The organism is Massilia varians, assembly GCF_027923905.1.
GTDB lineage: Bacteria > Pseudomonadota > Gammaproteobacteria > Burkholderiales > Burkholderiaceae_D > Telluria > Telluria varians_B.
Window position 1 is genome coordinate 171,229 of the sequence record NZ_AP026966.1, and the last position, 56,499, is coordinate 227,727.

At 67.1% G+C, this 56,499-nt stretch carries 49 protein-coding genes, 1 tRNA gene and 1 pseudogene (2 of these 51 cut by a window edge); 24 read left to right on the plus strand and 27 right to left on the minus strand.

The window, feature by feature from the left end; genetic code table 11:
* The 3 genes from MasN3_RS00770 to MasN3_RS00780 form a co-directional block, all read left to right on the plus strand.
* A protein-coding gene (locus MasN3_RS00770) for a GNAT family N-acetyltransferase (RefSeq protein ID WP_281911440.1) crosses the window boundary here: on the plus strand, positions 1-162 show its 3' end. Its footprint begins 396 nt before the window's first position; only the last 162 of its 558 coding nucleotides appear in the window; the start codon falls outside the window, past its left edge; it ends in the stop codon at positions 160-162.
* 78 nt (positions 163-240) lie between these two features.
* Positions 241-1,026 (plus strand): MORN repeat-containing protein, encoded by a 786-nt coding sequence (locus MasN3_RS00775; protein WP_281911441.1) that lies wholly within the window; start codon positions 241-243, stop codon positions 1,024-1,026.
* Positions 1,027-1,057: 31 nt separating this feature from the next.
* A complete protein-coding gene (locus MasN3_RS00780) occupies positions 1,058-1,309 on the plus strand; it encodes a hypothetical protein (RefSeq protein WP_281911444.1) in 252 nt (83 codons plus the stop codon).
* Here the strand turns inward: MasN3_RS00780 and MasN3_RS00785 are convergent, their stop codons facing one another.
* The 3 genes from MasN3_RS00785 to MasN3_RS00795 all read right to left on the minus strand — a co-directional run bounded on the left by MasN3_RS00785 (position 1,310) and on the right by MasN3_RS00795 (position 7,213).
* Complete coding sequence (locus MasN3_RS00785) at positions 1,310-2,353, minus strand: S66 peptidase family protein (RefSeq protein ID WP_281911446.1); 1,044 nt, start codon at positions 2,351-2,353, stop codon at positions 1,310-1,312.
* A 93-nt stretch (positions 2,354-2,446) separates the two neighbouring features.
* Positions 2,447-5,296, minus strand: a complete 2,850-nt coding sequence (locus MasN3_RS00790) for a TonB-dependent receptor domain-containing protein (RefSeq protein WP_281911447.1) — start codon at positions 5,294-5,296, stop codon at positions 2,447-2,449.
* A 183-nt stretch (positions 5,297-5,479) separates the two neighbouring features.
* Complete coding sequence (locus MasN3_RS00795; RefSeq protein ID WP_281911448.1) at positions 5,480-7,213, minus strand: ABC transporter substrate-binding protein; 1,734 nt, start codon at positions 7,211-7,213, stop codon at positions 5,480-5,482.
* Positions 7,214-7,381: 168 nt separating this feature from the next.
* On the opposite strand from MasN3_RS00795, the gene MasN3_RS00800 reads away from it, so the two are divergent.
* Together MasN3_RS00800 and dacB are read left to right on the plus strand one after the other, a co-directional pair.
* On the plus strand, positions 7,382-8,620 hold the full coding sequence (locus MasN3_RS00800) for a nucleoside recognition domain-containing protein (protein ID WP_281911450.1): 1,239 nt from the start codon (positions 7,382-7,384) through the stop codon (positions 8,618-8,620).
* Positions 8,621-8,633: 13 nt separating this feature from the next.
* Positions 8,634-10,124 carry a D-alanyl-D-alanine carboxypeptidase/D-alanyl-D-alanine endopeptidase gene (gene dacB / locus MasN3_RS00805; protein ID WP_281911452.1) on the plus strand — a complete coding sequence of 497 codons (1,491 nt, stop codon included), beginning with the start codon at positions 8,634-8,636 and terminating at the stop codon, positions 10,122-10,124.
* Here the strand turns inward: dacB and MasN3_RS00810 are convergent.
* The 11 genes from MasN3_RS00810 to MasN3_RS00860 form a co-directional block, all read right to left on the minus strand.
* Positions 10,121-10,957: a polysaccharide deacetylase family protein gene (locus tag MasN3_RS00810; protein ID WP_281911453.1), complete on the minus strand. Its 837-nt coding sequence runs from the start codon at positions 10,955-10,957 to the stop codon at positions 10,121-10,123. The two genes, dacB and MasN3_RS00810, sit on opposite strands and share 4 nt — an antisense overlap.
* A gap of 101 nt (positions 10,958-11,058) precedes the next feature.
* The gene (locus MasN3_RS00815) at positions 11,059-11,991 is read right to left on the minus strand and encodes a polysaccharide deacetylase family protein (protein ID WP_281911455.1); all 933 of its coding nucleotides are present in this window, start codon (positions 11,989-11,991) and stop codon (positions 11,059-11,061) included.
* A 1-nt stretch (position 11,992) separates the two neighbouring features.
* On the minus strand, positions 11,993-12,604 hold the full coding sequence (locus MasN3_RS00820) for a M15 family metallopeptidase (protein WP_281911456.1): 612 nt from the start codon (positions 12,602-12,604) through the stop codon (positions 11,993-11,995).
* Positions 12,601-13,506: a LysR family transcriptional regulator gene (locus tag MasN3_RS00825; protein WP_281911457.1), complete on the minus strand. Its 906-nt coding sequence runs from the start codon at positions 13,504-13,506 to the stop codon at positions 12,601-12,603. Before MasN3_RS00825 ends, MasN3_RS00820 begins: the two co-directional genes overlap by 4 nt.
* A gap of 81 nt (positions 13,507-13,587) precedes the next feature.
* Positions 13,588-14,646 carry an N-acetylmuramoyl-L-alanine amidase gene (locus tag MasN3_RS00830; protein WP_281911459.1) on the minus strand — a complete coding sequence of 353 codons (1,059 nt, stop codon included), beginning with the start codon at positions 14,644-14,646 and terminating at the stop codon, positions 13,588-13,590.
* A 26-nt stretch (positions 14,647-14,672) separates the two neighbouring features.
* Positions 14,673-15,599, minus strand: coding sequence for an N-acetylglucosamine kinase (locus MasN3_RS00835; protein WP_281911461.1), 927 nt, complete (start codon positions 15,597-15,599; stop codon positions 14,673-14,675).
* A 19-nt stretch (positions 15,600-15,618) separates the two neighbouring features.
* The gene (locus MasN3_RS00840; RefSeq protein WP_370662324.1) at positions 15,619-17,229 is read right to left on the minus strand and encodes a glycoside hydrolase family 10 protein; all 1,611 of its coding nucleotides are present in this window, start codon (positions 17,227-17,229) and stop codon (positions 15,619-15,621) included.
* A 21-nt stretch (positions 17,230-17,250) separates the two neighbouring features.
* Positions 17,251-18,393, minus strand: coding sequence for an acyltransferase family protein (locus MasN3_RS00845; protein WP_281911464.1), 1,143 nt, complete (start codon positions 18,391-18,393; stop codon positions 17,251-17,253).
* Positions 18,394-18,448: 55 nt separating this feature from the next.
* Positions 18,449-19,744, minus strand: a complete 1,296-nt coding sequence (locus MasN3_RS00850) for an MFS transporter (RefSeq protein ID WP_281911465.1) — start codon at positions 19,742-19,744, stop codon at positions 18,449-18,451.
* Between the two features lie 52 nt (positions 19,745-19,796).
* Positions 19,797-20,675, minus strand: a complete 879-nt coding sequence (murQ, locus tag MasN3_RS00855; protein WP_281911467.1) for an N-acetylmuramic acid 6-phosphate etherase — start codon at positions 20,673-20,675, stop codon at positions 19,797-19,799.
* A 130-nt stretch (positions 20,676-20,805) separates the two neighbouring features.
* Positions 20,806-21,549, minus strand: a complete 744-nt coding sequence (locus MasN3_RS00860; protein WP_281911469.1) for a GntR family transcriptional regulator — start codon at positions 21,547-21,549, stop codon at positions 20,806-20,808.
* 239 nt (positions 21,550-21,788) lie between these two features.
* Here MasN3_RS00860 and MasN3_RS00865 point away from each other — a divergent pair, with 239 nt between their 5' ends.
* From MasN3_RS00865 to MasN3_RS00920, 12 genes are all read left to right on the plus strand, one after another.
* Complete coding sequence (locus MasN3_RS00865) at positions 21,789-23,153, plus strand: serine hydrolase domain-containing protein (RefSeq protein ID WP_281911471.1); 1,365 nt, start codon at positions 21,789-21,791, stop codon at positions 23,151-23,153.
* Positions 23,154-23,263: 110 nt separating this feature from the next.
* A complete protein-coding gene (locus MasN3_RS00870) occupies positions 23,264-24,499 on the plus strand; it encodes a D-amino acid dehydrogenase (protein ID WP_281911472.1) in 1,236 nt (411 codons plus the stop codon).
* A 111-nt stretch (positions 24,500-24,610) separates the two neighbouring features.
* Positions 24,611-25,051 (plus strand): YchJ family protein, encoded by a 441-nt coding sequence (locus tag MasN3_RS00875; RefSeq protein ID WP_281911475.1) that lies wholly within the window; start codon positions 24,611-24,613, stop codon positions 25,049-25,051.
* A gap of 142 nt (positions 25,052-25,193) precedes the next feature.
* On the plus strand, positions 25,194-26,801 hold the full coding sequence (locus MasN3_RS00880) for a carboxyl transferase domain-containing protein (protein ID WP_281911478.1): 1,608 nt from the start codon (positions 25,194-25,196) through the stop codon (positions 26,799-26,801).
* Positions 26,802-26,813: 12 nt separating this feature from the next.
* Positions 26,814-27,599 (plus strand): enoyl-CoA hydratase/isomerase family protein, encoded by a 786-nt coding sequence (locus MasN3_RS00885; RefSeq protein WP_281911481.1) that lies wholly within the window; start codon positions 26,814-26,816, stop codon positions 27,597-27,599.
* Positions 27,600-27,627: 28 nt separating this feature from the next.
* Positions 27,628-28,968, plus strand: a complete 1,341-nt coding sequence (bioA, locus tag MasN3_RS00890; RefSeq protein WP_281911482.1) for an adenosylmethionine--8-amino-7-oxononanoate transaminase — start codon at positions 27,628-27,630, stop codon at positions 28,966-28,968.
* 2 nt (positions 28,969-28,970) lie between these two features.
* Positions 28,971-30,158, plus strand: coding sequence for an 8-amino-7-oxononanoate synthase (bioF, locus tag MasN3_RS00895; RefSeq protein ID WP_281911483.1), 1,188 nt, complete (start codon positions 28,971-28,973; stop codon positions 30,156-30,158).
* Positions 30,155-30,997: a dethiobiotin synthase gene (bioD, locus tag MasN3_RS00900; protein ID WP_281911485.1), complete on the plus strand. Its 843-nt coding sequence runs from the start codon at positions 30,155-30,157 to the stop codon at positions 30,995-30,997. Before bioF ends, bioD begins: the two co-directional genes overlap by 4 nt.
* Before the next feature lie 11 nt (positions 30,998-31,008).
* Positions 31,009-32,040, plus strand: coding sequence for a biotin synthase BioB (gene bioB, locus MasN3_RS00905; protein ID WP_281911487.1), 1,032 nt, complete (start codon positions 31,009-31,011; stop codon positions 32,038-32,040).
* 79 nt (positions 32,041-32,119) lie between these two features.
* The gene (locus tag MasN3_RS00910) at positions 32,120-34,141 is read left to right on the plus strand and encodes an acetyl/propionyl/methylcrotonyl-CoA carboxylase subunit alpha (protein WP_281911490.1); all 2,022 of its coding nucleotides are present in this window, start codon (positions 32,120-32,122) and stop codon (positions 34,139-34,141) included.
* Between the two features lie 35 nt (positions 34,142-34,176).
* Positions 34,177-35,106, plus strand: a complete 930-nt coding sequence (locus tag MasN3_RS00915) for a 2-hydroxyacid dehydrogenase (protein ID WP_281911492.1) — start codon at positions 34,177-34,179, stop codon at positions 35,104-35,106.
* 4 nt (positions 35,107-35,110) lie between these two features.
* Positions 35,111-36,031, plus strand: coding sequence for a hydroxymethylglutaryl-CoA lyase (locus MasN3_RS00920; protein ID WP_281911494.1), 921 nt, complete (start codon positions 35,111-35,113; stop codon positions 36,029-36,031).
* Between the two features lie 94 nt (positions 36,032-36,125).
* Here MasN3_RS00920 and MasN3_RS00925 read toward each other — a convergent pair.
* Positions 36,126-36,202, minus strand: a tRNA-Pro gene (locus MasN3_RS00925).
* Positions 36,203-36,302: 100 nt separating this feature from the next.
* Between MasN3_RS00925 and MasN3_RS00930 the strand changes: the two genes are divergently transcribed.
* The gene (locus MasN3_RS00930; protein ID WP_281911497.1) at positions 36,303-36,923 is read left to right on the plus strand and encodes a hypothetical protein; all 621 of its coding nucleotides are present in this window, start codon (positions 36,303-36,305) and stop codon (positions 36,921-36,923) included.
* 4 nt (positions 36,924-36,927) lie between these two features.
* Here MasN3_RS00930 and MasN3_RS00935 read toward each other — a convergent pair whose 3' ends face one another.
* Genes MasN3_RS00935 through MasN3_RS00945 form a run of 3 tightly spaced genes read right to left on the minus strand, consistent with a single transcriptional unit; the run spans position 36,928 to position 40,519 of the window.
* Complete coding sequence (locus tag MasN3_RS00935) at positions 36,928-37,464, minus strand: alpha/beta hydrolase (RefSeq protein ID WP_281911498.1); 537 nt, start codon at positions 37,462-37,464, stop codon at positions 36,928-36,930.
* Positions 37,465-37,476: 12 nt separating this feature from the next.
* Positions 37,477-37,869 carry a hypothetical protein gene (locus MasN3_RS00940; protein ID WP_281911500.1) on the minus strand — a complete coding sequence of 131 codons (393 nt, stop codon included), beginning with the start codon at positions 37,867-37,869 and terminating at the stop codon, positions 37,477-37,479.
* A gap of 22 nt (positions 37,870-37,891) precedes the next feature.
* Positions 37,892-40,519, minus strand: coding sequence for a glycoside hydrolase family 3 C-terminal domain-containing protein (locus MasN3_RS00945; protein WP_281911503.1), 2,628 nt, complete (start codon positions 40,517-40,519; stop codon positions 37,892-37,894).
* A gap of 180 nt (positions 40,520-40,699) precedes the next feature.
* Here MasN3_RS00945 and MasN3_RS00950 point away from each other — a divergent pair, with 180 nt between their 5' ends.
* Entirely contained in the window at positions 40,700-40,897 is a 198-nt protein-coding gene (locus MasN3_RS00950) for a hypothetical protein (protein ID WP_281911505.1), read from the plus strand.
* 16 nt (positions 40,898-40,913) lie between these two features.
* Here MasN3_RS00950 and MasN3_RS00955 read toward each other — a convergent pair whose 3' ends face one another.
* The 4 genes from MasN3_RS00955 to rsmI all read right to left on the minus strand — a co-directional run bounded on the left by MasN3_RS00955 (position 40,914) and on the right by rsmI (position 48,011).
* Complete coding sequence (locus MasN3_RS00955) at positions 40,914-42,539, minus strand: methyl-accepting chemotaxis protein (RefSeq protein ID WP_281911506.1); 1,626 nt, start codon at positions 42,537-42,539, stop codon at positions 40,914-40,916.
* 11 nt (positions 42,540-42,550) lie between these two features.
* Positions 42,551-44,071 (minus strand): putative bifunctional diguanylate cyclase/phosphodiesterase, encoded by a 1,521-nt coding sequence (locus tag MasN3_RS00960; protein WP_281911509.1) that lies wholly within the window; start codon positions 44,069-44,071, stop codon positions 42,551-42,553.
* A complete protein-coding gene (locus tag MasN3_RS00965) occupies positions 44,068-46,662 on the minus strand; it encodes an EAL domain-containing protein (protein ID WP_281911511.1) in 2,595 nt (864 codons plus the stop codon). Before MasN3_RS00965 ends, MasN3_RS00960 begins: the two co-directional genes overlap by 4 nt.
* A 443-nt stretch (positions 46,663-47,105) precedes the next feature.
* The gene (gene rsmI, locus MasN3_RS00970; RefSeq protein WP_281911513.1) at positions 47,106-48,011 is read right to left on the minus strand and encodes a 16S rRNA (cytidine(1402)-2'-O)-methyltransferase; all 906 of its coding nucleotides are present in this window, start codon (positions 48,009-48,011) and stop codon (positions 47,106-47,108) included.
* A gap of 11 nt (positions 48,012-48,022) precedes the next feature.
* On the opposite strand from rsmI, the gene MasN3_RS00975 reads away from it, so the two are divergent.
* The 5 genes from MasN3_RS00975 (at position 48,023) to MasN3_RS00995 (ending at position 51,521) form a co-directional block, all read left to right on the plus strand.
* Positions 48,023-49,300, plus strand: coding sequence for a penicillin-binding protein activator (locus tag MasN3_RS00975; RefSeq protein ID WP_281911515.1), 1,278 nt, complete (start codon positions 48,023-48,025; stop codon positions 49,298-49,300).
* A 2-nt stretch (positions 49,301-49,302) separates the two neighbouring features.
* Positions 49,303-49,659, plus strand: coding sequence for a YraN family protein (locus MasN3_RS00980; protein ID WP_281911518.1), 357 nt, complete (start codon positions 49,303-49,305; stop codon positions 49,657-49,659).
* A gap of 72 nt (positions 49,660-49,731) precedes the next feature.
* Positions 49,732-50,325 (plus strand): phosphoheptose isomerase, encoded by a 594-nt coding sequence (locus MasN3_RS00985; RefSeq protein ID WP_036209780.1) that lies wholly within the window; start codon positions 49,732-49,734, stop codon positions 50,323-50,325.
* A complete protein-coding gene (locus MasN3_RS00990) occupies positions 50,322-50,954 on the plus strand; it encodes a BON domain-containing protein (RefSeq protein WP_281911522.1) in 633 nt (210 codons plus the stop codon). Before MasN3_RS00985 ends, MasN3_RS00990 begins: the two co-directional genes overlap by 4 nt.
* A 48-nt stretch (positions 50,955-51,002) precedes the next feature.
* Entirely contained in the window at positions 51,003-51,521 is a 519-nt protein-coding gene (locus MasN3_RS00995) for a TlpA family protein disulfide reductase (protein ID WP_281911524.1), read from the plus strand.
* Here MasN3_RS00995 and MasN3_RS01000 read toward each other — a convergent pair.
* From MasN3_RS01000 to MasN3_RS01020, 5 genes and pseudogenes are all read right to left on the minus strand, one after another.
* Entirely contained in the window at positions 51,518-51,940 is a 423-nt protein-coding gene (locus MasN3_RS01000; protein WP_281911527.1) for a PaaI family thioesterase, read from the minus strand. The two genes, MasN3_RS00995 and MasN3_RS01000, sit on opposite strands and share 4 nt — an antisense overlap.
* A 58-nt stretch (positions 51,941-51,998) precedes the next feature.
* On the minus strand, positions 51,999-53,975 hold the full coding sequence (locus MasN3_RS01005; protein WP_281911529.1) for a helicase-related protein: 1,977 nt from the start codon (positions 53,973-53,975) through the stop codon (positions 51,999-52,001).
* A gap of 92 nt (positions 53,976-54,067) precedes the next feature.
* Positions 54,068-55,288 carry a hypothetical protein gene (locus MasN3_RS01010; RefSeq protein ID WP_370662379.1) on the minus strand — a complete coding sequence of 407 codons (1,221 nt, stop codon included), beginning with the start codon at positions 55,286-55,288 and terminating at the stop codon, positions 54,068-54,070.
* Positions 55,289-55,465: 177 nt separating this feature from the next.
* A pseudogene (locus MasN3_RS25245) lies at positions 55,466-56,403 on the minus strand (glycosyl hydrolase 115 family protein); the annotation flags it as partial.
* Positions 56,404-56,455: 52 nt separating this feature from the next.
* Positions 56,456-56,499 carry the 3' portion of an alpha-glucuronidase family glycosyl hydrolase gene (locus MasN3_RS01020; RefSeq protein WP_281911533.1) on the minus strand. Its footprint extends 418 nt past the window's final position, so the window shows 44 of its 462 coding nt (coding positions 419-462); its start codon lies beyond the right edge, outside the window; its stop codon occupies positions 56,456-56,458.

The following is a 56,499-nucleotide window of genomic DNA, read 5'->3' on the forward strand; positions in this document are numbered from 1 at the left end:
GAGGTGCTGTCGCAGAACCACAAGGCGCGCGCCTTGTACGTGCGCATGGGCTTCCACGTCACCGGCGAAGTGCCGGACCTGTACCGCATCGAAGGGCAATCGGTCGGCGGTGTCGATGAGCCTGCGGCTGGACTGACCGCCACCGTCCAGGCGTTCGTTTGAGCTGCGACAGACCAGCACCGCCTTCTCTTTTCATACTGGATTCCGTTTCAACCACGACCATCGCATCGAGGACCAGTCATGATGATCATGCGCCTGCCATACGTGCTGCTGCTCTGTTTGATCATCTCCACGACGGCACACGGCGCCGAATCCGCCACTTTCCTCGGCAAGCCGGACTGCCGCATCGCGCCGATCTTGCCGGCCCCGGCAGGTGAGGTCATCTGGGCCGGCGGCTGCAAGGACGGCTATGCGGACGGCAAGGGCAAACTCACCTGGGATGTCCACGGCGAGGGTACACGCCGGCTGGAGACCGTGCTCGTCCGTGGCGAAGTCACGGGCCTGGGCACCCTGGTCTACCGCGCCGGCAGCTATACCGGCAGCTTCCGGCAGGGCAGGCCGCATGGCACCGGCTTCTTCAAGTACCCCAACGGCGACATGTACGAGGGCGGCGTCGCGAACGGGCTGCATGAAGGCAGCGGCCTGTACATCGCAGTGGACGGTTCCACCTACGAGGGCGAGTGGCAGGCGGACAAACGCCATGGTCACGGCAAGGCCAGCTTCGCCCTCGGCGGCAGCTATGAAGGCGAATGGCGCAACGGGAAAATGCACGGCAAGGGAAAGATCGTCTACAACAGCGGCCGCACGTATGCCGGCGAGTTCCGGGACGGTCGTGCGCTCGGCGCTGCACCGGCGCCGCCGGAGGGCGAGCCCGAGCGTTTCGGGCTAAAGGCCGACCAGCCCGTCACCGGATCCAACATGCTGCACAATGTCGCCATCGGTTTCACCCCCCCTGGACGCGACATGGCAAGCCCTGACATCCGCACAAAAGGCGAAAGTGCGGAACTGGTACCCTGCGCTCGATGACGGCGATGAACCACCTTATCCGCTCAGGGGCATGCGCGCATTCTTCAAGGGAGTCGCCGGCCTGTACGGCCAATTTACCGACTACCGCGGCGATGCGCTGCTCCATGTCTCAGTCGGTGCCGACGGCGTCCCGACCAGCGCCAGCACCTACGGCGTCAGTCATCGCGAGTTCGCCCGCTACTTGTCCATGCTCGCCATGATGCAGCGCTTCAAGCCGGCGCTGTGTGCCGGCAAGCCCTGCCCGATGATTTTCCCGCTCAGGTTCAGTTTCGATCGTGAGTGATCATGAAACGGCAGGCTCGAGCAGGGTCACGGTACGGGCGGCAGTGTCGAGGGTGGCACGCACGCCGACGGGGATCGTGAACTGGTGCCGGATGTGGCCGATCGAATAGCCGGTCACCGCCGGGATCCGCAAGGGCTTGAGATGCTGGTCGAAGGTTTCGTCCAGGCTCAGCGAGCGCCTGCCCTCCTGCGGCGCGCAGTCTTCGCAGATGCCGACCATGATGCCGGCCGCGTTGGCGAAGCCGACCGACAGGTCGAGCTGGGTCATCCAGCGGTCCAGGCGGTAGGGCGCCTCGTCCACCTCTTCCAGGAACAGCAGGCCCTTGCGGAAGTCCGCCGCATAGGGCGTGCCGCACAGGGCCGCCACGATCGACAGGTTGCCGCCCAGGAGCGCTCCGGTGGCCGTGCCCGAGGTCAGGGTGCGGATACCGAAGTGCGGCATGGTCTCGGCCTTCAGGGCGTTTTCCGGCGCCATCGGGATCGTGTAGCTGGGCTGCGGATCGCATAGCACCGCCATCATGTGCTCGCGCGGATAGTCGGCCAGCGTCGACGAGGCCACCGGGCCGTGGAAAGTCACCAGGCCGGTCTTGTTGTGGATCGCCAGGTGCAGCGCCGTGATGTCCGAGTAGCCGAGCAAGATCTTCGGATGGCGGCGAATCATCCCATAGTCGAGTTTCGACAGCAGCGAGATGCAGCCCGAGCCGCCGCGGATCGGCCAGATCATCTTCACGTCGGGATCGCCGAACATGGCGTGCAGGTCGGCCAGGCGCTGCTGCACCGAGCCCGCATAATTGCCGTGCACGGCATTGATGTAAGTGCCCACTTTGGCGCGCAGGCCGAGGGCTTCGATGTTCCTGACGGCTTTCTCGATCAGGCGCTCGTCGGCATAGCCGCCCGGGGCGACCAGGCCGACCAGGTCGCCGGGACGCAGGCGCGGGGGTTTGATGAGGCGGCCGGCGGAGCGCCGCGGGGCGGCGGCGGCCAGGCCGGGTGCGGAGAGAGCGGCTGCGACGGAAGCACCGAAGCCGCGCCGGCTGATGTTCATACGCGACTTAACAAAGAAAAACGGCCCGCGCCGTGGAAGCTTGCGCTTCCATCGACAGCGGGCCGCTGTGGACAATCAACTTGGGCGATCAGCTTAGAAGAACTTGTAGGTCGCCATCAGGGTGAACGAGCGGCCACGCGGATCGGCCACGCGCGGCTCCCAGGTGCTGCCCGCGCCGGTGTTGCCGTCGTAGGTGATCGCGAACGGCGGATCTTCATCCAGCAGGTTCTTGATGCCGGCGGTCAGCGACAGGTTCTTGAAGCCGGTGTAGGTAGTCGTCAGGTGGAAGATCGAGTACGCATCCACTTTCGGATTCCAGTTGGCCGGCTTCACCAGGCCGTTGGCCACGCCCGGCAGCACCTGGTCGTCATAGCCCGAACGGTAGATGTTCTGCAGCATGGTGCTCCAGTTGCCGTGCTTGTAGGTCGCGTAGGCGCTGTGCTTCCACTTCAGGCCCAGGTCGCCGGTGAAGACGAAGCGGCCCACTTCGCTCTTGCCGAACTCGGCATTGGTGGTGGCGCGCGACTTCTTCTCCAGCAGGCGCGAACCGTCGATGCCCAGGGTCCACTGCGAACCGGTGCTGAACTTGCCGTTGAAGCGGGCGCCCAGCTCGAGGCCGCGGGTGATGCGCTCGCCGGCATTCACCCAGCGCTGGTCGATGATGGCGATGTTACCGGCCGCGTCGCGGATGAACTGATCCTTGAACAGGTTGTAGTTCGCCACCATGGTCGCGGTGCTGAACGAATCGATGGTGTTCTGCTTGCGGATCTCCCACAGGTCGGCGTTGGCCGAGAACCAGTTGAACGGCTCGATCACGACACCGACGGTGCCCTGCTTCGCGGTTTCCGGTCCCAGGTTCGACTTGCCGCCGGTGATGTAGTTCGGGGTGATCGCTTCGCAGCCCGGCTTGGTCGCGTCGACCAGGCCGCTCGGGCACTTGGCCGGGTCGACCAGGTCCTTGCCGGCGTACGGCGATTCGGTGACGCCGTTGAACAGCTGGTTGAACGACGGGGCGCGGAAGCCTTCGTTGTACGAACCGCGGAACAGCAGCTGCGGGATCGGCTGGTAGCGGAACGAGACCTTCGGATTGGTGGTGGCGCCGATGCCGCTGTAGTGGTCGCGGCGGATGGCCAGGGTCACGTCGAGGTTCTTGACGACCGGAACCAGCAGTTCGGCGTACACGGCCTTGATGTCGCGGTGCACGTTGTCCAGCGCGTTGGCGTCGTCGAAAGGCGCGTTCAGGATCGCCGGACGGGCGGCCGCGGCGCGCTTGTCGCCGTTGAACTTGTACTCTTCGCGGCGCAGGTCGAAGCCGACCGCACCCATCACCGCGCCGGCCGGCAGGTTGAACAGCTCGCCCGACAGCGCGCCGTCGAGCTGGGTCAGGATGGTCTTGCCGCCATACAGGGTGACGCCCGCGGCCGAGGTGGCCTTGATCGCGTCGATCGCCGCCTGCGACTGGGTCTGGCCCGGCAGCAGGAAGGGGTTGACGATGCCCGAGCCCAGCACATTGGCCAGGGCAACGGTGTAGTTGTAGCCGGTGCCCAGGCGCGATTCCGATTCGCTGAAGGCGCGCGACATGCCGACGCGGTAGTCATAGGTGCGGCCGAACAGGTTGAGCGGGCCGTCGGCGCCGACCAGCAGGCGAGCGGCCTTGGATTCGGTCACGATTTCGCGGTTGCCGCACTCCATGCAGCGCCAGCGGTAGGCGATCGGCAGGCCGTAGTTGGCCGAGATGCTCGGGAACACCTTGACCAGCGCGTTGTAGACGCTGTCGTAGGCGGCGCCGGTGCGCGGATAGAAGGAGGTGGCGCCGAAGGTCGATGCGGACGGCGAAATCTGGTTCGGCGAGAAGCGCTTGGCCACTTCCACGTTCGAGGCCACGCCTTCGATGAAGAACTGGTGGTCGCCCGACTGGAAGGTGGCGCGCGCCAGCGCATTGCTGTTCTTGACCGGCTGCTGCAGCACGGCCGCGCGGCCGGTGTCCCAGGCGCAGCCGTAGGCGGCGCCGGCGCTGTTCCACAGTTTCTCGTCGTACGGGCCCATGCCGTCGATGCTGTTGCAGCCAGCGCCGCCCGGCAGGTCGAGCAAGCTGATGCCGTTATAGGTGGTGGTGCCGCCGCCCGGCAGGGTCGGGCCGGTGCCGGTGCGCGACAGCAGGGTCGGCGCCAGGGTGGTGGCGAACACGTTGGCGCTTGGCGAGCCGCGGGTATCCACCGACACGCCGCGGTCCGGCTGGAAGGTGTTCACGAAGTCGCGCTGGTCGCCGCGCAGGGCCTTGTTCTGGCTGTGCGCGAAGGTCGCCAGCACGTTCCAGCCGTCGACCTGCAGGTCGCCCCAGCCGCCGGTGACCGACGCGCGGCCGATCTCGCTGCCGCCCGCCTCGGTGACGTCGACGAAGGCCTGGGTTTCCAGGCCCTGGTAGTTCTTTTTCAGGATGAAGTTGATCACGCCGCCGATCGCGTCGGTGCCGTAGATCGCGGAAGCGCCGTCCTTCAGCACCTCGACGCGCTCCACCGCCGCCATCGGGATCGAGTTCAGGTCGACCGCCGAGCCCTTCATGCCGTGGGTCGCCACGCGGCGGCCGTTCAGCAGCACCAGGGTCGAATCGGCGCCCTGGCCGCGCAGGTTGGCCGAGGAGGCGCCATTGTTACCGCGCTGCGCACCCGAGGTGACGTCGGCATTCGAGGCCAGGTTGTCGGAACCGTTGCCGTTGACGTTCAGCGTCGCGATCAGTTGCTCTGCGGTAACGATACCTTGCGACTCCAATTGCTTGGCCGTGATGACCTCGACCGGCAGCGCGCCTTCCTTGGCGATGCGCTTGATGCTACTGCCGGTGATCTCGACACGCTGGACTGGACCGGTAATCTGCACATTCTGTGCGATGGCCGGGCTGACCGCGCCCATCAGGGCGATCAATTGAGCGAGCTTTTTTACCTTCACGCGTTTCTCCTAACGTTTTCCCTTGGCGACCTGGATGTCCGGCCGGTTTCATTGTCGCAATGTCTTGGCATTACGTTATTTTTCGATTTCAGGGTAAGCCTTCTTATTTACAGCTATCCAATGAAATATCCGGCGGCCAGTATAACTAAGGGGAATGTTTTATTTAGGAAAAACTCACCAAATCTAGCGCCCTCCTCTGCCAGAGCGTGCCCTTTGCGCAACATCGACATCCAGATAACGCCAGGCCGTGAGTTCGACAGGATGGCGTTTGTAGTTTTTCAACCACGGATGGCGCAGATCGCCCGACAAGACCTGGGTCAGCGGCACCCACGGGTTATAGGCGTGGATCAGCTGGTTCATCTCGAAATACAGCTTCTGGCGCGCGGGGCTGTCGCCCAACAGGCGCGCCTGTTCGTAGCGCTCGTTGTAGGCCGGCAGGTTGAAGCGCGAATAATTGGCGCGGCCGGCATTCGGGCCGTACAGGAGCTGGTAGAAGTTGTCGCCGTCGGGGAAGTCGGCGATCCAGTTGCTCTCGAACATCTGGACCGTGCCCAGGCGCGAGGCCTTGATGATCTCGGTTTTCTTGTCGGACTTGAAGCTCACGCGCAGGCCGATCGCATTCAGGCACTTGCGCCACAGCTCGTCGCGCAGGCGGCCGCCGACCGTGGCCTCGCTGTGCATGATCAGGGTCAGCGGCTTGTTATCAGGCGTGCGCCGAAACCCGTCCGGGTCGCGCCGGGTGTAGCCGTAGCGGTCCAGCAGCGCGTTGGCCAGGGCCGGGTCATAGGGCACCGGGCTGCGGTAGTGCGGGTCGTAGCCCAGCACGTTGGGCGGCAGCGGCGACTCGGCCTTGATCGCGAAGCCCTTCTTCAGCAGGGCGATGTCCTCGGCATTGTTGTAGGACATCGCGATCGCACGGCGCAGCGCCACCTTGTCCTTGCCGTAGCCGCCGACCACCGGGTCGTTCATGTTCATCCACATGTAGTAGGTCTGCAGCACCGGAAAGCGCGACAGCACGATGCCGCGCGCCGCCAGCTCCGGCTTCAACTGGCCGTCGCGCACCACCATGTCGGTCATCGATTCGGGAATCTGTTCCAGGTAGTCGTACTCGGCGTTCAGGAAGCCCAGCATGCGGCCCTGGAATTCCTCGGCGATGCGCACTTCGACCCGGTCGACGCGCGGCAGGCGCTTGCCTTCCAATGCCGCCGCGATCGCCTTGTCCTCGGCGCTGTACTTCCCTTCTTCGCCCGGGGTGGCCTGGAACACTGCGCTCGAATCGGGATTGGCCAGCAGGACGATCCGGTCGCTGCGCTTCCATTCGCCCACCATGAAGGGGCCGGTGCCGACCGGGTGGTTGCCGGCCTGGCCGGGATAGGCGTCGATCACTTCGCGCGCCACCGCGCTTGATGCCGGCATCGCCAGGTAGTACAGGAAGTTGTTGTCCGGGGCCTTGAGGCGGATGCGCAAGGTATGGCGGTCGAGCGCGCGCAGCTCGGCCACGCCCTGGAAGGTGGCGGCCCAGGGCGACCTGGTGGCCGGATCGAGCAGGCGCCCGATGCTGTAGACGTAGTCCTGCGCGCTCATCTCGCGCTTCGCCCCTTTGAAAGCCGGGTCCGGGGTGAAGTAGACACCGGGGCGGATGCGGAAGGTATAGGTCAGGCCGTCGGCGCTCACCTCGGGCATGGCGGCCGCCGTGTTCGGGCGCAGCTTCGCCGGGCGCGCCAGGTAGTCGTAGCGCAGCAGGGGGTCGAACAGGTTTTCCAGCAGCGAGAGGGTGGCATTGTCCGAGGCCACGGCCGGGTCCAGGCCGGTTTCGCTGGTGGACAGGAACATGCGCAGGACTTTTTCCTGCGCGCCCGCGCTACCGGCGCACAGCAGGGAGAACAGGAGGGCGGCGGCGGTCAGGCGGAATCTCATGGGGAAGGGAGGTGCGTGGAAGGCCTGCCTATCATATGCGCGCCCGCTTTGCAGGAGCAATAGGCATAACTTTTTCACATGGCGCGGATGCATTCTTTCATCTGTGCAGCTTGTTCCCGGCCTATACTCTCCGCTGCACAATCGTACGATCTCAGCAGCGGCACTCACATGGCACTCAATTACATCTGGACTGGCTTCTTCCTCGTCGGCTTCATCGCGGCACTCGCGCAATGGCTGTTCCTGGGCGATACCGAAATCTTCAAGCGCATCATCGACGGCACCTTCTCGTCGGCCAAGATGGCGGTGATGGACATCGCCCTGCCGCTGGCCGGCGTGATGACGCTCTGGCTGGGCATCATGAACGTCGGCGAAAAAGCCGGCGCCATCAACCTGTTCGCGCGCGTCATCGCGCCCTTCTTCTCGCGCATCTTCCCGGGCGTGCCGAAGGACCACCCGGCCAACGGCCACATGGTGATGAACTTCTCGGCCAACATGCTCGGCCTGGACAATGCCGCCACCCCCTTCGGCCTGAAGGCCATGGAAAGCCTGCAGACGCTGAACCCGAGCAAGGACGAGGCCAGCGACGCGCAGATCATGTTCCTGGTGATCCAGACCTCGGGCCTGACCATCATCCCGCTGGCGATCATGGCCCAGCGCGCCATCCTGGGTGCCGCGAATCCGGCCGACATCTTCATCCCGACCCTGATCGCGACCTACTGCTCGACCATGACCGGCATCATCGCCGTCAGCCTGCGCCAGCGCATCAACCTGCTGCACCCGGCCGTGTTCGGCTGGATCGGCGGCCTGACCGCGCTCATCGGCCTGCTGGTCTGGTACTTCACGGTCTTCCTCGACAAAGCGCAGATCCAGCTGGTCTCGGTGGTTGCCGCCAACCTGATCCTGTTCTCGATCATCGCCGCTTTCATGGTCGGCGCGCTGGCCAAGCGGGTGAACGTATTCGAAGCCTTCATCGAGGGCGCCAAGGGCGGCATCGAGACTTCGCTGCGGATCATCCCCTACCTGGTCGGCATGCTGGTGGCGATCAGCGTGGTGCGTAACTCGGGCATCCTGGGCCTGATCGTGAGCGGCTTCGCCTGGATCTGCACCGCGCTCGGCCTGCCGACCGACTTCGTCGGCGCGCTGCCGACCGCGCTGATGAAACCGCTCTCGGGCAGCGGCTCACGCGCCATGATGATCGACGCCATGACCACCTACGGCGTCGACTCCTTCGTGGGCCGCCTGGCCAGCATCCTGCAAGGCGCCGCCGACACCACTTTCTATATCATCGCGCTGTATTTCGGTTCGGTCGGCATCCGCAAGACCCGCTATGCGATCGGCTACGGCCTGCTGGCCGACCTGGCCGGCGTCATCGGCGCCGTCTTCGTCGCCTACCTGTTCTTCGGTTAATCAAGGAGTCACCATGCTGCGCCGTTTTGCCCTCGCCACCTTCCTCGCCGCCGTTCTAGGCAGTGCCCATGCCCAGCTGCCGGCGCCGGTCGCCCAGATGCTGGCGCAGCAGGGCCTGCCGGAAGATTCCCTGGGCGTGCTGGTGCTCAAGGGCGATAACGTGGTGCTGTCGCACCAGGCCGACCGGCCGATGCAGCCGGCATCGACCATGAAGCTGGTGACCACCATGGTCAGCCTGGAGCGCCTCGGCCCCGCCTTCCGCGGCCGCACCGAGCTGCGCACCACGGGCGAGATCCAGAAAGACGCCCTGCGCGGGAACTTGATCCTGAAGGGCGGCGCCGACGCCGACCTGTCCGGCGCAGACCTGGAAAACATGCTGCGCGCCCTGCACTACCAGGGTATCCGCCGCATTGAGGGCGACCTGGTGCTGGACCGCAGCCTGTGGCAGCCGGCGCGCGCGGACGTCGGCCTGCCGCCTTTCGACGAGTCGCCCGAGGCCTATTACAACCTGATCCCCGATGCGCTCCTGGTCAACAAGAACATGATCCAGATCGACATGCGCTCGACCAACAAGCGCCTGAAGCTGGAGATGCAGCCGCAACTGGACCGCGTGAGCATCGGCTCCGCTATGACGCTCATCGACGCCGACTGCTCGACATGGGAAGACGGCTGGAAGCTGCCGGAAGCCGTGCGCCAGAAGGACGGCCGCATCAAGGTGATCCTGCACGGGACCTTCCCGAAGGACTGCGCGCGCAGCTACAGCATCAACGTGCTGGACCGCAACGACTACATCGAGCGCCTGTTCCGCCAGAAGTGGAAGGAACTGGGCGGAAAATTCAGCGGCAAGGCGGTCGAGGGCACGGCGCCGCCGGGCTCGACCCTGCTGGCCGAGCATACCTCGCGCATGCTGCCGGAACTGGTGCGCGACACCAACAAGCCTTCCGACAACGCGCTGGCGCGCACCCTGTTCCTGAGCCTGGGCAGCCTGCAGCCGGATCCGGCGGCGGGCAGCTTCGCCCTTCCCGCCACCGGCGAGCCGACCAGCGCGCGCGCCGATGCCGCCGTGCGCGAATGGATGCGCGGCCAGCGCATCGACGACACCGGCCTGGTGATGGAGAACGGTTCGGGCCTGTCGCGCCTCGAGCGCGTCACGCCCCAGCAGATGGCCTACCTGCTGCAGGCGGGCCTGCGCAGCAACTGGGCGCCCGAGTTCCAGTCCAGCATGCCGATCGCCGGCATCGACGGCACCCTGCGCCGGCGCCTGCAGGGCACCCCGGCGGCAGGACGCGCACGCCTGAAGACCGGGACGCTGCGCAACGTGGTGGCGCTGGCGGGCTATGTGCCCGATGCGGACGGGGTGCAGAACGTGTTCGTCGCCATCGTCAACAGCGAGCAGGCCGGCAACGGCCGCGGGCGCGCGGTGCTCGATGCGCTGGTGGACTGGGTGGCGCGTTCGGGAATGCCGTCGGCACCTGCACCGGTGCAGGCACCGGTCCTGCCCTAGAGCATCCGCTGGGCCGGGGCCGGCGGCTTCGGCGCCAGCTGGTAGACCCTGCCGCCAAGCGCATGCGCCGGGCTCGTGATGGTCCAGCCCATGTCTTCGAACAGGGTGATCACGTCGTCCAGCCACAACGCATTGATCAGGTTATGGTGCAGCAGGGCCACATGGGGTATGTCGCGGCCCTGGAGGCGCCAGGCCAGTTCGCGGTAGGTCTGGGCACGCTCGCGGACCTGCGCCAGGTAGGCCTGGCGGAAAGGTTCGAGGTCGGTGCGCGGGTCCTTGGCGAGCGCCTCGAGCAGTTCGCCGTTCAGGCGCCAGTCGGCGGTGTCGAGGGTCACGCGCGCATTGCGGTAGCCCTGCTCGTCCAGGAAGGCGCGCATGCCCTCGCGTTTTTCAGGCGTCCCGCCTTCGCGCAGGTAGGGAAAGCGGAACCATTTCTTGTAGCCGGGCAGCGCCGCGATGACGCGGTCGCAGTCGAGCACTTCCTGCTGGTACTGCGCCAGCGTGACCGCGGGGTCGTCCAGGTCCGGATGGGTCACCGTATGGTTGGCGATGACATGGCCGGCCAGCCCCCATGCCATTGCCATCGCCATCCCTTCGGGCCGGTGGGTGCCGAAGCCGGCGGTGACGAACAGCGCCGCCTGGACGCCGTGCTTGGCCAGCGCCGCCAGCATCGCGTCGTTGCGGGCCTGGGGCGACAGCAGCGGGGTGGCGGCCAGCGATGGACCGTCGTCGAAGCTCAGGGCCACCGACTGCGCATGCAGCGGTGAAGACAGCAAGCAGCAGCTTGCGGCAAGCGCGCCGCACAGGCGGCGTACGTGATCGAAGGCAGGCATCGGGGCGCTCCTTTCGGCATCGTCTGGACTAACTTTAGTACTGTCCAGCCCGCTACCTATGAGCCAGCGCAACGGCCTGGCGCGCCAGCCCGCGCCGCCCTTCAAAGACCCTGCTGCGCCAGGGCCTCGATCTCGAAGTCGCCGTCGTCCATCAGGCGCAATCCCAGTTCCACCGGCGTCAGTCCCAGGCTGCGTCCCATGGCCAGCAACAGGCTGCCGCCGGAGCGTTCCGGCATGAAGCGGTAGACGGGATCGGCATAGGCCTGGGCCGGCGTGGTGATGGTCCAGCCCATGTCCTTGAACTGGCGGATCACGTCGTCCAGCCACATCGCATTGATCAGGTTATGGTGCAGCAGCAGGACCTGCGGGATGTCACGGCCCTGCAGGCGCTGCGCCAGCTCGCGGTAGGCCAGCGCGCGCTGGCGGATGTGAGCGAGGTAGGCCAGCCGGATCGGCTCGACGTTTGCCCGCGGGTTCTTCGCCAGCACCTCGGCCAGCTTGTCGTTCAGCCGCCAGTCGCTGGTATCGAGCGTGACGTAGCCGTTACGGTAGCCCTGCTGGCGCAGGAACTTGCGCATGCCGTCGCGCTTGTCCTTGGTGTTTCCCTCGCGCAGGTAGGTGAAGCGGTACCACTTCTGGTAGCCCGGCAGCGCGGCGATGACGCGGTCGCAGTCGAGCACTTCCTGCTGGTACTGGGCCAGGCCGACCTTGTCGCTGTCCAGGTCCGGGTGGGTCATCGTGTGGTTGGCCAGTGCGTGGCCGGCCTGGCCCCAGGCACGCGCCAGCGCCAGGCCCTCCGGGCGGTCGGCGCCGTGCCCGACAGTGACGAACAGCGCGGCCTTGACCTGGTGCCGCTCCAGCGCCGCCAACATCGCCATGTTACGGGCCTGCGGTCCTAGGTGTGGGGTAGGGGCCAGGATCGGGCCGTCGTCGAAGGTAAAGGCGACCGACTGGGCCTGCAGTTGCGGAGCCAGGAGGATGCAAGCTGCGGCAATCGCACCGCGCAGCCAGCGTGAGGGACGAAAGCCGCGCATATCAGAGCACGCGGCGGTAGGTGGCGCGCACCAGTTCGCGGTCGCCGCAGTCGAAATGCCACCATTCGGTATTGATGCCGAAGAAGCCCGCCGCCAGCATGCCCTCGCGCAGCAGGCGGCGGTTGGCCACCTGCTCGTCGCTGAGCTCACCGGTGATGAGGAAACCTTCTTCCAGCGCCGGGTGCGACAGGTTGGTCATGTCGTCGAAGCCGGTGCCCATGTCGAGCTCGCGCCCCTGCTCGTCGAGCAGGGTGATGTCGAGCGCCATGCCATACGAGTGGATCGAGCCGCGCGCCGGGTTGGCCAGGTACATCTGCAGGCCGGTGCCTTCCAGCGCGTCCCACAGCTGCTGCTGCACGCGCTGCGGGCGCAGGGCGTCGAGCACGAGGGCGGTGTACCCGGGACGGCGCTGCTTCAGCCAGGCCACGACCTTCTCCAGCGCCTCAGCGGCGTCGCGGTGCAGCCAGGCGCAATCGAAGGGCGAATACAGGTCGCGTCCGACGAAGTTGTTGGGCGTGGCGTAGCGCAGGTCGATCGCGATCCCCGCGATGCTGGTGAGATGGCGGAATTCAGGGCTGCCGGCGATATCCTCGCTGGCGACTAGCAGGGTCATGCACAACCTTTTTCGAGACAGGCGCGCGCGGTCGCGCCGATACAGTTGGCCAGCTCCCGCGCCCCGTGCGACAAGGGGGAATGGCTGGCGCTCAGGAGATACAGGTGCACCGGCATCGCCGGCGCCCATTGGCGGCACTGCACCCTGGCCGGGTCGGCCGAAGCGGCGGTGAAGGGGTCGAGCACGGCCAGGCCGGCCCCGGCTTCCACCAGCGAGCGGGCGATCTGGTAGGTCTGCACCACGGTGTGGTAGACCGGCTGCACGCCTTGGGCCTCGCAGGCCGCGACCACGATCTCGCCCAGCGGGTCGCCGTCGTTCAGGCCGATCAATTCACCGCTCAGTCCTTCGACACCGAAAGGCCTGGACAGTTCTTCTTCGCTCCAGGTGCCGCGCGGCGCCATCACGGTCAGATAGCCGTGGGCGATCGGCTCGGCCACGATGCCCGGGTGGCGCGGGTCCTGCAGCGACAGGGCCAGGTCGGCTTCGCCCAGGCGCAGCGCGTTCACGATCTCGCTGGTGTGGTGGGTGGACAGTTCGCAGCGCGCCTGCGGGAAGTCGCGGCGCCACACCGTCATTGCCTGCGGCAGCACGCCGATCGCGATGGTCGGCGTCGAGACCAGGCGCACGGTCTCCACCGCACGGCTCTTCAGGCTGGCGGCCAGGCGGCGGATGCCCTGCAGGTCGCGGTTCAGCTTCTCGGTTTCGGCGAACAGGCGGTGCGCTTCGGGCTTCGGATACAGCTTGCCGCGCACCCGCTCGAACAGCGGCATGCCCAGCTGCAGCTCCGCATGCTGCAGGACTTTCGTCACCGCCGGCTGCGAGATGTGGAGAACCTGGGCGGCACCGCTGATGGTGCCGACCTGCATGATGGCGTGGAAAACTTCGATATGGCGCAGGCGCATCGCTTCATCCTTCTGTAGAGAGTCCGCGCACATGACGCGGATTTTGCGAAGGATACAGGGAAAACCCGGCTGCGGCGACCGTCACGGCGTGTTCACCACAGCCGGGTTGACCGGTGCGGCCGGAGCAGCCGGTGCCGGTGCCGGCACTGGCGTGGGCGCTGGCATTGGTGCTGGCGCCGGGACCGGCGGAGTGGCCGACACCGGCACCGGCACTGGCGCGGCCGGGGCGGGCGCGGTTTCAGGCACCACCGGGGCCGGCGGCGCGGCCGGCGGCAGCATCGGCACCGGCGAGGTGGTCACCGGCGGCGGCAGGATCACCGGCAGCGGCGCATTGGCTGGCGTGGTCAGCACCTCGAGCAGGGCCGCGGTCTCCGCGTCCGGGTTGCCGGCGAAGTCCGCCGGGCGGTATTTCATCTGGAACGCCTGCAGCACGGTGCGGGTCTGCTGGTCGAGCATCCCGGTCTGCTGGATCGCGAAGCCGTGGGTAGCCAGCTTGCGCTGGAACCAGAACACGTCCGGCAGGGTCGCCTCGAAGATCGGGCGCACCAGGGCGACGCGGTTCGCGTCCGGCCACAGCACCAGGCCCTCCCGGGCCAGGCGCGCCCACGGGAACAGCGGACCCGGGTCCTGCTTGCGCTGCGGCGCGATGTCGCTGTGGCCCAGCACGTTCTCGGGCGCGATGCCGTGGCGCTGGACGATGTCCTTCAGCAGCGGAATCAGCGCATCCATCTGCGACTGCGGGAAGGGATAGAACTGGCGGCCGCCGTCGGGCGTGGCGGTCCAGCCGGGATTGACGATCTCGATGCCGATCGAGCTGTTGTTCAGCTGCGTGTAGTTCTTCCAGCTCGAGTTGCCGGCATGGTAGGCGGCGCGGTTCTCGTCGACCAGGCGGTAGATGATCGGCTGGGCATGGTTCGTGACCAGGTAGTGGGAGCTCACCTGCTGCTCGGTCAGGATCTTGATCGAGGTCGGGTTGTCGGACACCGTATAGTGCAGCACCAGGAAGCGCGCGCGGCTCGACTGTCCCTTGGCCGTGTAGGTCGTGTCGATCTTCGGGCCGATCGGCTCGAGCGGGGTGGTGGTGCAGCCTGCCAGCACGGAAAGAATGATCGGGATGGCAAGAAGGTTCAGGTGTTTCATCGGGCTGGGATCCTGTGTGCTGGGTTTCAAGTGGCGCGCTGCGCCGGGCCTGCCGCCAGCCGCGCGGCCGCATAGTGGGCGCGCATGCCGGTCTGGCTCAGAATGGTATCGGGCGGCAGGGCCGCACGCATGGTTTCGACGATCGCCGGATGCAGCTCGGCGGCGCGGCCGGCCAGCGCCACCGGGCGCGGGCCGAAACGGTTCACCAGCGCCTGCGCCAGCCGGGCCAGTTCGCGGCCCGCTTCGCGCAGGATGGCGGCGGCGGCCGGGTCGCGCTCGGCGGTGGCGGCCACCGCGATCGCCAGCTTGCCGACTTCGCCGCGCTCGCGGCCATAGATGAACTGGCGCGAGAACGACCAGTCCGAACCGCCCACGTGCTGGAACACGGCGTGCGCCATCGGCGAGGATTCCCAGGCGCCGGGACGCTCGTCCTCGAGGCGCCAGATGTGGCGCAGCGCCTCGCGGGCGATCCAGAAGCCGCCGCCGCCGTCGTCCAGCACCACCCCGCGTCCGCCGGCGCGGTGGAAGCCCCCGCCCGCATCGATGAAGGCGCCGATCGAGCCGGTGCCCGAATACACGAGGTAGCCCTCGCCCGGCGTGAAGCTGGCGAGGTAGGCGATTTCGATGTCGTTGCTCAGCACGACAGCCTTCGGGTCGAGGCCGAGCAGTTCGCCCAGGCATTGCTGCAGGGGGCCGCCGTCGCCGCCGAAACCGGTCACGCCGGCGCGCACCGCCACCGGGCGGCCATGCGACAGCACCGCCTGGGCGATGGCGCCGAAGGTCGCCTGCACGGTCTCGCGCCCTTCGAGGCTGCCCATCTGCAGGGCCGACAGGCCCCCGGCCGTGCCTTCGGCGACGATGCGCCCGCCCGGCGCCGCGAGGGCCCAGCGGGTCTGGGTGCCGCCGGCGTCGATGCCGAGGCCCAGCTTGTCTTGCAGTTCGTGAGGGAGCATGGGCTGCGAGTGTTCCATATTACGCGGGCTTGCGCCAGGCCTGCACGCGCGCGCCTTCGCTGCCGAGGCGGTTCACCGCGCTCACGAACACCAGGTCGGCGCCGCCCAGTTTGGCGTCGTCCGGCACGGTCCAGTCGACGCGCGCGGCCGGCGCCACCGAGAAGCGCCACTCGCCGCCATGGCGCGCCCAGATCGCGTACAGCATGTTGGCCCTGCCGGCCTTGAGCCGCAGTTGCACGCCATCCTTGCCGCGCTTGGCGGACACCTGGGGCGTGCCGGGAGCTTCGCTGGCCAGCCAGGGCGTGGCCGGGACCAGCGCCTGGCCCTGGTAGGCGCTGGCGCGCAGCTGGTCGCTGATGCCCTTGCGGTTCTGGGTCAGGGCCGCCATGCTGAAGTGGACGTGGCCGGTCGCCAGCGGACGCTGGCGGGTCAGCGCGATCTGGTCCAGCACTTCTTTCGGCTCGTAGGCCAGGGTCGGCGCCGCCGCGCCGATGCGGCTGGTGAACAGGCCCGGCCACATGTGGCGGTTCTGCGGGTTCTGCGAGATCCAGTAGTCGAGCAGCACCGGGTAGGACTGGGCGGTCTGGGCGATCGGCCAGTACAGCTGGGGCACGAAATAATCGAGCCAGCCCTTCTCCAGCCACAGCTCGGCGTCCGCGTACAGCTTGTCGTACTGCGAGAAGCCGGAAATGCCCGGCGGGCGGCGGTCCGGGCGGCCCATGCCGAAGGGGCTGATGCCGAAGCGCACCCAGCTCTTTTCCTTGTGGATGCCCTTGTACATGCCCTCGATCAGGCGGTTGACGTTGTCGCGCCGCCACGACGGGCGATCCAGCTTGCCGCCGCCCGCAAGGTAGCGTTCCCAGGCCGGGCCGTCGGGGAAGTCGAGTTCCTTCGTTGCCGGCTTGCCATTGCCGTCCAGTGCCTGGGCGTTGCCCGCCACTTCCGGTGCCGCGATCGGGTAGGGGTAGAAATAGTCGTCGATGTGCACGCCGTCGATGTCGTAGCGGCGCACCACGTCGAGGATCACGTCCATGGTCTGCTTCGATGCCGCTTCCTCGGCCGGGTCCATCCACATGAACTTCCCGTAGCGCTTGACCACGGAGGGGATCGTATTGGTGATGTGGTTCGGCGCCGCCGGCGAGCGCGCGTTGTCGTGGCGCGCGCGGTAGGGGTTGAACCAGGCATGCAGCTCGAGGCCGCGCGCGTGCGCTTCCTTGATCCAGAACGCGAGCGGGTCATACCACGGCATCGGCGGCTTGCCCTGGGCGCCGGTCAGGTATTCGGTCCAGGGCTCGATCTCCGACGGATAGATCGCATCGGCCGATGGGCGCACCTGCAGCACGATGGCGTTCAGGTTGAGGCTGACGGCGCGGTCCAGGATGGCGATCGCCTCGCGCTGCTGCTGGGCGGCCGGCAGGCCTGGTTTGCTGGGCCAGTCGATGTTGGCGACGGTGGAGACCCAGGCGGCGCGGAATTCGCGCGGGGCCGCGGGCGGATTGTCGGCGCTGCCGGTACCGGGGACGGTTGGCTGCGTGGTGCAGGCGCTCAGGAAGCTGCCCAGGGTCAGCGCCCCCGTCATGCCGGCCATGCCGGCCAGGGTGAACGCACGTTTCTTCAAATCCGGCTTCAAATCCGCTCCTTTGTTCTCTTCTCAGACTTTGACGAACCACCGCTTGCGCCACATGCCGTACGCGATCGCGAACATGCAGGCGTTGAAGAGGATGGCATATAACACCGAGGTGTTGGCGGCACCCAGCGGCAGCGCCTTGATCGGCGCGTACAGCATGCGGCCGAGCGAGAGCTGGCTCCCGTCCGGCTGCGCCAGCTTGATAAAACCGAGCATCTTGGCCACGAAACCCGAGAACGCGAAGATGAACAGCGCGTTCATGCCATAGATGAGGAAGGGTTTGGCCCATGCGGCGGCGCGTTCGCGCAGCACTGCGTAGGGGTTGGCATCCAGCAGCCAGTAGAACATGCCGAAGGCCAGCAGCGCCCATCCGCTCATCCACAGGCAATAGGATACCGTCCACAGGCTTTTGTTGATCGGCATGAGCACCGCATCCAGGCTCGACCCCAGGCCCAGCAGGACCAGGCCGGCGAACAGCATCCACACGGTCTGCTCGACGCGCGGCAGGTTCGCCGCCAGCACCCGGCCGGCGAGCACGCCGAACAGCTGGCTGCACAGGGCGGGAATGGTGCTGAGCAGTCCTTCCGGATCCCAGGTCTTCGATTGCACCCACATGTGGCCATCCAGGACCATGCGGTCGACCCAGGCGCCGAAGTCCTGGCCGGGCTCCAGCACGCCGGCGCCGATACCCGGCACCGGCACCCACAGCATCAGGACCGTGTACAGCGCCAGCAGGCCGGTGATCACGGCCAGCTGCGCGCGCCAGCCCAGGTAGACCACGACCGGCGCGGCCAGCAGCGTGCACAGGGCGATGCGCTGCAGGACGCCCGGGATGCGCACGGTCTCGAAGTCGAAGCGCGGAATCAGGTTGAGCAGGAAGCCGATCAGGAAGATCAGCGCGGCGCGCTTCGCCAGCTTGAGCAGCAGGCGCGGCCTGTCGGCGCCGGCGGCCGCCAGGCGTCCGAGCGACAGCGTCATGGCGACGCCGCCGATGAACAGGAAGAACGGGAAGATGCAGTCGGTGAAGGTCCAGCCATGCCATTTGGCGTGGGCCAGCTGCGCATGCAGATTGCCCCAGTCGCCCGGATTATTCACGAGCACCATGGCGGCGATGGTGAAGCCACGGAAGGCGTCGAGCGAGGTCAGGCGCACGGGTGCGTCGCGCATTGCGGCGTTGTCTCCTTGTTATTGTCGGTGAATACGGGGCCGGCGGCCCCGTGGATCATTTCTTGCCGAATTCCGGGTCGATCTTCACCAGCGCCGCCATGATGAAGGCGGGGATCGTCGACAGGCAGGCCCAGATGAAGAAATGCTTGTAGCCGAGGTATTCCTGCAGGTCGCCGCTCCACATGCCCGGCACCATCATGCCCAGGGCCATGAAGCCGGTGCAGATCGCGTAGTGGGCGGTCTTGTGCTCGCCCTCACACACCATGATCATGTACAGCATCATCGCGGTGAAGCCGAAGCCGTAGCCGAACTGCTCGATCGCCAGCGCGGTGCAGACCACGGCGAAGCTGGTCGGCTGGGTCTGCGACAGGTAGACGAACACCAGGTCCGGCAGGTGGATCGCGAACACCATCACCCACAGGCAGCGCTTCAGGCCCAGGCGCGAGATCAGGTAGCCGCCGGCCAGGCCGCCCAGCGTCAGGAAGGCGATGCCGATGGTGCCGTAGGCGATGCCGTACTGCTCGGTGGTGAGACCCAGGCCGCCCGCGGCCAGCGGGTCTTTCAGGAACGGCGCCACCAGCTTCAGGAGCTGGGCTTCGCCCAGGCGGAAGGTCAGGATGAAGCCGAGGATCAGCCAGATGTCGCGCTTGCGGAAGAACAGGGCGAAGGTGGTGAAGAAGTCGCGCAGCGGGTTGCTGGTGCGTGCCACCTTGCGGTCGCTGTCCGGCCTGGGCAGGATGAAGCCGTGCCACAGGAAGGCCGCGAAGAAGAAGGCGGCGAGCACGAAGAACACGATGGCCCAGGCCTGGTTGACGCTCCCCAGGCGGGTCGCCAGGTAGCCGGCCAGCACCACCAGCGGGCCCTGCACCGACAGGGTCGCCAGGCGGTAGAAGGTGGAACGCACGCCCACAAAAGCCGCCTGCTGCTGCTGGCGCAGGCCGAGCATGTAGAAGCCGTCGGCCGAGATGTCATGGGTGGCGGAGCTGAAGGCCATCAGCCACATCACGGCGAGGCTGGCGATGAAGAAGTTCGGCAAGTGCAACGACAGGCCCACCGCCACCAGCGAAGCGGCCACGCCCAACTGCAGCAGCACGGTCCAGCGGCGCTTGGTGCCGAACATGTCGACGATCGGCGACCACAGGGGCTTGATCACCCAGGGCAGGTACAGCAGGCTGGTATAGAAGGCGATGTCGGAGTTCGACACGCCCATGTCCTTGTACATGATGACGGACAGGCTCATCACCACCACATAGGGGATGGCCTGCGAGAAGTACAAGGACGGAATCCAGGACCACGGATTGGACTGCGACGGGCTGGCGGCGGACGAAGGTTTGTCGAGCGAAGTCTGCATAGGTCTTTCGTGGTCGGCAGGAGCGGCGCGCACAGGAGTATGCGCCGGAGAGTTACGCGATGGCTTCGCGCACGCTGCCGTGCGCCGCCTCCAGGAGGGCTTGCGCCTGCTCGACACTGGTTTGTTTGATCAGGGCCACCACCGCGGTCTTGACGTGGTAGCCGCACTGCTCGAGCACCGCCTGGGCGGCGGCTTCCTCGGCGCCGGTGGCGAACACGGTCAGGCGGATGGCGCGTCGCACCAGCTTGGCGTTGGTAGCCTTCAAGTCTACCATCAGGTTGCCATATACCTTGTGTAAACGGACCATCAAGGCGCTCGAGAAGGTGTTCAGCGCGATCTTCTGCGAGGTGCCGGCCTTCAGGCGGGTGGAGCCGGAGATGATTTCCGAACCGGTGTCGAGGGTGATGCCGATCTCGGCGTCCTTGGCCACCGGCGCCTCGGCATTGTTGGCGAAACCGATCGTCAGCGCGCCGGCCGCGCGCGCGGCCTGCAAGGCGCCCAGCACGTAGGGGGTGAAGCCCGACGCGGCGATCAGGAGCACCACGTCGTTGGCGGTAACGGTGACCTTGTTCAGGTCGGCCGCGCCCTGTTCGAAGTCGTCCTCGGCCCCTTCGACGGCGACGAACATCGCGTCCTGACCGCCGGCCAGCAGCGCCACCGCGCGCTCGTGCGGCCAGGAGAAGGTCGGGTACAGTTCGACGCTGTCGAGCAGGCCGAGGCGGCCCGAGGTGCCGGCGCCCACGTAGATCAGGCGTCCGCCCGCTTCCACGCGCGGCAGCGCGGCGGTGACGGCGGCGGCGATGCGCGGCGCGGCGGCGCGCACGGCATTGACGGCATTGAGCTGGTCGTCGACCAGGACGTTGACCAGTTCCACGGTCGGGTACTGGTCGAGGGAAGCGTGGTCCTGGGCCGGGGTTTCGGTTTTCAGCATGCCGTGCCTTCTTGGTGCAAAGTAGTCGATGGAACCAGTGTAATACCAATTAGCGCAGGTGGCTCATGAAAGCTGCGCCTTTCATCATGCCGAAAAGTTATGCTGCACGCGTGGCCGGCAAGTGCCCGGGTCAGACGCCGGGGCGGCGCAGTTCGGCGACGAAGTCGTAGTGGTCGCTCAAGCAATACGAGTGCGTCAGCTCCACGGGCTCGCCCGATTCCAGGTAGCCGACACGGGTGATGTACAGGACCGCGCGGCCTTCCGGCACGTCCAGGCGCGCCGCCAGTTCGGCGGAGGCGTTCATCGCGCGCAGGTGCTGCAGCGCGCGCACCGGCATGTGCCCGGTCTTGGCCAGGTGGGCATACAGCGAGCCGCCGACGTTCTCGGGACGCGGCAGCACGGTGGCCGGGATCACGCTGACTTCATACGCCATCACCACCTCGTCGGCCAGGCGCAGGCGCTCCAGGCGCGCCACCCGCGTGCCCGGGGACAGGCCCAGCGACAGCTGCTCGTCGGCGCTGGCCAGCACGACCTCGCGGCGCAGCCAGTGGCTGCTGGGCGTATAGCCGCGCTGCTGGAGCTGCTCGGAAAAGCTCGACAGGTCCGACAGGGGCTGCTCGATGCGCGGCGCGATGTAATTACCGGAGCCGCGCCGGCGCACCACCAGGCCCTGGTCGACCAGCTGGTCGATCGCCTTGCGCGCGGTGACGCGCGAGACGTCGAGCTGCTCGGACAGCGTGCGTTCGGAAGGCAGGGCCTGGTCGGCCTGGTAGCGGCCATCGCGCACGTCTTGCGCGAGCTTGCGCGCCAGCTGCATGTACAGCGGCGAGTTGTCGGTCAGGTCGACCTGGAAGGCAGGGGTACTAGTCGTCATCGGCAGCATGTTCGGGAACTTGAACAAAGTGTAATGGCAACATTCGTTGACGACACACCAGGACCCATGAAAAAGCATTGTCTATGCATTCGCCTGGCTTATGAGCATACCACTTGATACCAATATAAAACGGTTATGCCAAGCTGACGGCTATTCATTTGGCAATCCTTCCTGTCACTCCGTATGCTCAACCAAAGGTTTACATGGTTCACAAATAACAACGGTCGAGAGGAGACGGGATGAACGAGCGCAGGCGTAGCTTGCTGGGCATGGCCCTGCTGGGCGCGGTCGAGCCGCTGCTCGCGGCGCCGGCTTCTCCCGCGTCCGCGCCGGCCCTCCCCGCTGCCGCCCGCCAGGCGCTCGACAGCGAACTGGCGGCCATCGTCACGGATCCGGCGATGCAGCTGGCCAGCCTGTCGGTGGTGGCCATCCGCGCCGGCCAGCCGGTGTATGAACAGGCATTCGGACGCCGCTATATCGGCAACGGCAGCCTGCCCGACAAGCCGGCCACGCCCGCGACCCTGTACCGGATCGCCTCGATCTCCAAGATGATGACCACGCTGGGCCTGATGCGACTTGGCGAAGCCGGCCGCATCGACCTCGAGGCCGACGTGTCGGGCTACCTGGGCTTCAGCCTGCGCAACCCGCATTTCCCGCAACGCGTCATCACCCTGCGCAGCCTGCTCACCCACACTTCCTCGCTGCGCGACGAAGGCGGCTATTCCTGGCCGCTCAGCACCGCGCTGAAAGACGTGCTGGTGCCGGGCGCTCCCCTGCATGGCGAAGGCAAGATGTGGTCTTCCCAGGCCGGCCCGGGCGAGTACTTCACCTACTGTAACCTCGGCTGGGGTGTGATCGGCACCGCGATGGAACGCGTGACGGGCGAGCGCTTCGACCTGCTGATGCAACGCCTGCTGCTGCAGCCGCTCGGCATTGTGGCGGGCTACAACCCGGCGGCCCTGCCGCCGGCGGCGCTCGAGAACCTGGCGACGCTGTACCGCAAGCGCACCGTCGACACCGAAGTCTGGAACGCGGACGGCCCCTGGATTGCCCAGGTCGACGATTATGCGGCCAGGCCGCCGGCGCCTCCCGCCGGCATCGCCAGCTACGTCCCCGGCGCCAACGCCACGCCCTTCAGCCCGACCGGCGGCCTGCGCATCTCGGCGCGCGACATGGGCGTGGTCATGCGGATGCTGATGAACGGCGGCGTGCACGGCAACGCGCGCCTGTTCCAGCGCGCCACGCTCGAGCGCATGTTCGCGCGCCAGTGGACCATCGACGACAAGGGCGGCAACGGCGATTCGCTGAATGGCTTCTTCCCGGCCTGGGGCCTGGGCAACGCCCATTTCCCGGACCGACCCGGCACCGGCCTGGTCGAAGGCGGCGGTTTCGACGCGGTCGGCCATTCGGGCGACGCGTATGGGCTGATTTCGGTCTTCGCGGCCGACCTGGCCCGCGGCAACGGCCTGGTCATGCTGAGCGGGGGCAGCTCGGCCGATCCGGCACTGCAGAAAGGGCGTTATTCGGCCCGGGCGCGTTTCGAGGAACGCATCCTCAGCGCGCTGTACCGCCACGCCATCGTCGGCCAACGGGCGGCAACATGATGCCAAAGCAGTCCTATATAAGCCGGTTATGGCGCCCGACGCGACTTTCATTGGCCGCTGCGCCGGCCGGCGCATAAGCTCCACACCCACGCTAAAAAGAAGAGTTCAGGATGCAGCAAATCATCGTCATCGGCGGCGGCGTGGTCGGATTGACCTCGGCCTGGTGGCTGGCCGAGGCCGGCTACCGCGTCCGCCTCCTCGAACGCGCACCAAGCGTCGGCAGCGGCTCCAGCTACGGCAACGGCGGCCAGCTCAGCTACCGCTACGTGTCGCCGCTGGCCGACGAAGGCGTGCCGCTGAAGGCCCTGCAATGGATGTTCCAGGACACCGGGCCGCTGCACTTCCGGCCTGAGGCCGACCTGCGCCAGTACCGCTGGCTGGCCAGTTTCCTCGCGCACTGCCGCGCCGACGTCAACCGCAAGACCACGGCCAAGCTGCTCGAACTGGGCGAGCTGTCGCGCCAGGGCATGAAGCAGCTCGAAGTCACCGTCCCGCTCGAGGATTTCGACTGGCGCGACGCCGGCAAGCTGGTGGTCTACCGCTCGCGCGAGGTGTTCGAGAAGGCGGCCGGCAAGCCGGGCGCCGGCGAAATCTGGTCCGCCAGCGAATGCGCCGCGCGCGAACCGGCCCTGGCGGCGGCCGAGCCGCTGCTGGCCGGCGGCATCTACAACAGCGGCGAAGCGGTGGCCGACTGCCACGCCTTCTGCCAGGCGTTGGCCGCGCGCCTGCGCGAGCATCCGCGTTTCGACGGTTTTATTCATGCCGAAGCGCGCCGCCTGGTGGCAAGCAAAGGCCGCATCACCGGCATCGAAACACGCCAGGGCATCCTCCAGGCCGACAGCTACGTGCTGGCGGCCGGCATCCAGAGCCGTAGCCTGTCGGATACGGTCGGGATCTCGCTGCCGCTTTACCCGCTCAAGGGCTACAGCCTGACGGCGCCCATCCGCGCCGACGACGTGGCGCCGGAAATCAGCGTCACCGACTTCGAGCGCAAGGTGCTGTATGCGCGCATCGGCAACAAGCTGCGCGTGGCGGCCATGGTCGACATGGTGGGCGAAGACCTGAGCCACAATCCGAAGCGTGTCGACGGATTGACGCGACAGGTGAAGGAAACCATGCCGCGCGCGGCGGACTATTCGCAGCTCTCGGTCTGGGCCGGCCTGCGTCCCGCCACCCCGAGCAGCGCCCCGATCATCGGCGCCACGCCCTACGGCAACCTGTGGCTGAACGTGGGCCACGGCCCACTCGGCTTCACCTTCGCCTGCGGCAGCGCCAGTTTGCTGGCCGGCGCCATCAAGGGCGAGGCCCCGCCCTTCTCCCTCGAGGGGCTGACCCTGCGCGGCTGACTCGCCACGCATACGGGCCGCCGGTGTCCGCCATACCGAAATGGCGGAATTATCCGCCATACCGAAATGGCGGAATTATCCGCCATACCGAAATGGCGGATAATGACGGCCATGTCCAAAACGACCACCCCTGGCGCCTGCCCCTGCGGCGGGCCGTCCCTGAGCGCCTGTTGCGGCCCGTTCATCGCCGGCGAAGCCCTGCCGCCGACGGCTGAGACCCTGATGCGTTCGCGCTACACAGCGTATACGCTCAAAAACGAGCCTTACTTGCTGGCTACCTGGCATCCGACAACGCGTCCGACTGAACCCATCATCGATGACGAGGAAGCAATCCGCTGGCTCGGGCTTGAGATAAAATCTGCTTTACGTTTACGTCAACGTAAAGTAAATTCGCCGGACGATCCAGACAGCGATACCGTGGAATTCGTCGCCCGCTTCAAGGTCGGGGGACGCGCGCATCGGTTGCACGAAGTGAGCCGTTTCCTGCGCGAGCCCGACCTCGAGACCGGGGTAAAGCGCTGGTATTACCTGGACGGCAGTTTCCCAAAATAAATACGGGAGGATCGAAGAACCGTAGCGAGCGGCAGCAATGGTGGTTGAGAAGCGCAGCTGTACGCATAGTACAGCGAGCATCGCAGACCGCCAGTGCAACGCGCAGTAGGTTATTCGAACCTCCCAGAGACAGAGGACGGCAATGCCCCAGATCGAGAGCAAACTGAACCCGCGCGGCGAGGACTTCAAGGCCAACGCCGCAGCCATGCAGGCCATCGTCGACGATTTGCGCGCGAAAGTCGCGCAGATGGCGCAAGGCGGCGGTGAAGCCGCCAGCACCAAGCACGTCGCGCGTGGAAAACTGCTGCCGCGCGACCGCGTGCAAATGCTGCTGGATCCGGGCACACCCTTCCTCGAGTTTTCCCAGCTGGCCGCCTACGAGATGTACGAGGGCGCGGCACCAAGCGCCGGCATCATCACTGGCATCGGCCGCGTCGCCGGGCAGGAAGTCGTGATCGTCTGCAACGACGCCACCGTCAAGGGCGGCACCTACTACCCGATGACGGTGAAAAAACACCTGCGCGCCCAGGAGATCGCCGAGCAGAACCACCTGCCCTGCATCTACCTGGTCGACTCGGGCGGCGCCAACCTGCCGAACCAGGACGACGTGTTCCCGGACCGCGACCACTTCGGCCGCATCTTCTATAACCAGGCCAACCTGTCCGCCAAGGGCATCCCGCAGATCGCGGTAGTGATGGGTTCCTGCACGGCGGGCGGCGCCTACGTGCCGGCCATGAGCGACGAATCGATCATCGTCAAGGAACAGGGCACCATCTTCCTGGGCGGCCCTCCCCTGGTAAAAGCCGCGACCGGCGAAGTCGTCACCGCCGAAGACCTGGGCGGCGGCGACGTCCACACCCGCCTGTCGGGCGTGGCCGACCACCTGGCCCAGAATGACCTGCATGCACTGTCGCTGGCCCGCACCATCGTGTCGAACCTGAACCGCGTCAAGCCGGTCCAGGGGGCACTACGCGACAGCGTCGAGCCGAAATACGCGCCGGAAGAGCTGTATGGCGTCATTCCCGTGGATACCCGCAAGCCCTTCGACGTGCGCGAAGTCATCGCGCGCGTGGTCGACGGCAGCGAATTCGACGAGTTCAAGGCGAGATATGGCACCACGCTGGTGTGCGGCTTCGCCCACATCTACGGCATGAAGGTCGGCATCATCGCCAACAACGGCATCCTGTTCTCGGAGTCGGCACTCAAGGGCGCCCACTTCATCGAGCTGTGCTGCCAGCGCAAGATTCCGCTGGTCTTCCTGCAAAATATTACCGGCTTCATGGTCGGCCGCAAGTACGAGAACGAAGGCATCGCCCGCAACGGCGCCAAGATGGTCACGGCGGTCGCCACCGCCTCGGTGCCGAAGTTCACCGTGATCATCGGCGGCTCGTTTGGCGCCGGCAACTACGGCATGTGCGGCCGCGCCTTCTCGCCGCGCTTCCTGTGGATGTGGCCGAACGCGCGCATCTCGGTGATGGGCGGCGACCAGGCGGCATCGGTGCTGGCCACGGTCAAGCGCGACGGCATCGAGGGCAAGGGCGGCCAGTGGTCGAGCGAGGAAGAAGCGGCCTTCAAGCAGCCGATCAAGGAGCAGTACGAGCACCAGGGCCACCCCTACTACGCCTCGGCGCGCCTGTGGGACGACGGCGTCATCGACCCGGCCGACACCCGTACCGTGCTGGGCCTGGGCCTCTCGGCCGCGCTCAATGCGCCGATCGAGGAAACGAAGTTCGGCGTATTCCGGATGTAAAGGGAGCTTGACATGGAATACCAGACCCTCACCGTCTCCATCGACGACAAGGTGGCCGCCGTCACCCTGAACCGCCCGGACCTGCGCAACGCCTTCAACGAGCACGCCATCGCCGAACTGGCGCTGGCCTTCGACGAACTCGGCCGCAACGAGCAGGTGCGCGCCATCGTGCTGGCCGCGAACGGTCCGGCCTTCTGCGCCGGCGCCGACCTGAACTGGATGAAGAAGATGGCCGGCTACTCGCACAGCGAGAACCAGCAGGACGCCGCGCGCCTGGCCGACATGCTGCGCACCATCTACCTGTGCCCGAAGCCGACCGTCGCCAAGGTGCAGGGCGACTGCTACGCCGGCGGCATGGGCCTGGTCGCGGCCTGCGACATCGTGGTCGCCAGCGAGGTGGCGCACTTCTGCCTGTCCGAAGTGAAGCTGGGCCTGATTCCGGCTACCATTTCGCCCTACGTCATCAAGGCCATGGGCGAGCAGGCTTCGCGCCGCTACTTCCTGACTGCCGAGCGCTTCGATGCGCTTGAAGCGCGCCGCATCGGCTTCGCCCACGAGGTCGTGGCGCCGGACGCGCTGGACGCCGCCGTGGCAGGCATCGTGAAGTCCCTGGTGTCGAACAGCCCGCACGCCGTGCGCGAAGCGAAACGCCTGGTGCGCGAAGTCGTGGGCCAAGCGGTCGACGACGCGCTGCTGGCGGACACCGCCAACCGCATCGCGGAAATCCGCGCGTCGACGGAAGGCCGCGAAGGCGTGGCTTCCTTCCTCGAGAAGCGCAAGCCGACCTGGCTGAACTGAGTTTTACGTATTGGATATTGGATCGATTGTGAAGCAGCAAACCTCTTCCGACTGGATCGCACGCAGCCTGCGCAGCGTGTGGCACCCCTGCACCCAGATGCAGCACCACGAAGAGGTGCCGCTGATCGCGGTCAGCCATGGCAAGGGGCCGTGGCTCTACGACCATGAAGGCCGCCGCTACCTGGACGGCATCAGCTCCTGGTGGGTCAACCTGTTCGGCCACGCCAACCCGCGCATCAACGCGGCGCTGAAGGACCAGCTCGACAAGCTGGAACACGCGATGCTGGCCGGCTTCACCCACGAGCCGGTGATCGCGCTGTCGGAAAAGCTGGCCGCCCTCACCGCCCACAACCTCGGCCACGCCTTCTATGCCTCCGACGGCGCCTCGGCGGTCGAGATCGCGATGAAGATGAGCTTCCACGCCTGGCGCAATGCCGGCTATTCGGACAAGCAGGAATTCGTCTGCCTGCAGGGCAGCTACCATGGCGAGACCATCGGGGCGCTGGCCGTCACCGACGTGCCGCTGTTCAAGGATGCCTACGGCCCGCTGCTGCGCGCCTCGCACGTGGTGCCGGCGCCGGATGCGCGCAACGCCACCGAAGGTGAATCCGCCCAGGACGTCGCCCGGCGCGCGATCGCCGACGTGCGCACCCTGTTCGAGGAGCGCGGCGACAAGATCGCCGCCATCATCGTCGAGCCGTTGGTGCAGTGCGCGACCGGCATGGCGATGTACGACCCGCTCTACCTGGAACTGCTGCGCGAGCTGTGCGACCAGCATCACGTGCACCTGATCGCCGACGAGATCGCGGTCGGCTGCGGGCGCACCGGCACCTTCTTCGCCTGCGAGCAGGCGGCCATCTGGCCGGACTTCCTGTGCCTGTCCAAGGGCATCAGCGGCGGCTACCTGCCGCTCTCGCTGGTGCTGACCAGCGACGCCATCTACCAGGCCTTCTACAGCGAAGACATCAGGCGCGGCTTCCTGCACTCGCACTCCTACACCGGCAACCCGCTGGCCTGCCGTGCGGCCCTGGCCACGCTCGAGATCTTCGAAGACGACGACGTCCTGAACCGCAACCGCGAGCTGGCCACCAAGCTGACCATCGCCCTGGCCCCGCTGGCCGAGCACGAGCGCGTGCGCCACTTCCGTCAGCGCGGCATGATCTTCGCCTTCGATGCGGTGGAGCCGGATCCTGCGCGCGCCTCGAGCTTCGCGCGCCGCTTCTTCACCACGGCGGTGGAGAACGAACTGCTGCTGCGCCCGATCGGCCGCACGGTCTACCTGATGCCGCCCTACGTGCTGAACGACGAGGACGTCGCCGGCCTGGCCGCGCGCACGCAGAAAGTCTTCGAATCGGTGATCGCGGGTTGACCATGGATCTGATCGCCGGCATCGACAAGAAACTCGCGCAGCTGTCCGCGCAAAGCCTGACGCGCCGCCGCCGCGTCACCGACGGCGCCAGCAGCCCGCGCCAGGTGGTCGACGGCCGCGAGCTGCTGGCTTTCTGCAGCAACGACTACCTGGGTCTGGCGGCACATCTGGCCGTCGTCGCGGCGCTGCGCGAAGGCGCCGGCCTGTACGGCGCCGGCAGCGGCGCGTCGCACCTCGTCAGTGGCCACAGCCGCGCGCACGCGCTGCTGGAAGAGCGCTTCGGCGAGTGGATGGCGCCTTACATCGAGCAGGCGCGCGCGCTCTACCTGTGCACCGGCTACATGGCCAACCTGGCGGTGCTCACCGCGCTGGGCGCCGATGCCGATGCGCAGATCTTCTCGGAAGCGCTGAACCACGCCTCGCTGATCGACGGCGCCCGCCTGGCCAAAGCCGGCGTCAGCGTCTATCCGCACGGCGACGTCGCCACCCTGGAGCAGCAACTGGGCGCCAGCACGGCCGCAACCAAGATCGTCGTCACCGACAGCGTCTTCAGCATGGACGGCAACCTGGCGCCGCTGCCCGCGCTGCTGGCGCTGTGCGAACGCGTCGGCGCCTGGCTGGTGGTCGACGATGCCCATGGCTTCGGCGTGCTCGGACAAAGCGGCCGCGGCGCGCTCGAACACTTCGCATTGCGTTCCCCGAACCTGGTCTACATCGGCACGCTGGGCAAGGCGGCCGGCGTGGGCGGCGCCTTCGTTGCGGCGCATGCCAGCGTGATCGAGCTGCTGGTGCAGCGCGCCCGCCCCTACATCTACACCACGGCCGCGCCGCCGGCACTGGCGCATGCGCTGCAGGCCAGCCTTGATATCATCGGCGGCACCGAAGGCGTGCAGCGCCGCGCCCACCTGGCCGCGCTGGTGGACCACCTGCGCGATGCGCTGCGCTTGCAACGCTGGCAGCCGGCGCCGTCCCATACCGCGATCCAGCCTATCCTCATCGGCAGCAACGAGGACGCGCTGCGCGTGGCCGCCGGCCTGCACGAACAGGGCTTGTGGGTGCCGGCGATCCGTCCGCCGACCGTGGCGCCGGGCACGGCGCGCCTGCGCGTGACCTTGTCGGCCGCGCACAGCCACGAGGACGTGGCAAGGCTGGCGCACGCACTGAACGAACTGGAAAGGGCCACCGCATGAAGAACCTGAACGAACCAGACCGGCCGCTCGCGCTGACGCCCGTGCTCACGGTGCCGGGAAGCGCCGGAGCCCCGGCCGCCACCGAAGCGCCGGCCGATCCGCAGCCGGAAGCGCTGCCCGTCGAGGGCGTGCCCTCGCGCTTCTGCTGCTTCGTCACCGGCACCGATACCGAGATCGGCAAGACCCTGGTCTCCGCCGCGATCCTGCACAAGCTGGCCTCCAGCGGCCGCCGCGCCTGCGGCATGAAGCCGGTCGCGGCCGGCGCCGAGATGCGTGACGGCGAACTGCACAACGAGGACGCCGACATGCTGCGCGCAGCCGGCAATGTGCACCTGCCAGGCAGCATCACCACGCCCTTCATGCTGAAGGAGCCGGCCGCGCCGCACATCGCCGCCGCGCTCGAAGGCGTGACCATCGAGCCGGTGCCGATCCTGGCCGCCTATACCGAGATCCACGCGGCCTCGGACGCCGTCGTGGTCGAAGGCGTCGGCGGTTTCCGCGTGCCCTTCAACGACGATTTCGACAGCGCCGACCTGGCCGCGCAGCTCAACCTGCCGGTGATTCTGGTGGTGGGCATGCGCCTGGGCTGCATCAGCCACGCCTTGCTCACCGTGGAGGCCATCGTATCGCGCGGCCTGGTGCTGGCCGGCTGGGTCGCCAACACGGTCGACCCGGACATGCCCTTCGAACTCGACAACATCAAGGCGCTGGAACAACGCATTCCGGCGCCACTGCTGGGCCATGTGCCCCGCCTGCAAGACCCGACGGCGCAAGCCGCCGCAGAATACATCGACCTCGCGGGACTGCCGGGCTGGCATTCTCCGCGCGTCCAGACTTAAGGAAAATCGAGATGTCCCAAACTAACACCGTCGCCCTGCATCGCCCTGTCGCCATCAAGCAGGCGGACAACGCCACCTGGCCGCTGGCCGACGTGCTGGCCCTGTTCGAGCTGCCCTTCAATGAGCTGATGTTCCGCGCACAGCAGGCGCACCGCGCCAACTTCCCGGACGGCGACGTCGAACTGGCCACCCTGCTGTCGATCAAGACCGGCGGCTGCGAAGAAGACTGCGGCTACTGCCCGCAGGCCGCGCGCTACGACACCGGCGTGGAAGCCAAGAAGATCCTCGACCTCGACACCGTGCTGGACGCTGCCCGCGAAGCCAAGGCCAATGGCGCCACCCGCTTCTGCATGGGCGCCGCCTGGCGCAGCCCGAAGGAGCGCGACATGGAAAAGGTCGAAACCATGGTGCGCGAAGTGAAGGCGCTCGGCATGGAAACCTGCGCCACCCTCGGCATGCTCGAAGAGGGACAAGCCGAACAGCTGAAAAAAGCGGGCCTGGACTACTACAACCACAACATCGACACCGCGCCTGACTTCTACGACAACGTGATCTCCACCCGCGAGTACCAGGACCGCCTGGACACCCTGGGCCGCGTGCGCAACGCCGGCCTGAAGGTCTGCTGCGGCGGCATCGTGGGCATGGGCGAGACGCGCGCGCAGCGCGCCGGCCTGATCGCCCAGCTGGCCAACCTGAACCCGTATCCGGAGTCGGTGCCGGTCAACCACCTGGTGCAGGTGGAAGGCACGCCGCTGCACGGCATCGAGAAGCTCGACCCGATCGAGTTCGTGCGCACCATCGCGGTGGCGCGCATCACCATGCCGCAGGCGCGCGTGCGCCTGTCCGCCGGCCGCCGCGAGCTGGGCGAGGCGGTGCAGGCGATGTGCTTCATGGCCGGCGCCAACTCGATCTTCTACGGCGACAAGCTGCTCACTACCGGCAATCCGGAAGCGGACGACGACCGCGTGCTGCTCGGGAAGCTGGGCCTCAAGACGCGCGCCGCGACGCTGGATTCGGCGCCGAAGGCTGCCTGCGGCTGCTAATCGTACGACACTGCGCTGCGGCCGGGGAGACACGGCCGCAAGCAACCAATTCGAACAACCAGAAGCGAAAGACAAACGCATGTTCACCAAAATCCTCATCGCCAACCGTGGCGAAATCGCCTGCCGTGTCGCCGCCACCGCGCGCCGTATGGGTATCCGCACCGTCGCCGTCTACTCGGAAGCCGATGCGGGCTCGAAGCACGTGGCGGTCTGCGATGAGGCGGTCCTGATCGGCGCGGCAGCCGTCAAGGACAGCTACCTGCGCGGCCAGAAGATCATCGAGGTGGCCAAGGCGACTGGCGCCCAGGCGATCCACCCGGGTTACGGCTTCCTGTCCGAGAACGCGGAGTTCGCGGAAAGCGTGCAGGCCGCCGGGCTGGTGTTCATCGGCCCGCCGGGTTCCTCGATGCGCGCGATGGGCTCCAAGTCGGCTGCCAAGCAGCTGATGGAGGCTGCCCGCGTGCCGCTGGTGCCGGGCTACCACGGCGACAACCAGGAGCCGGCTTTCCTGCGGGAGCAGGCCGACCGCATCGGCTATCCGGTGCTGCTCAAGGCCAGCGCCGGCGGCGGCGGCAAGGGCATGCGCGTGGTCGAGCGCTCGGAAGACTTCGAAGCCGCGCTGGCTTCGTGCAAGCGCGAAGCGATCAGCTCCTTCGGCGACGACAAGGTGCTGGTCGAGAAATACCTGATCCGCCCGCGCCACATCGAGATCCAGGTGTTCGCCGATACCCATGGCAACTGCGTCTACCTGCACGAGCGCGACTGCTCGGTGCAGCGCCGCCACCAGAAGGTGCTGGAAGAAGCGCCGGCGCCCGGCATGACCCAGGACCGCCGCGCCGCCATGGGCGAAGCGGCCGTGAATGCCACGCGCGCGGTCGGCTACGTGGGCGCCGGCACGGTGGAATTCATCGCCAACCAGGACGGCTCCTTCTACTTCATGGAAATGAACACCCGCCTGCAGGTGGAGCACCCGGTCACCGAGATGATCACCGGCACCGACCTGGTCGAGTGGCAGCTGCGCGTGGCAAGCGGCCAGCCGCTGCCGAAGAAGCAGCACGAGCTGGCGATCCACGGCCATGCGATCGAGGCGCGCATCTACGCCGAGAACCCGGAGAAGGGCTTCCTGCCGTCGATCGGCACGCTGCGCCACATGGACACCCCGCAAGCGGTCGAATTCCAGCTCGGCGCGGACGGCAACGGCCCGGCCGCGGTGCGCGTCGACTCGGGCGTGCGCGAAGGCGATGCGATCTCGCCCTTCTACGACCCGATGATCGCCAAGCTGATCGTCTGGGGCGCGGACCGCATCCAGGCCCTGGCGCGCCTGTCGCAGGCGCTGGCGGAATTCCAGATCGTCGGCCTGGCCACCAACATCGCCTTCCTGAAACGCCTGGTCGAGGGCGAAGCCTTCTCGACGGCCGATCTGGACACCGGCCTGATCGACCGCCACGGCGCCGCGCTGTTCCCGGCCCCTGGCGCCGCGCCGCTGGGCGCCCTGGCCCTGGCCGCGCTGGCGCTGAGCAGCGGCGAAACCGTGCGCGGATCGGCCAACCCGGCCGATCCGTGGGCGCAGGCACGCGGCTGGCGCATGAACAGCGCCTACCGCCGCGTGCTCTCCTTTGCCGATGAGTTCAGCGGCGAGCAAGGCTACCAGGTCGGTTTGACCTACGGCGCCCACGGCTGGGAAATCGACGCGGGCGGCGAACGCCAGCCGCTGGCGCTGCTGCGCCACGAAGGCGCCGAGCTGAGCATCCGCCTGGGCGAAACCTCGTTGCACGGCAGCGTGCGCCGCGACGGCGATCTGTTCCACGTGTTCACGGGCGGCCGTCATTACACCCTGTCGTACAATGACCCGATGGCGCATGCCGGCGAGCTCGAGGCCGCGGGCGGGCGCCTGACCGCGCCGATGCCGGGTAAAGTGGTGGCGGTGCTGGCCTCGTCCGGCCAGGAAGTCAAGAAGGGCGAGCCGCTGGTCATCATGGAAGCAATGAAAATGGAGCACACGATTTCCGCGCCGAGCGACGGCCTGGTGGAAGAAGTGCTGTACCAGGTCGGCGACCAGGTGGCGGATGGCGCGCCGCTGCTGGCGTTCAAGGCGGCATAAAGGACCACAAAACCATAAAAAGAGAGGGGGAGACCATGCGCATACTCCTGTTCCGTGGAGACGGCGTGATCGAGCCATGGGTGCGCGAATTCGCCGCCCTCATGCCGCAGGTGGAGACCGTCGCATGGAAAGAAGGCGCCGCCCTGCCGCCCTGCGACTACGCGGTGGTATGGAGCCCCACGCCGGGCCTGCTGGACCAGCTCGCGCACGTGCGCGCGATCTTCCTGATGGGCGCCGGCGTCGACGCCCTGCTCAAGCTGGGCAACGCGCTGCCGCCGGTGCCGATCGTGCGCCTGGGCGACGCCGGCATGGGCGTGCAGATGGCGGAATACGTGTCGCATGCGGTGCTGCGCTACTACCGCCACTTCGACGACTACGAACAGCAGGCGCGCCACGGCGTCTGGGATCCGCTGCCGCTCACGCCCAAGGAAGAATTCGCGGTCGGGATCATGGGACTGGGCAGGCTGGGGCTGCCGGTGGTCGAGGCGATGCGCCTGTTCGGCTTCCCGGTACGCGGCTGGAGCCGCACGCCCAAGGACATCCCCGGAGTAGAGTGCTTCCACGGCGAGGAAGGGCTGGAGCCTTTCCTGCGCGCTACCCGCGTGCTGGTCTGCATGCTGCCGCTCACGCCCGAGACGGCCAACCTGCTCGACCGCCACCGGCTGGGCAAGCTGCAGCCGGGCGCCTTTCTCATCAACGTCTCGCGCGGCGCCATCCTGGCCGAGCCCGACCTGATGACCCTGATCCGTTCCGGCCACATCGCCGGCGCCACGCTCGACGTGTTCCGCCACGAGCCGCTGCCGGCGCCGCACCCGTTCTGGAACGAGCCGCGCATCAGCATCACCCCGCACATCTCGGCGCTCACCGTGCGCCATGACGCCGTGCTTCAGATCGCCGACAAGATCGCGAAGCTGGAGAGCGGCCAACCCGTCGACGATATCGTCGACCGCGATCTAGGATACTGAAAGAATGAACCAGCAAGCCAGCCTGCCGAGGAAAGTAAAAATTGTCGAAGTGGGGCCGCGCGACGGCCTGCAGAACGAGAAGGAAGCGCTGTCCGCCGAGGTAAAAATCGAACTGGTGAACCGCCTCGCGCGCGCGGGCTTTCCCAACGTCGAGGCGGCGTCCTTCGTCTCGCCCAAGTGGGTGCCGCAGATGGCCACCAGTAGCGAGGTGATGGCCGGCATCGAGCGCCTGCCCGGCACGATCTACTCGGCGCTGACGCCGAACATGCAGGGTTTCGAAGCCGCACTGGCCGCGAAAGCCGATGAAGTGGTGATCTTCGGCTCGGCCTCGGAAGCTTTTTCGCAGAAAAACATCAACTGCTCGATCGCCGAGTCGATCGCACGTTTCGAGCCGGTGGCCAGGGCTGCCAAGGCCAACGGGCTGCGCCTGCGCGCGTCGATCAGCACGGCCTTCGGTTGCCCCTACCAGGGCGAGGTGCCGCTGGACGCCGTGGCCGACGTGGTGCGCCGCATGCGCGACCTCGGCGCGGATGAAATCGACATCGCCGACACCATCGGCGTGGCGACCGCGCGCAAGACCCAGGCCGTGATGCTGCGCGCGGCGCAGGAATTTCCGCTGGAACGTCTGTCGGGCCACTTCCACGATACCTACGGACAGGCGCTGGCCAACATCTACGCGGCGCTGGAAGTCGGCGTGGCCATCTTCCATTCGTCGGTGTCGGGACTGGGCGGCTGCCCGTATGCGAAGGGCGCGACCGGCAACGTCGCCACCGAAGACGTGCTCTACCTGATGAACGGGCTGGGGATCGAGACCGGGATCGATCTCGACCAGGTGGTCGATGCGGGGCAGTTCATTTCGCAACAGCTGGGGCGCAAGGGGGCAAGCCGGGCGGGCAATGCCATCGCCGCAAAACGCGCCGCATGATCTGCTGGATGGCCGGCAACACCGGCCACCAGTCAACACCCCTGCCAAAACGAAAAAGGCCGACAGCTTTCACTGTCGGCCTTTTCCTTTATGCTGGTCGGAGTACAAGGATTCGAACCTTGGACCCTCTGGTCCCAAACCAGATGCGCTACCGGGCTGCGCTACACTCCGAGAAGAAGAATCATACCGTCTCAGGCACATCCGGTCAAGGTTTCAGGCCAAATTAAGGAGAGCTGTCGTATTCTGCGACAACAATTTGGCCAGGAACATGATGAGTTTGACAGCAGCTTTCCGCGACGATGCAGACATGATGCAGGGGAACAAGGGCGTTCTTGTCGGCGTCGGCGTCTCCATGGCCGTGCACATCCTCTTGCTGCTTGCCTATCGTAACTCCGGGCCGGGCCTACCCCCTGTCGAGTTGGAAGCGCCCGCATCCATGACGGTGCGGATCATAGCGCCGGCGCCGCCGCCCGAGCCGCCCCGCGTCCAGGCGGCCGCGCCGCAGCGTAGCGGCGCGGCCGCCCGTCGCGGCACACGCAAGACCACGCCGGCGCCCGTGATTGCCGTCCCGGCATCGCCGCAACGGGAAGAAGCGCCCGATGCCTTCACGGTGCAGCAGGCAGAGGAGCCGGCACCCGTGCCAGGTGACGCGCCCCGGTTCAATATGAATTCCGCCAGGCAGACAGCACGGCAACTGGCAGGTCAAACCAAACTGGGCCGTGAAGGACAGGCGAACGCGCAATTCCCCGATCCGCCCCTGGAAACGGAATCGCCGCTCGGCAAGGCCATCGGCAAGGCCAAGCGCCGCAACTGCAAGGACGGCATCCCCGGTGGATTGCTGGCGCCGCTGCTCCTGGCCATGGACAAGAAAGACCACGGCTGCAAGTGGTGAGAGCTCAGGCGCCCTTCTTCGGCTTCAGGTAGCCGCGCATGTCCAGCCAGCGCGCGAAGCCGTCGAACCAGCCGGTGCTGGTGGTGCTCTTCCGGTACATGCCGAAACCATGCCCGCCCTGCTCGTAGAGGTGGAATTCCACCGGCCGCCTGGCGGCGCGCCAGCTGTCGACCAGGCCATAGCCGGCATTGCCGAACAGGGGATCGTCCGCGGCGAGGGCGATGAACAGCGGCGGCGCGTCAGGCGGCGCCTTCATCGGCGCGAGTGGACCGTAGACGTTCCCGATGAAGGCGGGTTTGGCGTCCTGCCCATGCAGCGCGGTCGCCATGGTCAGCATCGCGCCGGCGGAGAAGCCGACCATGCCGATGCGCTCGGGGTCCACCCGCCACTCTTTCGCGCGCGAGCGCACCAGCGCAAAGGCGGCGCGCGCGTCGGCGATCTGCGGCGCCAGGGTCACGGCCGGATCCTGTTGCGAAGCGCGCCGCGCCGCCTGTGCGCCCGCCGAGAACATCTGCGCCATCGAGCGCGCGAAGTCGCCCATGTCCTGCGGCGTCTAGTTCAGGCGGTACTTCAGCACGAAGGCCGCCACGCCCCTGTCGGCAAGCGCGCGGGCCACGTCCCAGCCCTCGTTGTTCATCGACAGCGTGCGAAAGCCGCCGCCCGGCGCGACGATCACCGCGGCGCCGGTCGCCTTGGCCGGATCCGGCAGGAAGGGCGTCAGCGTGGCCAGCGTCACGTTGCGGGCGAACACGCTGCCGTACTGGCTGTGCCAGCTTTCCTTGGTGGCCGCGCCCGGCAGCTCGCCGGTGCCCAGCACGATCGCGTCCGGCTGGGCCGGGATCGCGATCGGCGTCATCCTGTCGTCCTGCGCCAGCGCCGGCGCGGCCAGGGCGCACACCAGGCCGGCTACCCCGGCAGCCAGGCCCATGCGGATTGTCCTCATCATCTGTTTTCTCCTCTCCAAGTGGTCATTGCGCCAGAACGGCGGCCCGGTTCAGCGTGAACATGGATTCCTGCCCCGCCACGCCAGTCCCCGGCTGTCCCGAACCGACGCTCAGCCGATGCTGGCCGGGCATTAGCTGCCTGACGCCGTCGCGCGTGACGAAGCTCAGGTCGCGCGGCGACAGGCGGAAGCTGATCCGGCGGCGTTCGCCCGCCTTCAGGGACACGCGCTGGAAGCCGCGCAAGGCGAGGCGCGGCGCGCCCTCGAAGCCTGGCGGCGTCAGGTACAGCTGGGCGATCTCGTCGCCATCGCTCGTGCCCGTGTTGGCGATCTCGGTGCTGACCACCACGCCGCTTTCAAGCGCGCCGTCGACCGGCTCGAGCTGCAGCGGGGCGTAGCGGAACGTCGTGTAGCTCAGGCCGGCGCCGAAGGGATACACGGGCGTGCCCGCGTAGTAACGGTAGGTGCGGCCCTTCATCGCGTAGTCGTCGAAAGGCGGCAGGTCGGCCAGGCCGCGGTAGAAAGTCAGGGGCAGGCGTCCGCCCGGGTCGGATTGCCCCGCCAGCACCTTGGCGACCGCCAGGCCGCCGGACTGCCCCAGGTACCAGGCCTCCAGGATGGCCGCGGCATGCTCCTTCGCCCACGACAGGTCGATCGCGCTGCCGTTCATCAGGACCACGACCAGGGGCTTGCCCAGGGCCTTGGCGCGTTCGAGCAGCCGGCGCTGGTCGACGGGCAGGTCGAGCGAGGTCTTGTCGCCACCCGAAAAGCCCTCGACCTGCACCGCCATCTCCTCGCCTTCCAGGTCGGCCGTCAGGCCAACCACGGCGACGATCACGTCGGCATCCGCGGTGCCGGCCTCGAAGTCGGCGTCGGGATCGCTCGAGATGCGTTTCCAGTACAGACCGGGCACGCCGGTGGAACCGGTCTCGGCATGGAAGCGCAAGGGGTAGCGCTGGCCCTTCTCGAGCCGGACCTCGCCGAGCGTCAACGGCTCGCCCCATGCCGAATAGGCGGCGGCCTGGATGGCAGGCTTGCCGCCGACTGTCAGCTCGCCCCGCACGCCGCTCACGCCGAGGCGGTAGCTGCCGGTTTCCGGCGCCACCAGATAACCGGTCCAGACCACCCGGTTGTGATCGGTGACCTCTTTCAGGGCCACCGCATGCGAGTGCAGGCCCTCCTCGATGCGCGTGACGACCGGCTTGCTGTCGAACTTGCCATCAGTCCGGTTGAAGTACTCGGCGCGCAGGCCGGGCTTGCCGTCCGGCGTACGCGAGGCCGAGCCGGGAACCAGGTCGCCATCGGTGATCGACGCCGCGCCGTGCACCAGCTTGAGTCGCGCCTGCGGCAGCACGCGGCGCAGGCCGTCGATGACCGACACCGGGGGCGCCGAGATCGTCGACGAATAGTTGCCGCGCAGGACACGGGTCGCGTCGGCCAGGGGGCCGATCACCGCCAGTTTCAGGCCCGGCTTGAGCGGCAGCACGCCATCGTTCTTCAGCAGCACCAGGCTGTTGGTCGCAGCCTGCAGCGCCAGCGCCTGGTGCGCCGCGGTGTTGATCGCGCTGACCGGAACGGCCTTGCCTTCGCGCCCGGGCAGTCCGGCCAGGTCGCCGTTGCGATAGCGCGCCGAGAACAGCCGCACCAGCGCCCGGTCGATGTCGTCCACGCCGATCAGGCCGCGCTGCCAGGCTTCCCGGTAACGTGCGCCCAGGTCCTGGGGCTCGCCCAGGGTCCTGGTGCTGCATTCGTTGTCGGTCCCGGCCTTCAGGGCCACGGCGACCGCGGCGGCGGGATCGGGCGCGTACTTGTGGTGCTCCGAGATGTCGGTCACGGCATCGCAGTCGGACACGACATACCCCTTGAAGCCCCAGGCGCCGCGCAGGACGTCCTTCATCAGGCGTTCGCTGCCGCAGGCGGGCTGGCCGTTGACGCGGTTGTAGGCGCACATGATCGATCCGGCCCGGGCATCGACGATGGCGGCGCGAAAGGCCGGCAGGTAGCTGTCTTCGAGATCGTGCGGCGATACGTGGACGTCCGCCGAATGGCGCGTCGATTCGGGGCCGCTGTGCACTGCGAAGTGCTTGGGCGTGGCGACCACCTGCGGCAGGTCCGGATCCGGTCCCTGCATGCCCTGGATGTAGGCGACGCCCAGCGCCGCCGTCAGGTGGGGATCTTCGCCATAGGTTTCCTGGCCGCGTCCCCAGCGCGGATCGCGGAACAGATTGATGTTCGGCGACCACGTGTTGAGCCCGGTGCCGATGCGTCCCAGGTGCCCGGTCTGACGCCCCAGGGTATGCAGCGCGCGCACCTCGACACCGATCGCGGCGGCCACCTGGTGCACGAGCGGCGCATCGAAGCTGGCCGCCAGCCCGATGGGTTGCGGAAAGTTCGTGGTCGGCACCGGTCCGATCGCTCCATGCAGGGACTCGGTCCACCAGTTATAGGCTGGAATACCCAGGCGCGGCAGGGCCGGCGCCACGTTGAGCAGCTGGCCGATTTTTTCGTCCATCGTCATGCGCGCCACCAGTGCCCGGGCACGCGCATCCGCGTCCGCACGCACGTCGGCGGCCTGGACCAGGGCGGGTAGCGCCGCTGCCAGGACCAGCGCAAGCCCTGCGCGGCCAAACTTCCCGGACTTCTCTGTTCGCATCTCGTCCCCTTCTGGAGTACCGCAATGATTGCGCTAACATTTTGCGTCAATACCTCATCCAGGGACTAATAACTTTTTATCGCAAGCCGATATCCGAATCGGTATCAGGCTTCGCTGAAGTAGAATGCCCTGGAAAGCCGGTCGCACCGACCGGCCGGCAACGCAGGAGCGGAAAGCGACATGGCAAAGAAGGAAGAACTGGACGAAGAAACCCTGGCATTCATCCAGTGGCTCACCGAGGTGGAGAAATTCCTGGTCGCCGGCGGCGCCACCGTCAGGCAGGCCCAGGACCATATCGAAGAACAGGTCGAATGGTTCACCGACCAGTTCTACGATGGCTTGAGCCCGGAAGAAGCTGCCAAGGAGGCGCTCGCCTGAAGGTATGGACGGCCGCTCAGGCCTGCGCCAGCAACTGGACCGGCGATCTGTCCACGCCGGCGTGGCCGGCTGCGGCCGCGGCCTTGATGCCCGGGGCACGCAGGCGGAACGTGCCGACCGCCTGCGCCAGGCTGTCGGCCTCCTCGCGCAGCGCCTGGGCCGCGGCCGAGGCCTGCTCGACCAGGGCGGCGTTCTGCTGGGTGGCATGGTCCATCTGGATGATCGCCTGGTTCACCTGTTCGATGCCGGTGACCTGTTCCTGGCTGGCCGCCATGATCTCGGCCATGATGTCGGTCACGCGGCCGACGCTGCGGACGATCTCTTCCATCGTGGCGCCGGCCTGCTCCACCAGTGCCGAGCCTTCGCTCACCGTGCGTATCGAATCGTCGACCAGCGTCTTGATCTCCCTGGCGGCGGCGGCGCTGCGCTGGGCCAGGTTGCGCACCTCGCTCGCCACCACCGCGAAACCGCGTCCCTGCTCGCCCGCGCGGGCGGCCTCCACCGCGGCATTCAGGGCCAGGATATTGGTCTGGAACGCGATGCCGTCGATGACGCCGGTGATGTCGCCGATGCGCGCCGCCGAGGCATCGATCGCGGCCATGGTATCGACCACCTTCGCCACCACCTGCCCGCCCTGGTTCGCCACCGCCGACGCCGACTGCGCCAGCCCGTTGGCCTGGCGCGCATTGTCGGCATTCTGCTTGACGGTCGAGGTCAGCTCGTCCATCGAGGCCGCGGTCTCCTCCAGCGAAGCCGCCTGCTGCTCGGTACGCGCCGACAGGTCCAGGTTGCCGGCCGCGATCTGGCCGGAGGCGGTGGCGATGGTGTCGGTGCCGCCGCGCACCCGTCCGACGATGGCGGCCAGCCCTTCGTTCATGTCGTTCAGGGCCCGCATCAGGCGGCCGGTCTCGTCGCGCCCCTGCACATCGATGTCCCGGGTCAGGTCGCCGTCGGCCACCGCACCGGCGATCCGCACCGCCTGCTCGAGCGGCCCGACGATGCCGCGCACCAGCACCACTCCGACGGCGCCGGCCAGCAGCAGGCCCAGGCTCATGCCGCCCAGGCAGACCGCGCGCACCACTTCGAACTGGTGGCGCGAAGCCTCGTTCGACTTCCTGGCCTCGTCGAGCTGCAGCTGGATGAGCGCGTCGATGGCGGTGGCGGCGGGCCGGAACAGCGCCACCAGCGGGCCGTGCACGATCTGCCCTGCACGCTCCAGGTCCCCGGCGCGCAGGGCCGCGGCGGCCGGCTCCAGGCCGCGCTCGACGAAGGCCGCGCGCGCCCGCAGGAAGCGCTCGGCGGCTTCCTGCTCGCGCCCCGCCAGGCTGGATCCGGTGTAGGCCTTCCACTGTGCGTCGATCACGGCCTTGTTGCGCTCGATGTCGTCGAGCAGGGCCTGGACCTTGCCGGCATCGGCCGTCAAGGCCTCGGAGACGTTGAACTGGTTGCGGTTCAGCCGGCGCACGATCTGGTCGAGCTGGCCCAGGCGGACCAGCCGGTCGGCGTACAGGGAATGCAGCTGGTCATTGGCCTGTCCCAGGCTGAACAGCCCGACCGCAGCGCCGACGACCAGTTCGATGCCGAGCAGGGAAAGCACGAGCAGGAGACGGATCTTGATGCTGAGTTGATTGAATAGACGCATAGGATGGACTCTCACATGGTTGAACGCATGGCCGGCGCTTGCTCCGCCAGCAGGCGCGTGACCTCGTCGGGCCAGACGGGCCGGCTGAAGTAATACCCCTGGATTTCGTCGCAGCCGTTTTCCTTCAAAAAGGCCACCTGTTCGGCGGTTTCGACGCCTTCCGCGACCGCCGACAGGCCGAGCGAGTGGGCCAGGGTGATGATGGCGCGGATGATCGCCGCGCCGGTGGCATCGCCTTCCATGTCCCGAACGAAGGCGCGATCGATCTTCAGCACGTCGAGCGGGAAGCGCTTCAGGTAGCTCAGCGAGGAGTAGCCGGTGCCGAAGTCGTCGATCGACACGGTCACGCCCAGCTCGCGCAACGAACGCAGCACGTCGGCGGCGTCCTCGGTGTCGTGCATGACGGTGCTCTCGGTGATCTCGAGCTCCAGTCCGGCCGGCGCCAGGCCGCTGTCCGCGAGCGCGCTGCGCACCCGTTCCGCCAGCCCGGGCTGCTGGAACTGGCGTGCCGACAGGTTGACCGAGACACGGCCGCCGAACAGGCCCTGCGCGCGCCACGCGGCGGCGCGGGTGCAGGCTTCGCGCAGCACCCACAAGTCGAGCTCGTTGATCATGCCGCTCTCCTCGGCCAGCGGAATGAAGCGCGCCGGCGACAGCAGGCCGAGTTCCGGATGGCGCCAGCGCACCAGGGCCTCGACGCCGACCATGTGCCCGTCCTTCATGCTGATGCGCGGCTGGTACTGGAGCACGAATTCCTTGCGCTCGATGGCATGGCACAGCATGGTTTCCAGATCGACCCGCTCGCGGATCGCGCCGCCCATGCGCGGCGTATAGAAGCACAGGTGGGCCGGTCCTTCACGGCGGGCGCAGGCGCCCGCCACCTGGGCCATGTGCAGGAGCTGGGGCGCCTGGCAGGGTTCGGGCGGCAGCATTGCGATGCCGACGCTGGCCGACAGGAACACGCAGTGCCCGCCGGGCGCGAACGGAAGGCGCATGCATTCCTGCAGCCCCCTGGCAAGCGCCGTCGCGCCGTCGCGGTCGGCCTGCCTGCGCACGACGATGAATTCGTTGCCGCCCTGGTGCGCGAGGATATCGCTTGGGCCGAGCCGAGCCGACAGGCGCGCCACGCATTCGTGCAGCACCTGGTCGCCCCCGGCCCAGCCATAGTGGCTGTTGATCTTCCTGAAACCGTCGATGTCGAGCACGATCGCCGCCACCGAATCGCCGTCGCGGCGCGCGGCATCGATCGCTTCTTCCAGCACCTCCAGCGCATGGCGACGGTCCGGCAGGGGAACCGGCACGTCTTGCGTGGATGGCGCGCACACGGCGTGTTCCGGCGGGCACACCGCGCCCGCTTGCGGCACGCGGCGCGCCCGCAGCGCCAGGATCAGGGCAGCGCCGGCGCTCACGCCGAGCGCGATGCTCGGCACGCTCGCGCAGCCCAGGGCCAATCCGATGGTGAGCCCGGCCAGCAGGGCGCTCAGGATCGCCAGGCGCGCTCCGCCCGGCATACGCTGCAGCAGTGTCTTCATGCCGCCGCGTCCACGCATCCGCCGCGCAGCAGCCGTTCGATCTCGGCCGCGGGCACCGGCTTGCCGAAGCGGTATCCCTGCATGTGACGGCAGCCGTGCGCTTCCAGGAAGGCCTGCTGCTCTACGCTCTCGACGCCCACGGCGACCACGTCGAGCTTCAGCGAACCGGCCAGTGCGATCACAGCATGCACGATGGCGGCCGCGTCGCTGTCGCCCGGGATGTCGGCGATGAAGGAACGGTCGATCTTCAGGCCATGGATCGGGAAGCGCTTGAGGTTGGCCAGGCTCGAGTAACCGGTGCAGAAATCGTCGATGGCCAGCTGGATGCCCATGTTCGACAAGCGCAACATGGCCTCGGCCGCGGTGCCCGGGCTTTCCATCAAGAGGGTCTCGGTGATCTCCAGCGTCAGCGCGCGCGGGTCGCAGCCCGACGCTTCCAGCAGCTGTTCCACCTGCGCGGCGATGTCCTGCTGGTGGAACTGGCGCGCCGAGACGTTCACGCTCATGCGCAGCGGCGCCAGCCCCATGCGGGCGAAGTCCGCCAACTGGCGCATCGCGGTGGCCAGCACCCATTCGCCGATCGGCACGATCAGGCCGGTTTCCTCCGCCAGCGGGATGAAGTCGGCGGCCGGCAGGACCTCGACGCCGTCGGCTTCCCAGCGCAGCAGAGCTTCCAGCCCGACGATGCGGCCGCTGGCGATGTCCACCTGGGGCTGGTAGTGCAGGCTGAGTTCCCCGCGCTGCAGCGCGCGCTGCAGCCTTGCCTCGACATGCAGGTGCTCTTCGGCGCGCATGCCCATGTCCTCGGTATAGAAATGGAAATGGTTGCCGCCGTTCGCCTTGGAGCGGTACATGGCGGTGTCGGCGGCCTTGAGCAGGGCGGTCGGGTCCTGCCCGTCGCGCGGGTAGAGCGCGATGCCGATGCTCCCGGTCGGGAACAGCTCGTTCCCGGACAGCATCAAGGGCTGGAACAGCTCCGACAGCACCTTCTGGGCCACCAGGGCCGCGTCGGCGCTACTCGCCAGGTCCGGCAGCACCACCACGAATTCGTCGCCGCCCTGGCGCGCCACAGTGTCGCTCTCGCGCAGGCTGCGGCTCAGGCGCCGTGCGATCTCGATGATCATCTGGTCGCCCGCCTCGTGCCCGAGACTGTCGTTGACGTGCTTGAAGCGGTCGAGGTCGATGAACATCACCCCGACCAGGCGGCCGTTGCGCTGGGCCTGGGAGATCGCGTGCGAGAGCCGGTCCTGCAGCAGGATGCGGTTCGGCAGGCCGGTCAGCGCATCGTGGTTCGCCATGCGCATCAGGGCCTCCTCGGCTTCCTTCCTGCGCGAGATGTCTTCGACCGCGACGATCAGGCGCAGCTGGCCGCTGACGGCCTCGCGCATCGCGGACGCGCTGACCGTCACCCAGACCGGGTTGCCGCGCTTCGAGATGAAGCGGGTCTCGCGCTGGAAATCGCGGATCTCGCCGTCGATGAGCTGGCGGAACAGCGCGCGGTTTTCCAGCAGGTCGCTCTGGTAGGTGATCTGGTAAAGGAAGCGCTGGAGCAGCTCGATCTCGGTGAAGCCGACGATCTGGGTCAGCTTGCGGTTGACCCGCACGAAGCGGCCTTCGCGCGACAGCAGGGCGATGCCGACCGCGGCCTGGCTGAAGGTCAGGCGGAAGAACTCCTCGCTTTCCTGCAGGCGCAGGCGTGCCTGGCGCTTGAAGGTGACGTCGTGGCCGATCAGCAGCAGGATCTTCTCGTCGGCCTGCCGGGTGCGGCGGATGTTGAACTCGACGTAGCGCACCCCGTCGGCATGGCCGTCGAGCGTGACGACGATCCCGTCCTGCGGCGCGCCGGACGCCAGCGCGGTGGCCATGCGTTCGGCCAGCTCGGGCGAAGGCAGCAACGATTCCAGCCAGGGAGTCGCCGCCAGCGCATCGTCCGGGATGCCGAGCATGTCCTGCATCGTCGTGTTCATCGAACGGATCCGCCCGGACGCATCGGTGACGATCAGACCGGCGGGCATGCCGCCGATGACCTGCTCGAGGTAGTTCTGGTGCTGCACCACGCTGCGCCGGTCGGCATGCGCATAGGTGTCGAGGGCCAGGCCCATGTCCAGGCAGACCACCTTGAGCACGCTGTTGAACATGGCCCGGAAGCGCTCCGGCTCGGCGTGGAACTGCGTCCACAGGAGGTCAAACATGCCCGCCACGTACTTGCGGTAGGCCCCGATATACCATTTCGGCTCCAGCCCGATGCGTTGGTGGACCAGCCCCACCCGCAGGCGGTCGCGGATGTAGGTGCCCTCGTAGTCGCCCGAGATCAGGCTGCGGAAATAGCTGGCCTGCGAATGCTTCAGGCGCTGGATGGTGGCGTCGTCCTTCACCAGCTGGCGCAGTTGGGGGAAACCGAGGATGTGCTCGTAGAAGTCGTCCGAAAAGGTGTCGGTGTCTTCCATGGCCAGCCCGTGCAGTTCGCGCAGCAGGGCCAGATCGTCCGGGCCCAGGTCGAGGAAGGCCATGCGGTCCGCCACCTCCTGCTGGTCGAGTCCAATTTCGCGTCCGATCGTGTCGACCGTCTCATCCAATGCGTTCGTCGGCATTGACCTCACAAGCTGCGCGTGCTGCACCATAGCGGATACCCATCGTCGTTAATTGAAGCCACAAGAGAACGCCACTGCCGCCAGGCAGGTCGTGATTACTCAGCAATCGATCCGGAAGGATGCTCGAACGAGCGGGAAGGCCACTGGCTTTGAGTGAACGACGGTAGCGATGCGAGTTCTTGCGGTTGAAAGGCTAATTCATGATTCCCACAAGATATTTAAGTGAATACAGAGCAATATTGTAGTTACGCAACTTGTGCTAATCAAACCATCTACTTGATCTGAATCAAAAATTGCTTAACTAAATATTTACTAACATATCTAACCAGCAACATGCCATGCCGCAAGGATAGAAGTGAAGGTGGATCGGGAAGGAGCCCGGGCGGACAGCCCAGGCGATCAGGAAGGAGGCCGGAAGGATGGCGGCCGGGCGGCCGCTGGCATTATTCGCCCTTGATCTGCAGGGCGCGTTCGTACAGGGCGTTCTTCTTGCGACCAGTAATTTGCGCAGCCAGATTGGCTGCCTGCTTGACCGAGCATTCGCCCAGCAGGATCTGCAGGATGCGTTCCGCCTCCGCATCCTGGGCATCGGTTTCCAGGGTGGCGCCTTCCACCAGCACGACGAATTCGCCGCGCTCGCGGTGCTGGTCTGCCGTGACCCAGGCCTGCGCCTCGCTCAGCGGGCAGCGGTGCACTTCCTCGAACATCTTGCTCAGCTCGCGCGCGAACACCACCTGGCGGGTCGGCTCGAAGACGCTCATCAAGCCCTCCACGCACTCGACGATGCGGTGCGGCGCTTCGTACAGGACCAGGGTCGAGGTCTCGCGCACCAGCTCGGCCAGCGCGCTTTCGCGCTGTTTCGATTTTGCCGGCAGGAAGCCGACGAAATGGAAGCGGTCGTTCACCAGCCCGCTGGCCGACAGGGCCGCGATCGCCGCCGACGGTCCCGGCAGCGGCACCACGTTCAGGCCGGCCGCGCGCACCGCATCGACGATCTTCGCACCCGGATCCGAGACCGCCGGCGTGCCCGCGTCCGACACCAGGGCCACGCGCTGTCCGGCCTGCAGGCGCTCGACGATCTTGTCGGCCACCTCGCGCTCGTTGTGCATGTGCGCGGCGATGGTCTGCTTGCTCAAGCCGAAGCGTTGAAGGAGCGCGCCGGTCTTGCGCGTGTCTTCGCAGGCCACGACATCGGCGAGCGCCAGCAGGTGCAGTGCGCGCAGCGTGATGTCGGTGACGTTGCCGATCGGTGTAGCCACGACATACAGCGTTGCGGTAGGATAGGACTGCTGGGCCGCTTCGCCCATGACGGGAAGCCGGGCGATGTCGATGGTCTGCTGATCTGTCATAAGGGGTTCCGATGTTGAAGAAGAAGAATATCAGGGCGCTGCTGGCGACGGCCGCGCTGGGCTTGTTGGCGTCTTCATTGGCGGGCTGCAGCAGCTCGCCAATGCCGCCGGACCTGGGCTGCGGCGTACCGGGCGGATTTTGCGCGCCCGCAGCGCCGAGTGCAAGCCCGCCACCTGCCGAACCCGGCTATACGCCGCCGCCGGCATCCGCCCCGGTCCGCACCAATCCGGTCGAGCTCGGCCCGTCCGATGGCCGTCCGCTGGCATCGGGCGTCGAGCGCCGCGACCTGCAAGGGGTAAGGATTGCCCTGCTGCTGCCCATGCAATCCGACGCATTCGCGCAGCCTGCCGAGGCGCTGCGCGCCGGCTTCATGGCCGGCTACGAACGCGACCGCGGCGGCGTGACCGTCAACCTGGTTCCCACCAGCGATTCCGCGCAGGCCACGCTCGATGCCTATGCGCGCGCCAGCAAACAGAACGACATCGTGGTCGGCCCCCTCACCCGCCCCGCCGTGGCGGCACTGGCCACCAGCGGCCTCGTGAGCAAGCCGACGGTGGCCCTGAACCATCCGCAAACCAATGGTCCGCTGCCGCGCCAGATGCTGGTGGTCGGCCTGTCGCTCGAAGAAGAAGCCAGCCAGGTGGCCGACTGGGCCGCCGCGGAACAGCCGGGCGCACGCGCCCTGGTGCTGACCGGAAAGACCGCATGGCAGCAACGCCTGTCCGGCGCCTTCGCCGCGCGCTGGGCGCAGCTGGGCCTGAACAATGCCACCGTCGAGTTGCCCAGCAGCGATGGCTACGTGGATCCCAACGCGCTGGCTCAGCTGCGCGCGCGCATGCAGGTCGACCCGCCGCAGCTGGTGTTCGCCGCCCTCGACCCGGTCCAGCTGCGCCAGGTGCGCAGCGCCATCGGCACCTCGCTGCCGACCTACGGCACCGGCTCGATCAACCCGGGCCCGGACCCGGCCATGAGCGGACCGGAACTGACCGGGGTGCGCATCCTCGACCTGCCCTGGACCGTGCAGCCGGACAACCCGTTGGTGGCAAGCTATCCGCGCTGGAGCGGCGAGACCGGCGGCTACGACATGAAGCGTCTGTACGCGCTCGGCATCGACGCCTTCCGCATCGCGCGCGAACTGGCCGCGCGTCCCGGCGCCCGCTTCGAGCTCGATGGCGTCACCGGCCGCCTGTCGGTCGACATGGGTGCTGGCGAAGGGGGCTTCCGCCGCGTCGAGACCGGCACGGTGTACCGTGACGGCATGTACGAAACGGTCGCCTTCGGGCGCTGAGCATGTGGCCGCTGCGCCTGTCACCGCGGCAGGCCCAGGGCCGCGACTGGGAGCGGGTTGCCCTGCTCCACCTGCGCCGCCACGGCCTGCAGCCGGTCGAAGAGAATTTCCGCTGCAAGGGCGGCGAAATCGACCTGGTCATGCGCGATGGCGATACCCTGGTGTTCGTCGAGGTGCGTCAGCGTGCTGCTAGCTGCCACGGCGGCGCTGCCGCCAGCATCACTCCCGCCAAGATCCGCCGCCTGGTGCGTGCGGCCCAGGTGTACCTGTTGCGCTTTCCCGTCACGCCGCCTTGCCGCTTCGACGTGGTCGCCATCGATGGCGAGCAGCTCGCATGGCTGCGCGATGTGATCAATTAGGCATTTTTAAATGTAAGCAATTTTTAACGTGCTTGCCCGACCCGGGTTGCCACTGCACTATAATTCTCGGCTATGAACACTCAACGCATCCTCGCTCACTTCCAGGAGAGCGCCGATCTCAAGATGAAATCGGCTGCTGCCCTGGCACAACCCATTTCGCAGGCGGTCGAACTCATGTTCGGCGCCCTGTCCAACGGCAACAAGATCCTGGCCTGCGGCAATGGCGGTTCCGCCGCCGACTGCCAGCACTTCGCTGCCGAGCTCGTTGGTCGCTTCGAGCGCGAGCGCTTCCCGCTGCCGGCGATCGCGCTGACCACCGACACCTCGATCATGACGGCGGTCGGCAACGACTACAGCTTCAAGGAGATCTTCTCGAAGCAGGTGCAGGCCTTCGGCCAGGCCGGCGACGTCCTGTTGGCGATCTCGACCTCGGGCAATTCGGCCAACGTGCTGGCCGCGGTCGAGGCGGCGCTGGAACGCGAGATGCGCATCGTCGCCTTCACCGGCAAGGACGGCGGCGCACTGGCGAAGATGCTGACCGACGCCGACATCCACATCAACGTGCCTCACGCACGCACCGCGCGCATCCAGGAAGTCCACCTGTGCGCGATTCACTGCATCTGCGACGGCATCGACGTCGCACTGTTCGGAGGAGAAGAGGAATGACCAAACTGCGCCCGCTGGCCGGCCTGCTGTCCAAAATCGTCCTGGGTACCGCGCTCGCGGTATCGCTGTCGGGCTGCGTGGCCATGGCCGTCGGCGGCGCCGCCACGGCCGTCCTGTCGGCCAACGACCGCCGCACCCTCGGCATGCAGACCGAGGACAAGGCGATCAACGTCAAGGCCGAGCTCAAGCTGCGCGAGCTCACCGGCGAGAACGGCCACATCAACGTCACCAGCTACAACCGCAAGGTGCTGCTGACCGGCGAAGTGCGCGACGACGCGATGAAGCAGGCGGCCGAGCGCGAAGTGCGCGCGATTGACAACGTGGTCTCGGTGATCAACGAGCTGGAGATCGCCGGCCCGTCGAGCTTTACCTCGCGCTCGAACGACGCCCTGATCACCACCAAGGTCAAGGCCAGCCTGGTCGACAAGAAGACCGTCTCGGCCACCGCCTTCAAGGTGACCACCGAGCGCGGCATCGTCTACCTGCAGGGCCTGGTCACCGCGCGTGAAGGCAATATCGCCGCCGACGTCGCCAAGGGCGTGCCGGGCGTGGTCAAGGTCGTCAAGATCTTCGAATACATCGCCGACGAAGACCCGCGCGCCAACCAGGCGGCGCCAAGCCAAGGTTAATGCCAACGGCAGGACTGCGGTCCTGCCGTTTCTTTATCCGCTCCCATCATGACCGCACAGACTTCCTCCCGTTCCTGGATCAAGCCCGCCGCCGCTGCCGCCGTGGTGCTGGCCCTGGCCGGCATCGGCTACGCCTCGTTCACCAGCGCCCCGCCCGCGCCCAACGTCACCTTCATCAGCATCGCCGGCGACAAGGTCAGTATCGAGTCCCTGCGCGGCAAGGTGGTGATGGTGAACTTCTGGGCGACCTCCTGCGTCACCTGCGTCAAGGAGATGCCGCAGATGGTCGAGACCTACAACAAGTACAAGGCGCAAGGCCTGGAGTTCGTGGCGGTGGCGATGCAGTACGACCCGCCCAACTACGTGCTGAACTTCACCGAGACGCGCCAGCTGCCCTTCAAGGTGGCGATCGACTCGGCCGGCGACATCGCCAAGCAGTTCGGCGACGTCACCCTGACCCCGACCACGTTTGTCATCGACAAGCAGGGCAGGATCATCAAGCAATACGTGGGCGAGCCGGACTTCCCGGCCCTGCACAAGCTGATCGAGAAAGAGCTGGCTTCTTAGGCTTTCGGGTACAAGATCATCTGGGTGCAGCGGAACAGGGCGATGGTCTTGCCGCTGTCCTTGTCGGTGACCACAGCATCCCACACCTGCGTGGTGCGTCCCAGATGCACGGCGGTCGCCACCACGGCGATCGTGCCCTGGCGCGCGGTGCCCAGGTGGTTCGACTTCAGTTCGATGGTGGTGAAGTTCTGTGCGCCTTCCGGCAGGTGGGCGACGCAGGCGTAGCCGGCTGCGGTGTCGGCCAGCGTGACCACGCTGCCGGCGTGCAGGTAGCCGTTCGGCGCCAGCAGCTGGGGCGTGACCGGAAGTTCGGCGCAGACGCGGCCTTCGGCGACTTCGGTGATCCGGATGCCGAGGTGGCCGGGGAGGAAGGACTTGCCGAAGTCGTTGAAGGATTCAGGGGTGTACTTGGGGTTCATGGCGGGTACTGTCGTTAAAAAAAGCGGCATCGTACACTGCCCGGGGTGAAGCCGGCTATTAGCGCCTGCGCTTGCCCCCGCTTGAACCGCCCCGCTGCCTTGCCGCCGTGTTCTGCTGCTGCAGCATCGCATCGACCCGTTCGGATGCCTCGCGCGCCAGCTGCTGCGCCAGTTCGATGCTTGGGAAGTGTTCCGGTTCCCGGTAGCCCAGCCAGGCGTAGGCGGAGTACATGCGGCAGGTATCCTCGACCTCCTGCAGGTTCATGTAATACAGCTCCTGGGCAGGCGGCGTCAGCTTGCAGATCTTCTTCTTGGCCAGCGACAGCGCCCAGTGCTCCCAGGCGCTCTGCAGCACCGGCACCCGGCTCGAGATCGGCACCAGCGACAGCATGAACTTCTCGGCCACCGACAGCGGCAGCGTGTCGAGCCATTCGGCGCGCTCGTTCTGCTCCTCCGTGATGCGCGGATAGAAGAAGCCGTCCGGCACGTCGATGTTGTGCACGAAGCGTTTCAAGAGCTTCACCAGCGAGGTCTCGCCCGTCACCGAGGAAATGCGGTGCAGCTGCTCGAGCGAAGGCGCCACCGCAAAGCCGGTGGCCGCTACCGGCGGAATCTTCTCCTTCATCAGCGCGCGCATCACCTGATGGGTGTCCTCGTCGTAACCGGCGACGAAGCCCTCCTCGTGGACTCCGTAACGCCCTGCCCGGCCGGCGATCTGCTTGGCCAGCGCCGCCGAGATCTCTTCTTCCTCATAGCCGTTGTACTTGACGGTGGTGGTCATCACGATGCGCGCGATCGGCATGTTCAGGCCCATCGCCAGCGCGTCGGTGCCGACCACGATGTCGGCCTGCCCTTTGCGGAAGCGCTCGGCCTGGGCGCGCCGCACTTCGGGCGACAGGTTGCCGTACACGGTGGCCACCGACAGTCCCTTCTCGGTGATCATGTCGCGCCACATCAGGACGTCGCGCCGCGAGAAGGCGATGACGGCGTCGCCGCGCCGCAGGTTGCCGAGCTTGCGCACCGGCGAAGGCTCCATCGCCAGCGGCGCCATGCGTTTCAGCACGTGGACTTCGAGCGGCACTTCCAGGCGTTCGGCCAGCGCCTCGATCGCGCGCCGCGCTTCCGGCGCACCCACCAGGAACACGGTGGAGGCTGGGGCGCCGCACACGGCCGCGGTCCAGGCGGCGCCGCGGTCGCGGTCGGCCAGCATCTGGATCTCGTCGATCACCGCCACCTCGACCTGGGTCTTGGTGTCCAGCATCTCGACGGTGCTGGCGACGTGGGTCGCGTCCTCGGCGATGCGGCGCTCTTCGCCGGTGATCAGGCTGACCTTGATCTCTTTGCCGTGCGGACGGGCGTTCTGCAGGCGCTCGTAGTTTTCCAGCGCCAGCAGGCGCAGGGGAGCCAGGTAGACGCCGCTTGCGGCCTTGGCCAGCGCCTCCATCGCGCGGTGGGTCTTGCCGGAGTTGGTCGGCCCGAGCAGGGCGATGAACTTGCGCCCCATGCGGCTGGCCAGCTCGAAGGATTCCGGATATTCGGCCAGGTTGATGCTTTCCTTGGTGCGCGCGGCGTGGCGTTCTTCCTGCTCGCGCTCGATGGCGTGGGTCAGGCGCTGCGAGATACGCTGGAACACGAATTCGGCCGGCTCCGACGTTTCCAGCTCGTCGAGCACGTGCAGGAACAGCATCGGGTTCCAGCCGAAATCGTCGGCTTCCTCGGCGATCTCGCGCACGAACGCCTCGGCTTCGGTCTGCAGTTCTTCGATGGCGTCGGGGGTGGCGCGTTCCTCCAATAAATCGCGGCGCGCCGGCATGTCCATCTTGCGCCACTTGCTCGGTTTGGCCAGCACGCCGCGCGAAGGCACCAGCCGGTAGGGCACGCGCAGGCCTTCGTAGCGCACCTCGCCCGAGAAGCGCAGGAAGACGCGGCCTTCCATCTTGACCAGTTCGATGCCGCGCTCGGCGAAGTCGAGTTCGCGCTCGAGGAAGGCGTCGTCGTGTTCGGTGTCGTCCAGCGGAGGATGGGATTGATTCATGGTTGCTTGCGGGATGTCATGTTGCCGTCACTATATCGCAGCGCGCGCACATGCATGGCTCCGTTCCCATGCGCAAGCCCTTCCCTCGACCGCTATCGCTTGACCGGATAGTAGGGACTTTCCGGCGGCCCCAGATAGCTCGGCTGCAGCCCACCCGCGTCGATCACCAGGCGTTGCAGCACCAGGCCCGGATCCAGTGCCCAGAACTTGACCGTGTGGCGCCCCGGCCGCTCCACCCGATGCGTGGTGACGAACCTGGCCACGCCGTCCGACACCAGCTTGTTCCAGTACTGCTCGGATTCGTCGGCATGCACGTTGACTTCCTGGACCGGACCATCGTCGATCGACACGGCGAAGCGGAAGCCCTTCCCCGGCTGGAACTTGAGCGTCGGTCCCAGGGTCGCGTGCAGCTTCAGTTCGCCGGCGGTGAACAGGTGCACCTCGTACTCGAGCCGCATGCCGTCGTCGACCGACAACGCAGGCGCGGCGCCCGGCAGCGTGGTCATGCCCGACAGGGTGTGGCCATAGCCGGGAATCCTGAGCCATTGGCGTCCTTGCGGTGCATGCGAACGGCTGAAGTGCTCGGCCTCGATCGCGACCACGCCGCGGCTTTCCACGTGTCCCTGGGCGGACTGCGGAGACAGGTCCGCAGGCTTGTGCACCGGGACCTTGACCAGCACCCTCGCTCCTTCCGGCCCGGTCACCGTCAACTCGGCCTCCAGGCTGCCGGCCGGGACGACGTTCCAGTCCACGTCCACCAGGATGCGCTGTTCCTTGTCGACCCGCCCTGCCGCATGGCTGAGCCGGATCCACGGATGGCTCGCCTTGACCGCGTAGTCGAAAGGCTCCCTGCTGCGGTTGAACAGTTCAATGTAACGCGGCTGCCGGTCGAACACGTCCAGCGCCGGCACGCGCATGTGCTGCAGCCCGCAGGCCGGCCACACGGCCTGGCTGCCCTGCACTACCACGCCCATCTGGTCGGCCGCGCGGATGCCGCCCGGCACGCTCGGCTCCGGCAGGCGCAGCCGCGATACCGCCGGCATCACGTCGCGGTAGGGCTGGGCCCAGTTGGTGTAGCCGAAACGGTTCTGCGACATCATGTGATTCCATTTACCGCGGTTGGCGCCGTGGTACTGGCGGGTCAGCCCGGCGTCGCGGTCGAACAGGCGCTGCACGCGCTCCGCCATGTCGTTCGTCGTGGCGCGTCCCTGGCGCGCGTACAGGGCGTTCCTGCCGCTTGAAACCCACATGTCGAGGGCATTGGCGGACGCGCGCACCGGGTACTCGACCAGCTGGAAGTAGGCGTCATGCATCGTCTTCGGCAGGGCCTGGCCGACTTGCCGGGCTTCTTCCACCAGCGCGTTGTAGTCGTTCACCACCCGCTCCGCTTCATCGTAGGCGCTCAGGCTGTAGGTGCTCGGTTCCACCTGTTCCGGACGGCGGCGCGCGTTGTAGCGGGTATAGCGTTCGACGATCGAGGCGATGCGCGCGGCATGCCGGACGCCGAACTCGCGTGCGGCCCAGGCTTCCAGGTAGGCCGGCAGTTTCTCGGCCGGCCAGGCTCGCGGATTCCAGGCGTAGGCCAGGAAGAATTCGGTCGGCACTTCCATCGGCTTGAGGTCGCCCACGTTGACGATCCAGAGCCGGTTCGCGCCGTACTCGTTAGCCAGGTTCATCTGCTCCCAGACCTTGGCAATCTGGGTCACGTTCAGCCATTTGTAGGAGCGCGGGCCGCCCACGTAATCGAAGTGGTAGTAGACGCCGGCGCCGCCGCTGCGCTTGCGTTCTTCGAGCGTGGGCAGGCGGCGGATGTTGCCCCAGTGTCGTCGCACCAGAGCAGCAGCATGTCGTCCGGCACCTGCATGCCGTTCTCGTAGTATTCCTGGACTTCCTTGTACAGCGCTCACAACTGCGGGACGGTGGCCGGATCGCGCTTCAGTTCCTGTTTGATGAGCGAACGCTGGTCGCGCACGATGCGCTCCAGCAGTTCGACGTTGGCGCTCTCCGACATCGGCTCGTCGCCGTCGCCGCGCATCGCCATCGTGATCACCTTCTCATGGTCGCGCGTGTTGCGCAGGCCCTGGGCCCAGAACGCGCGCAGGGTGTCGGCATTACGGCTGTAGTCCCACGGGCCCTTGCCATGGCGCAGCCACTCCTGGTGGGCGCGCATCATCGGCTCGTGGTGCGAGGTGCCCATCACGATGCCCATGCGGTCGGCCAGTTCGCCGTTGCCTTTGTCATCATCGTAGAAGGCCGAACCCCACATGGCCGGCCACAGGTAGTTGGCACGCATGCGCAACATCAGTTCGAACAGCTGCTCGTAGAACTTGCGGTTGTAGCCGCCGAAGCGTTCCTTGGCCCAGTTGGTGAGCGCGGGCGCCTCGTCGTTCAGGAAGATGCCACGGTACTGGACCGCCGGCTTGTCCATCAGGCGGGTGCCCAGCGGGACGCTGAGCGCGGCATGGCGCGCCACCGGCACGTCACCAGTGCCAGGGCGAGACGCCGATCTGCTCGGACAGCGTGT

Excerpts from the sequence above, each read along its gene's own strand:
- MasN3_RS00850 (WP_281911465.1), bottom strand. The coding sequence starts at position 19,744 with ATGCAGACTTCGCTCGACAAACCTTCGTCCGCCGCCAGCCCGTCGCAG.
- MasN3_RS00775 (WP_281911441.1), top strand. The coding sequence starts at position 241 with ATGATGATCATGCGCCTGCCATACGTGCTGCTGCTCTGTTTGATCATC.
- MasN3_RS00825 (WP_281911457.1), bottom strand. The coding sequence starts at position 13,506 with ATGCGCCTGCGCCATATCGAAGTTTTCCACGCCATCATGCAGGTCGGC.
- MasN3_RS00980 (WP_281911518.1), top strand. The coding sequence starts at position 49,303 with ATGTGGCCGCTGCGCCTGTCACCGCGGCAGGCCCAGGGCCGCGACTGG.
- MasN3_RS00815 (WP_281911455.1), bottom strand. The coding sequence starts at position 11,991 with ATGCGCGGCTTTCGTCCCTCACGCTGGCTGCGCGGTGCGATTGCCGCA.
- MasN3_RS00810 (WP_281911453.1), bottom strand. The coding sequence starts at position 10,957 with ATGCCTGCCTTCGATCACGTACGCCGCCTGTGCGGCGCGCTTGCCGCA.
- bioF (WP_281911483.1), top strand. The coding sequence starts at position 28,971 with ATGGATCTGATCGCCGGCATCGACAAGAAACTCGCGCAGCTGTCCGCG.
- MasN3_RS01005 (WP_281911529.1), bottom strand. The coding sequence starts at position 53,975 with ATGAATCAATCCCATCCTCCGCTGGACGACACCGAACACGACGACGCC.
- MasN3_RS00870 (WP_281911472.1), top strand. The coding sequence starts at position 23,264 with ATGCAGCAAATCATCGTCATCGGCGGCGGCGTGGTCGGATTGACCTCG.
- MasN3_RS00835 (WP_281911461.1), bottom strand. The coding sequence starts at position 15,599 with ATGCTCCCTCACGAACTGCAAGACAAGCTGGGCCTCGGCATCGACGCC.
- MasN3_RS00945 (WP_281911503.1), bottom strand. The coding sequence starts at position 40,519 with ATGCGAACAGAGAAGTCCGGGAAGTTTGGCCGCGCAGGGCTTGCGCTG.
- MasN3_RS00800 (WP_281911450.1), top strand. The coding sequence starts at position 7,382 with ATGGCACTCAATTACATCTGGACTGGCTTCTTCCTCGTCGGCTTCATC.
- MasN3_RS00830 (WP_281911459.1), bottom strand. The coding sequence starts at position 14,646 with ATGAAACACCTGAACCTTCTTGCCATCCCGATCATTCTTTCCGTGCTG.
- murQ (WP_281911467.1), bottom strand. The coding sequence starts at position 20,675 with ATGCTGAAAACCGAAACCCCGGCCCAGGACCACGCTTCCCTCGACCAG.
- MasN3_RS00940 (WP_281911500.1), bottom strand. The coding sequence starts at position 37,869 with ATGATGAGGACAATCCGCATGGGCCTGGCTGCCGGGGTAGCCGGCCTG.
- MasN3_RS00820 (WP_281911456.1), bottom strand. The coding sequence starts at position 12,604 with ATGACCCTGCTAGTCGCCAGCGAGGATATCGCCGGCAGCCCTGAATTC.
- MasN3_RS00950 (WP_281911505.1), top strand. The coding sequence starts at position 40,700 with ATGGCAAAGAAGGAAGAACTGGACGAAGAAACCCTGGCATTCATCCAG.
- MasN3_RS00780 (WP_281911444.1), top strand. The coding sequence starts at position 1,058 with ATGCGCGCATTCTTCAAGGGAGTCGCCGGCCTGTACGGCCAATTTACC.
- rsmI (WP_281911513.1), bottom strand. The coding sequence starts at position 48,011 with ATGACAGATCAGCAGACCATCGACATCGCCCGGCTTCCCGTCATGGGC.
- MasN3_RS00975 (WP_281911515.1), top strand. The coding sequence starts at position 48,023 with ATGTTGAAGAAGAAGAATATCAGGGCGCTGCTGGCGACGGCCGCGCTG.
- MasN3_RS00965 (WP_281911511.1), bottom strand. The coding sequence starts at position 46,662 with ATGCCGACGAACGCATTGGATGAGACGGTCGACACGATCGGACGCGAA.
- MasN3_RS00930 (WP_281911497.1), top strand. The coding sequence starts at position 36,303 with ATGAGTTTGACAGCAGCTTTCCGCGACGATGCAGACATGATGCAGGGG.
- MasN3_RS00935 (WP_281911498.1), bottom strand. The coding sequence starts at position 37,464 with ATGGGCGACTTCGCGCGCTCGATGGCGCAGATGTTCTCGGCGGGCGCA.
- MasN3_RS00920 (WP_281911494.1), top strand. The coding sequence starts at position 35,111 with ATGAACCAGCAAGCCAGCCTGCCGAGGAAAGTAAAAATTGTCGAAGTG.
- MasN3_RS01010 (WP_370662379.1), bottom strand. The coding sequence starts at position 55,288 with ATGCATGACGCCTACTTCCAGCTGGTCGAGTACCCGGTGCGCGCGTCC.
- MasN3_RS00880 (WP_281911478.1), top strand. The coding sequence starts at position 25,194 with ATGCCCCAGATCGAGAGCAAACTGAACCCGCGCGGCGAGGACTTCAAG.
- bioD (WP_281911485.1), top strand. The coding sequence starts at position 30,155 with ATGAAGAACCTGAACGAACCAGACCGGCCGCTCGCGCTGACGCCCGTG.
- MasN3_RS00885 (WP_281911481.1), top strand. The coding sequence starts at position 26,814 with ATGGAATACCAGACCCTCACCGTCTCCATCGACGACAAGGTGGCCGCC.
- MasN3_RS00860 (WP_281911469.1), bottom strand. The coding sequence starts at position 21,549 with ATGACGACTAGTACCCCTGCCTTCCAGGTCGACCTGACCGACAACTCG.
- MasN3_RS00990 (WP_281911522.1), top strand. The coding sequence starts at position 50,322 with ATGACCAAACTGCGCCCGCTGGCCGGCCTGCTGTCCAAAATCGTCCTG.
- MasN3_RS00915 (WP_281911492.1), top strand. The coding sequence starts at position 34,177 with ATGCGCATACTCCTGTTCCGTGGAGACGGCGTGATCGAGCCATGGGTG.
- MasN3_RS00995 (WP_281911524.1), top strand. The coding sequence starts at position 51,003 with ATGACCGCACAGACTTCCTCCCGTTCCTGGATCAAGCCCGCCGCCGCT.
- MasN3_RS01000 (WP_281911527.1), bottom strand. The coding sequence starts at position 51,940 with ATGAACCCCAAGTACACCCCTGAATCCTTCAACGACTTCGGCAAGTCC.
- MasN3_RS00785 (WP_281911446.1), bottom strand. The coding sequence starts at position 2,353 with ATGAACATCAGCCGGCGCGGCTTCGGTGCTTCCGTCGCAGCCGCTCTC.
- MasN3_RS00985 (WP_036209780.1), top strand. The coding sequence starts at position 49,732 with ATGAACACTCAACGCATCCTCGCTCACTTCCAGGAGAGCGCCGATCTC.
- MasN3_RS00875 (WP_281911475.1), top strand. The coding sequence starts at position 24,611 with ATGTCCAAAACGACCACCCCTGGCGCCTGCCCCTGCGGCGGGCCGTCC.
- MasN3_RS00955 (WP_281911506.1), bottom strand. The coding sequence starts at position 42,539 with ATGCGTCTATTCAATCAACTCAGCATCAAGATCCGTCTCCTGCTCGTG.
- MasN3_RS00795 (WP_281911448.1), bottom strand. The coding sequence starts at position 7,213 with ATGAGATTCCGCCTGACCGCCGCCGCCCTCCTGTTCTCCCTGCTGTGC.
- bioB (WP_281911487.1), top strand. The coding sequence starts at position 31,009 with ATGTCCCAAACTAACACCGTCGCCCTGCATCGCCCTGTCGCCATCAAG.
- dacB (WP_281911452.1), top strand. The coding sequence starts at position 8,634 with ATGCTGCGCCGTTTTGCCCTCGCCACCTTCCTCGCCGCCGTTCTAGGC.
- MasN3_RS00960 (WP_281911509.1), bottom strand. The coding sequence starts at position 44,071 with ATGAAGACACTGCTGCAGCGTATGCCGGGCGGAGCGCGCCTGGCGATC.
- MasN3_RS00865 (WP_281911471.1), top strand. The coding sequence starts at position 21,789 with ATGAACGAGCGCAGGCGTAGCTTGCTGGGCATGGCCCTGCTGGGCGCG.
- MasN3_RS00910 (WP_281911490.1), top strand. The coding sequence starts at position 32,120 with ATGTTCACCAAAATCCTCATCGCCAACCGTGGCGAAATCGCCTGCCGT.
- MasN3_RS00845 (WP_281911464.1), bottom strand. The coding sequence starts at position 18,393 with ATGCGCGACGCACCCGTGCGCCTGACCTCGCTCGACGCCTTCCGTGGC.